Source organism: Candidatus Woesearchaeota archaeon (assembly GCA_016180285.1).
GTDB lineage: Archaea > Nanobdellota > Nanobdellia > Woesearchaeales > JACPBO01 > JACPBO01.
Genome location: JACPBO010000017.1, coordinates 779 through 44,395, shown reverse-complemented (window position 1 = coordinate 44,395; position 43,617 = coordinate 779). Strand labels below are relative to the sequence as shown.

Annotated in this window: 41 protein-coding genes, 2 tRNA genes, 2 rRNA genes and 1 pseudogene; 27 read left to right on the top strand and 19 right to left on the bottom strand. The window is 37.9% G+C overall.

Annotation, left to right across the window (positions count from 1 at the left end):
• Positions 1 to 118 precede the first annotated feature (118 nt).
• The 6 genes and pseudogenes from thpR to HYU07_04025 all read left to right on the top strand — a co-directional run bounded on the left by thpR (position 119) and on the right by HYU07_04025 (position 6,435).
• Positions 119 to 646: pseudogene (gene thpR, locus HYU07_04050) on the top strand (RNA 2',3'-cyclic phosphodiesterase).
• A gap of 199 nt (positions 647 to 845) precedes the next feature.
• A complete protein-coding gene (locus HYU07_04045) occupies positions 846 to 1,226 on the top strand; it encodes a hypothetical protein (protein ID MBI2129385.1) in 381 nt (126 codons plus the stop codon).
• A gap of 49 nt (positions 1,227 to 1,275) precedes the next feature.
• Positions 1,276 to 4,446: a leucine--tRNA ligase gene (locus HYU07_04040; GenBank protein ID MBI2129384.1), complete on the top strand. Its 3,171-nt coding sequence runs from the start codon at positions 1,276 to 1,278 to the stop codon at positions 4,444 to 4,446.
• A gap of 106 nt (positions 4,447 to 4,552) precedes the next feature.
• Entirely contained in the window at positions 4,553 to 4,846 is a 294-nt protein-coding gene (locus HYU07_04035) for a hypothetical protein (GenBank protein ID MBI2129383.1), read from the top strand.
• A gap of 109 nt (positions 4,847 to 4,955) precedes the next feature.
• Positions 4,956 to 5,702, top strand: a complete 747-nt coding sequence (locus HYU07_04030) for a hypothetical protein (protein MBI2129382.1) — start codon at positions 4,956 to 4,958, stop codon at positions 5,700 to 5,702.
• Positions 5,703 to 5,820: 118 nt separating this feature from the next.
• Positions 5,821 to 6,435 (top strand): hypothetical protein, encoded by a 615-nt coding sequence (locus HYU07_04025; protein ID MBI2129381.1) that lies wholly within the window; start codon positions 5,821 to 5,823, stop codon positions 6,433 to 6,435.
• 199 nt (positions 6,436 to 6,634) lie between these two features.
• On the opposite strand, the gene HYU07_04020 is transcribed toward HYU07_04025, so the two are convergent.
• Positions 6,635 to 7,348, bottom strand: coding sequence for a proteasome assembly chaperone family protein (locus HYU07_04020; protein MBI2129380.1), 714 nt, complete (start codon positions 7,346 to 7,348; stop codon positions 6,635 to 6,637).
• A gap of 194 nt (positions 7,349 to 7,542) precedes the next feature.
• Between HYU07_04020 and HYU07_04015 the strand changes: the two genes are divergently transcribed.
• From HYU07_04015 to HYU07_03995, 5 genes are all read left to right on the top strand, one after another.
• Complete coding sequence (locus tag HYU07_04015; GenBank protein MBI2129379.1) at positions 7,543 to 7,878, top strand: hypothetical protein; 336 nt, start codon at positions 7,543 to 7,545, stop codon at positions 7,876 to 7,878.
• A gap of 305 nt (positions 7,879 to 8,183) precedes the next feature.
• Positions 8,184 to 8,357 carry a ribbon-helix-helix domain-containing protein gene (locus HYU07_04010; protein MBI2129378.1) on the top strand — a complete coding sequence of 58 codons (174 nt, stop codon included), beginning with the start codon at positions 8,184 to 8,186 and terminating at the stop codon, positions 8,355 to 8,357.
• On the top strand, positions 8,354 to 11,170 hold the full coding sequence (locus HYU07_04005; GenBank protein MBI2129377.1) for a carboxypeptidase regulatory-like domain-containing protein: 2,817 nt from the start codon (positions 8,354 to 8,356) through the stop codon (positions 11,168 to 11,170). The genes HYU07_04010 and HYU07_04005 overlap by 4 nt, the downstream gene beginning before the upstream one ends.
• Before the next feature lie 112 nt (positions 11,171 to 11,282).
• Positions 11,283 to 12,275: a hypothetical protein gene (locus HYU07_04000; protein ID MBI2129376.1), complete on the top strand. Its 993-nt coding sequence runs from the start codon at positions 11,283 to 11,285 to the stop codon at positions 12,273 to 12,275.
• A 20-nt stretch (positions 12,276 to 12,295) separates the two neighbouring features.
• The gene (locus HYU07_03995; protein ID MBI2129375.1) at positions 12,296 to 12,709 is read left to right on the top strand and encodes a hypothetical protein; all 414 of its coding nucleotides are present in this window, start codon (positions 12,296 to 12,298) and stop codon (positions 12,707 to 12,709) included.
• Positions 12,710 to 12,737: 28 nt separating this feature from the next.
• Here HYU07_03995 and HYU07_03990 read toward each other — a convergent pair whose 3' ends face one another.
• Complete coding sequence (locus HYU07_03990; GenBank protein ID MBI2129374.1) at positions 12,738 to 13,001, bottom strand: 50S ribosomal protein L35ae; 264 nt, start codon at positions 12,999 to 13,001, stop codon at positions 12,738 to 12,740.
• 123 nt (positions 13,002 to 13,124) lie between these two features.
• On the opposite strand from HYU07_03990, the gene HYU07_03985 reads away from it, so the two are divergent.
• The gene (locus HYU07_03985) at positions 13,125 to 14,033 is read left to right on the top strand and encodes a nucleoside-diphosphate kinase (GenBank protein ID MBI2129373.1); all 909 of its coding nucleotides are present in this window, start codon (positions 13,125 to 13,127) and stop codon (positions 14,031 to 14,033) included.
• Between the two features lie 69 nt (positions 14,034 to 14,102).
• On the top strand, positions 14,103 to 14,648 hold the full coding sequence (locus tag HYU07_03980) for a YkgJ family cysteine cluster protein (GenBank protein MBI2129372.1): 546 nt from the start codon (positions 14,103 to 14,105) through the stop codon (positions 14,646 to 14,648).
• Here HYU07_03980 and HYU07_03975 read toward each other — a convergent pair.
• The 3 genes from HYU07_03975 to HYU07_03965 are packed head-to-tail and all read right to left on the bottom strand — an operon-like array spanning position 14,643 to position 16,442.
• Positions 14,643 to 15,848: a tripartite tricarboxylate transporter permease gene (locus tag HYU07_03975; protein MBI2129371.1), complete on the bottom strand. Its 1,206-nt coding sequence runs from the start codon at positions 15,846 to 15,848 to the stop codon at positions 14,643 to 14,645. The genes HYU07_03980 and HYU07_03975 overlap by 6 nt on opposite strands.
• 53 nt (positions 15,849 to 15,901) lie before the next feature.
• Positions 15,902 to 16,174 (bottom strand): addiction module toxin RelE, encoded by a 273-nt coding sequence (locus HYU07_03970; GenBank protein ID MBI2129370.1) that lies wholly within the window; start codon positions 16,172 to 16,174, stop codon positions 15,902 to 15,904.
• Positions 16,175 to 16,178: 4 nt separating this feature from the next.
• Positions 16,179 to 16,442: a DUF2683 family protein gene (locus HYU07_03965; GenBank protein ID MBI2129369.1), complete on the bottom strand. Its 264-nt coding sequence runs from the start codon at positions 16,440 to 16,442 to the stop codon at positions 16,179 to 16,181.
• Between the two features lie 234 nt (positions 16,443 to 16,676).
• Between HYU07_03965 and HYU07_03960 the strand changes: the two genes are divergently transcribed.
• The 4 genes from HYU07_03960 to HYU07_03945 all read left to right on the top strand — a co-directional run bounded on the left by HYU07_03960 (position 16,677) and on the right by HYU07_03945 (position 20,239).
• The gene (locus HYU07_03960) at positions 16,677 to 17,768 is read left to right on the top strand and encodes a winged helix-turn-helix transcriptional regulator (protein ID MBI2129368.1); all 1,092 of its coding nucleotides are present in this window, start codon (positions 16,677 to 16,679) and stop codon (positions 17,766 to 17,768) included.
• Positions 17,769 to 17,827: 59 nt separating this feature from the next.
• A complete protein-coding gene (locus HYU07_03955) occupies positions 17,828 to 18,307 on the top strand; it encodes a metal-dependent hydrolase (protein ID MBI2129367.1) in 480 nt (159 codons plus the stop codon).
• A gap of 313 nt (positions 18,308 to 18,620) precedes the next feature.
• Entirely contained in the window at positions 18,621 to 19,775 is a 1,155-nt protein-coding gene (locus tag HYU07_03950; GenBank protein MBI2129366.1) for a hypothetical protein, read from the top strand.
• The gene (locus HYU07_03945; GenBank protein MBI2129365.1) at positions 19,772 to 20,239 is read left to right on the top strand and encodes a hypothetical protein; all 468 of its coding nucleotides are present in this window, start codon (positions 19,772 to 19,774) and stop codon (positions 20,237 to 20,239) included. Before HYU07_03950 ends, HYU07_03945 begins: the two co-directional genes overlap by 4 nt.
• Before the next feature lie 25 nt (positions 20,240 to 20,264).
• On the opposite strand, the gene HYU07_03940 is transcribed toward HYU07_03945, so the two are convergent.
• Positions 20,265 to 21,191, bottom strand: coding sequence for a hypothetical protein (locus HYU07_03940; protein MBI2129364.1), 927 nt, complete (start codon positions 21,189 to 21,191; stop codon positions 20,265 to 20,267).
• A gap of 141 nt (positions 21,192 to 21,332) precedes the next feature.
• Between HYU07_03940 and HYU07_03935 the strand changes: the two genes are divergently transcribed.
• Both HYU07_03935 and HYU07_03930 read left to right on the top strand, forming a co-directional pair.
• Positions 21,333 to 22,139, top strand: a complete 807-nt coding sequence (locus HYU07_03935; protein ID MBI2129363.1) for a hypothetical protein — start codon at positions 21,333 to 21,335, stop codon at positions 22,137 to 22,139.
• 1 nt (position 22,140) lies between these two features.
• Positions 22,141 to 22,641, top strand: coding sequence for a hypothetical protein (locus HYU07_03930; GenBank protein MBI2129362.1), 501 nt, complete (start codon positions 22,141 to 22,143; stop codon positions 22,639 to 22,641).
• A gap of 17 nt (positions 22,642 to 22,658) precedes the next feature.
• Here the strand turns inward: HYU07_03930 and HYU07_03925 are convergent, their stop codons facing one another.
• Entirely contained in the window at positions 22,659 to 22,991 is a 333-nt protein-coding gene (locus HYU07_03925; GenBank protein ID MBI2129361.1) for a hypothetical protein, read from the bottom strand.
• Between the two features lie 51 nt (positions 22,992 to 23,042).
• Here HYU07_03925 and lonB point away from each other — a divergent pair, with 51 nt between their 5' ends.
• Positions 23,043 to 24,911, top strand: coding sequence for an ATP-dependent protease LonB (gene lonB, locus HYU07_03920; protein MBI2129360.1), 1,869 nt, complete (start codon positions 23,043 to 23,045; stop codon positions 24,909 to 24,911).
• A gap of 125 nt (positions 24,912 to 25,036) precedes the next feature.
• Here the strand turns inward: lonB and HYU07_03915 are convergent, their stop codons facing one another.
• Entirely contained in the window at positions 25,037 to 26,143 is a 1,107-nt protein-coding gene (locus tag HYU07_03915) for a radical SAM protein (protein ID MBI2129359.1), read from the bottom strand.
• A gap of 108 nt (positions 26,144 to 26,251) precedes the next feature.
• Here HYU07_03915 and HYU07_03910 point away from each other — a divergent pair, with 108 nt between their 5' ends.
• Positions 26,252 to 27,211 (top strand): Lrp/AsnC family transcriptional regulator, encoded by a 960-nt coding sequence (locus HYU07_03910; protein MBI2129358.1) that lies wholly within the window; start codon positions 26,252 to 26,254, stop codon positions 27,209 to 27,211.
• Positions 27,212 to 27,286: 75 nt separating this feature from the next.
• Positions 27,287 to 27,637 carry a hypothetical protein gene (locus tag HYU07_03905; GenBank protein ID MBI2129357.1) on the top strand — a complete coding sequence of 117 codons (351 nt, stop codon included), beginning with the start codon at positions 27,287 to 27,289 and terminating at the stop codon, positions 27,635 to 27,637.
• Between the two features lie 16 nt (positions 27,638 to 27,653).
• Here the strand turns inward: HYU07_03905 and HYU07_03900 are convergent, their stop codons facing one another.
• The 6 genes from HYU07_03900 to HYU07_03875 form a co-directional block, all read right to left on the bottom strand.
• Positions 27,654 to 28,016, bottom strand: a complete 363-nt coding sequence (locus HYU07_03900; GenBank protein ID MBI2129356.1) for a hypothetical protein — start codon at positions 28,014 to 28,016, stop codon at positions 27,654 to 27,656.
• Positions 28,000 to 28,980: a bifunctional N(6)-L-threonylcarbamoyladenine synthase/serine/threonine protein kinase gene (locus tag HYU07_03895; protein ID MBI2129355.1), complete on the bottom strand. Its 981-nt coding sequence runs from the start codon at positions 28,978 to 28,980 to the stop codon at positions 28,000 to 28,002. Before HYU07_03895 ends, HYU07_03900 begins: the two co-directional genes overlap by 17 nt.
• 52 nt (positions 28,981 to 29,032) lie before the next feature.
• Positions 29,033 to 29,701, bottom strand: coding sequence for a hypothetical protein (locus HYU07_03890; GenBank protein ID MBI2129354.1), 669 nt, complete (start codon positions 29,699 to 29,701; stop codon positions 29,033 to 29,035).
• A 215-nt stretch (positions 29,702 to 29,916) separates the two neighbouring features.
• Positions 29,917 to 33,382 (bottom strand): 23S ribosomal RNA (locus HYU07_03885).
• 116 nt (positions 33,383 to 33,498) lie between these two features.
• A tRNA-Ala gene (locus tag HYU07_03880) sits at positions 33,499 to 33,625 on the bottom strand.
• A gap of 47 nt (positions 33,626 to 33,672) precedes the next feature.
• A 16S ribosomal RNA gene (locus tag HYU07_03875) occupies positions 33,673 to 35,289 on the bottom strand.
• The 16S and 23S rRNA genes sit together here with 1 tRNA gene alongside, the layout of an rRNA operon.
• 235 nt (positions 35,290 to 35,524) lie before the next feature.
• Between HYU07_03875 and HYU07_03870 the strand changes: the two genes are divergently transcribed.
• The 4 genes from HYU07_03870 (at position 35,525) to HYU07_03855 (ending at position 38,729) form a co-directional block, all read left to right on the top strand.
• A complete protein-coding gene (locus HYU07_03870; protein MBI2129353.1) occupies positions 35,525 to 36,853 on the top strand; it encodes an RNase J family beta-CASP ribonuclease in 1,329 nt (442 codons plus the stop codon).
• A 52-nt stretch (positions 36,854 to 36,905) separates the two neighbouring features.
• Entirely contained in the window at positions 36,906 to 37,652 is a 747-nt protein-coding gene (pcn, locus tag HYU07_03865; GenBank protein ID MBI2129352.1) for a proliferating cell nuclear antigen (pcna), read from the top strand.
• A gap of 61 nt (positions 37,653 to 37,713) precedes the next feature.
• Complete coding sequence (locus HYU07_03860; protein MBI2129351.1) at positions 37,714 to 38,148, top strand: hypothetical protein; 435 nt, start codon at positions 37,714 to 37,716, stop codon at positions 38,146 to 38,148.
• Between the two features lie 20 nt (positions 38,149 to 38,168).
• Positions 38,169 to 38,729: an epoxyqueuosine reductase QueH gene (locus tag HYU07_03855; GenBank protein ID MBI2129350.1), complete on the top strand. Its 561-nt coding sequence runs from the start codon at positions 38,169 to 38,171 to the stop codon at positions 38,727 to 38,729.
• Here the strand turns inward: HYU07_03855 and queA are convergent.
• From queA to HYU07_03830, 5 genes are all read right to left on the bottom strand, one after another.
• On the bottom strand, positions 38,654 to 39,679 hold the full coding sequence (gene queA / locus HYU07_03850; GenBank protein MBI2129349.1) for a tRNA preQ1(34) S-adenosylmethionine ribosyltransferase-isomerase QueA: 1,026 nt from the start codon (positions 39,677 to 39,679) through the stop codon (positions 38,654 to 38,656). The two genes, HYU07_03855 and queA, sit on opposite strands and share 76 nt — an antisense overlap.
• Positions 39,676 to 40,374 (bottom strand): queuosine precursor transporter, encoded by a 699-nt coding sequence (locus tag HYU07_03845; protein MBI2129348.1) that lies wholly within the window; start codon positions 40,372 to 40,374, stop codon positions 39,676 to 39,678. Before HYU07_03845 ends, queA begins: the two co-directional genes overlap by 4 nt.
• Positions 40,371 to 40,991, bottom strand: a complete 621-nt coding sequence (locus tag HYU07_03840) for an HAD family hydrolase (protein ID MBI2129347.1) — start codon at positions 40,989 to 40,991, stop codon at positions 40,371 to 40,373. Before HYU07_03840 ends, HYU07_03845 begins: the two co-directional genes overlap by 4 nt.
• Positions 40,992 to 41,020: 29 nt before the next feature.
• Positions 41,021 to 41,108 (bottom strand) — tRNA-Gly (locus tag HYU07_03835).
• On the bottom strand, positions 41,109 to 41,810 hold the full coding sequence (locus tag HYU07_03830) for a hypothetical protein (GenBank protein MBI2129346.1): 702 nt from the start codon (positions 41,808 to 41,810) through the stop codon (positions 41,109 to 41,111). It lies immediately after the preceding tRNA gene.
• A 118-nt stretch (positions 41,811 to 41,928) separates the two neighbouring features.
• Between HYU07_03830 and HYU07_03825 the strand changes: the two genes are divergently transcribed.
• Positions 41,929 to 42,909, top strand: a complete 981-nt coding sequence (locus HYU07_03825; protein MBI2129345.1) for a hypothetical protein — start codon at positions 41,929 to 41,931, stop codon at positions 42,907 to 42,909.
• Positions 42,910 to 43,617: the final 708 nt, after the last annotated feature.

Genomic DNA, 43,617 nt, shown 5'->3' with positions numbered 1-43,617 from the left:
GAAGAGACACAAGAAGAAACAGAAGACAGCGAGAACTTCGGCGAAGAATAAGCAGAATATTTGTTTTTTTCTTATTTTTTTAGTTAATTATTTATATCTTCATTTTTGTTGATGCTCTATGAGATTGTTCATTGCTCTTGAGTTTGGAGAATTAAAGGATTATTTCAAAGCAATACAGAGCAAACTTGTAAGCGATAATGCAAAGACCGCCTTAACCAAAAAGCATCACCTGACTTTGAAGTTTCTTGGAGAAGTTGATGAAAAGAATGCTGATTTGATCAAGGGTTCTTTAAAAAATATAAAATTTGAGCCATTCTCAGCAAAACTGGATAAAATCGGAGTTTTTCCGAATGAAAACTATATAAGAGTTGTTTGGATCGGGCTTAAGCCAGATAATAAGATCCTGGAATTGCAGCAGAAGATTGACGAAGCTTTAGCTCCTCTTTTCAAAAAAGAAAAAGGCTTTGCAGCGCATATTACGCTTTGCAGGGTTAAGTTTGTAAAAGATAAAAATGAGCTTATGAATTTGGTCGGCAAGATAAAAATTGAGCCAAAAGAAGTCATGATTAAAAATTTTAAATTGATGAAAAGCACTTTGACCGGCGAAGGCCCGGTTTATGAGGATCTGGAAGCGTTTAGCGCTTAAATTAATGGAAAAACTTAAATATCTGTTCTGTTTTCCATGCATTATGAACATTAAAACCACTATGCAAAATGCGATTTTGTTCTTTGTGCTAGTGGTATTGCTATTGTAAAGCTCAATTGATTTTCGGGCTTTGCATCATTGTTTATCATTTTATTTTTCTCTAAAAAATTTAAAAAATAAAAATCAGAAGGAGGTAAAAATGGAAAACGGCGCATTGAAGGAATTGCTGGAAAAGCACGGCAAGGATATTGTTAGCTTGTACAACGGCTCATGCAATAGAGCCAACATAGTTTCAGTGCAGCCGGGTTTTGAGCATATTCTGATAAGAAATGGTTCGGGGATCACAGGAATAATAGGAGCAAATACTGTTGATTCTGGCCTTGCTGAAAGGCTAAGAAAAGAGAACTGCATTTTAAAATATGATCGTTCAATCGCATATGTTCCGACAGGGAATGGTGTGCTGATGTGCATAAAAGGCATAACAAGAAAGAGAAAAGGCTATGCTGATAATGGCGATCCTGGCAAACCAATTGAAGACGAGCTGAAAACAGGGTATAGCTATGAGAAAATAGAGCTTTAGCCAGTAAAAGCATAAAAATTTATAAATCAAGTTGCAAACTGTAATCAAAATGGCAGATTTCAATAAGATAAGCAGGAAATGGCAGAAGAAGTGGGAAGATGCCAAGATATTTGAAGTTAAAGAGGATCCAAAAAAGAAGAAATTCTACTGCCTTGAGATGTATCCATATCCATCTGGGTCAGGGCTCCATATGGGGCATGTCCGCAATTATACAATAGGAGACTGCTTTGCCCGCTTTAAAAGAATGCAGGGATTTAATGTGCTTTATCCAATGGGCTATGACAGCTTTGGATTGCCGGCTGAAAACGCTGCAATAAAAGCCAAGTCGCATCCCAAGATATTCACCGAAGATGCTATTAAAAATTTCATAAGGCAGCAGAAAGAGCTTGGATTGAGCTATGATTGGAGCAGGGTTATTGCATCTCATACTCCTGAGTATTACAAATGGGACCAGTGGATCTTCCTGAAAATGTTTGAAAAAGGATTAGCTTTCAGGAAAAAATCCGTTGTCAACTGGTGCCCTAAATGCGCCACTGTTCTGGCAAATGAGCAGGTGCATGACGGCAAATGCTGGAGGCATGAGGATACAAATGTTGAAGTAAGGGATCTGGAGCAGTGGTTCTTCAAGATAACAGATTACGCTGAAGAATTGCTTAAGGATATTGATGGGCTGCAATGGAGTGAAGATGTAAAGACAATGCAGCGCAACTGGATCGGAAGAAGCGAAGGAACATTGGTTGATTTTGAAATTAAGACAGATAATAATTATGTTTTGATTCACGGATATGCTGGTTCGCCTGATGCACTTTTTTTCCCATGGCTTAGAAAAGAACTTGAAGGCAAAGGATATAAAGTTAATGTTCCTAATTTGCCTGATACTGATAATCCTGATGTTATAAAACAAGCTGAATATGTTTTAAAAAATGAGAGATTTGATGAAAATACTGTTTTATTGGGGCACAGCTTGGGAGCTGCAGTAGCATTAAAGATTCTTGAAAGATTAGAAAAACCTATTAAAAAGCTAATTTTGGCTGCCGGATTTATCGAGCCAAAATTTAAAGATAAGAAAAGGCCTTTCGATGAAACTTTCAACTGGAAGTTTGATTTTGACAAAATCAAAAAAAATGTAAAAGATATTGCAATACTTAGGGCTAAAAATGATTATGCTTTGCCTCCAGAGAGAGCAGATAAAATAAAAAAAGTTATTGGCGGCGTTATTTTTGATTTTAAAGCTGAGGCAAGTCATATATGCGGAGAGAAAGAACCAGACGTTCTTAATCGATGCTTAGAAAAAATCCCAATATTTACAACAAGGGCGGATACATTATACGGAGTTACATTCATGGTTTATGCTCCTGAGCATCCAAAAGTTCTGGAGCTTGTAAAGGGAACAAGGTATGAGGCAGATGTCAAGAAGTTCATAGAAAAGGTTGTGATAGAAGACAGATTTACAAGAACAGCTGAAGACAAAGAAAAAGAAGGAATGTTTATCGGAAGGTATGCAATAAACCCATTGACAAATGCCGAGATCCCGATTTACATTGCAAATTTTGTTCTGCTTGATTACGGAACTGGCGCAATAATGGCTGTTCCGGCTCATGATCAAAGAGATTTTGATTTTGCAAAGAAATTCAAGATTCCAATAAAGGCTGTAATTAACCCAAGAGAGTATGAGCTGAATGCAGATAAGATGTCGAGGGCTTTTATTGGAGAGGGCTATCTTGTCAATTCAGGCAGATTCAATGATATGAACAATAAAGAAGCGATTCCTGAGATAAACAAATTTTTAGAGAAAGAGGGCATTGGAAAGAAAACTGTGCAGTACAAGTTAAGAGACTGGCTGATTTCAAGGCAGAGATTCTGGGGCTGCCCGATCCCAATTGTTTACTGCGAGAAGTGCGGCATTGTGCCTGTTCCGGAAAAAGAGCTGCCAGTCAGGCTTCCTGAAAATGTCGAGTTTGGCGGAAAAGGAAATCCGCTGGAAAATGTCAGCGAATTTGTAAACACAAAATGCCCCGGATGCAAGGGAAAGGCAAGAAGAGAAACGGATACGATGGACACTTTTATTGATTCAAGCTGGTATTTCCTGAGATATTGCGATCCAAAAAATGAAAAAGAGATCTTTGATAAAAAGAAAGCGGCCTATTGGATGCCGATTGATTTGTATATCGGGGGAAAGGAGCATGCATGCATGCATTTGATTTATTTCAGGTTCTTTACAAAGTTTTTGCGCGATTTGGGATTGGTAAATTTTGACGAGCCTGCTCCCCGCTTGTTTAACCAGGGGATGCTGCACAAAGGCGGCTTTGTGATGAGCAAAAGCAGGGGCAATGTTGTAACGCAGGAAGAGATTGCCCAGAAATACGGAATAGACACGGCGCGATTGTTTTTATTGTTTGTCGCTTCTCCGGACAAGGAAGTTGAATGGAGCGACCAGGGAATAGAGGGGATGTATAGGCTTGTGAATAAAATCTATTCTTTTGTCTCAGAAGCAAAGCTTTCAAAGGAAAGCTCAAAAGAATTATTGAATAAGATGCACAAAACAATAAGGGATGTTACAGATCACATGGATGCCCTTGAATTCAATACAGCAATAATACGGCTTTCAGACTATTTCGATCACCTTGCAAAGTACAGCGCATCGAAAGAAGCTGCTGAAGCTTTTATCAAGATGCTGCAGCCTTTTGCGCCGCATCTGGCAGAAGAATTATGGGAGATGATGGGAAATAAAGGGTTTGTTTCTTTGGCAGAATGGCCTTCTTATAACGAGAAATACATTGATGAAAGCTTAGATGCTTCTGAGAACTTTGTCAGGAATACCATTTCAGATGCAAGAAATGTTTTAACGCTTATTAAAAAAGAAAAACCTGGCAGGATAACATTAATCATAAGCCATAAATGGAAGTATGATTTCTTTAAAACGCTGAAAAAAGAACTTAAGAAAACGCATGATGTAAGGGAGTTGATGAGTGTTTTGATGAAAGATTTTAAACAGCATGGAGCCGAAGTTTCAAAAATAATCCCTGCTGTTGTGAAGGATATGGGAAAGATGCCTGTTATTGTATTGGATCAGAAAACAGAGTTTGAAGCTTTGGAGAAAAACAAGGAAGCGATTGAAAAAGAATTTAACTGCGGGATTGAAGTTGTAAATGCAGAGGATTCCAAAGAGCAGAAGGCGAACAATGCAGCGCCTGGAAAAGCTGCGATTTTAGTTGAATAAATATGCACGCTTAGCCAACAGATTTATAAATAAAATAATATTTTGTCAAAGAGAAAGGGGCAGTAAATCACTCCAGCGAATTATGGGAGATTTTGGAGGCAATAAAATGGATGATGAATATCAATTAGTACCTGATAATGAACTTGATATGAAATACCGACCAGATCAAATACCAAATTATCGAGCACTTAAAGAAATTGAAGCTATAATGCAGAAAAGCATTCCTGATGGTTCCTGGAGGGGAAGTTGGGGTCTTTTTGTTAATGGAGAAATGAGGGCATACAACATCCACATTGATGGGTTAAAGAATATGACAAAAGAAGCATTAGAGAAAAAAATTCCTGTTCTTTTAGTTCAATTTGGTGCAGCTCAAAACATAATTATTCCTGAAGATAACTAATTTTACGTTCTTTTTTAAAGCGCAGATACCAATAATTACATACAGAATTCTTCAATAACTTTCTGAGATTCTGCAAAGGTTTATATATTTCTTGTCATGTAAACTTAGAATGGTGTTTTGGAAGGGATTTTTAAGATTCATTGTAAAGCTTGTTTTTGTGATTGCTTTATTTTTAACAATCTTTCTTGTTTCCTTTGCGCAGCTAACAAATAAGGATGCTATAAAGCCGGTGATAAATGACATTCTGACAGCGCAGCTTCAGCAGGGAATCGGGGAGGCAAATCTGGAGGAAGCGCATGCGCAGCTGGTGCAGGAATGCGGAAACAAGGAAGCAATAGAGCGGGAATTCTCAGGAATGATGGTTTCAGTGAATTGCGCAGAGCTAAATGCAACTCCTCCTTCTGGATTGATGAATCTTATTATAATGTCTTTGTTTGACTCTCTTTACAATAAAAAATATGACTGCTCCCTTGTTGAATGCCTTGCAAAGCCGGATAAAAGCAATATGCTTGTTTTGTTTAATGCGTCAACAAATGCAATGTTCTGGAATCTTTTTAATATTTTTCTCATTATCACTATAGTTTTTGCAGCAATATCCATTCTTATCGCGGAAAAATGGTTTAAAGAAGTGAGAAGCATCGGAATTCGCTGCTTAACTATTGGAGCAACATTCTTTATAGTGGGATTTTTAACTAATTTGCTTTTGCCAAAAGAAAACGCAGCGCTTCTGCCGGTAATATCAAAGCTTTCAGGCAACATAGCTGCGGATTTTATTGTGCTGGTTGCGATCGGGATAGCGCTGACTGTTGTTGGGGTAATATTTGCAAGGCTGAATAAGGGGAAGGGTTCATCTTAAAAGGTAATACTTTGAATTATTCCATAATACCAAAAATATGTCTCGCTTATCCATAATTACTAAAGAGTAGTAGTAAAAACGAAAGATTTATAAAGGCATTATTGTTATTTATTATAAAATGCCACAAGATTTTCCAGATATAAAAAGTTTAGAAATGTATGCAACAGAACTAGAAGTCCATCCTGTGCGGGGTGAAAGCGAGAAAGAATATAGGGCCAAATTGGCTTTAGCAGTTTTAAAGAGATATAAAGATGCTGTTCTTGCTTCTGAAATTATGTTTGGGAAAGGATGGGATAAGTTTGAGAAAGGAGAACAAGGAGCAGCTCTTTTTTTACATAGGCTTAGTGGAAAAATTGAAAAAGCAAGATACACCGCGAATGGCGATAGCCATTTCAATATGCCTTGGAAAAGTTATAAGGCTATTCTAGAAGAAAATGGATTTAGGAGAGTTCTTTCTTATGAGTTTGAAGCGAACCCTTTTGGTAAAAAAGTAAAAGAAGAGTATACACTTTGGGTTGAAGATAAAAAAGCACTTTTGCTCGCAGCAGAAAGTTTTAATGGAGAATGCATGAATTCAACAAAGTTGTATTATGAACTAAATATTCGCAAACCGTATGAAGAACTAAATGAATTGGAAATAATATTGTTGGGAAATGTATTGGAGACATGCAGTCATAGTCCACTAATGAGGTTTGAAGCTATTTGTATCGATCGAGATGTAAGAGAAGGCTGAAAGAACACATATACGCAATAGAATCTTCTGGATTCGAGACTAATAATCCCTGGAAATGTTTTGATGAGCATTTTTTATGGTTGTGCGATTATTCAGAAACAAAAGTCAAAGGACAGGATTATGAAGCAATAGCAAGAAGAAAACTTAATTCTTTACCCAAAGATGTGAAGGTTATGATTGGCATCAAATGAATTTTCCATCAGCCAACATAGCTGAGCTGCTTCTTTTCCTGGTCTGTCATCGCCTTCTGGCTCTTTTCAAGCAGGCCTTTTAGTTTTTCCTCGAATTTATGGGCTTGCTCAAGCAATGGCTTGTAGTCAACTTCCAAACTGAGATATTTATCCAGAACCTTTATTATCTGCGCAGACGCCCTGCTGTCCGGAAGATTTGTATGGGCTTCTGCAAAGATGCATGTGAGAGGAAAATCTGATTTTAAAAGCAATGCAGATGTAACGCCTATTATTATGCCTTCTTTCAGCTCTTTTATTCCTGTGCTTTCCAAATCCTTTTTGATTTTTGCATTGTTCGAATTGAAGAAAACCCTGTTTTCCTCGCCTAACCCGGCATTAAGGCCGCCAACTCCTTCCAGGCAGATAACTTCTTTTGCAGCCAGCTGCTTTGCAACATTGAGGATTAAATCAGCGGCTTTCCATTCCATTCCTGCAACAGCGGATATTGAATGGATGATCGCAATATTATATTTTTTATTGTAAAATATTCCAATAGGGTCAACAACCTTGCCGTCATGGATTGCAATTGTTGCCGGAAGGTCATCAAAGTAGTATTTTCCAATCTGCTCGCATTTAAGGTGCTCTATCAGAAATTCAGTTGCAATTGTTCCAACTAAGCCAAAACCTGGAAAACCCTCTATTATTATTGGATTTTTAGGCTTTTTGCTTAATTTAATTTCCATTTCAACCTCTTTTTAATTGAATTTGATGTATGTAATATATAAAAGTTTCCAATAACAAAAACCGCATTTGATATTCAGGCTAAGCTAGGGGCATTTATCATGCGGTTTTTGGGATTGAAAATTGTTGGGCTTAAACCCGCTGCTGAGCAGACAATTTTCAATAACTTTTTATATTTAATGGCTATTCCCAATTTATGATACAATCCTGTTCATTCGGATCAATTGTGATCAACAGCAAAAGCTTTGGAGATATCAAGATAATAGGCAATAAGATCATTCCGTGGCATTATGTAGAGCATCATGCAGTTGTAGAGCAGGACATGTTTGAAATCTTTGACTCAAAGCCTGATGCTGTTGTTATAGGAATAGGATTTTCAGGGTTAGTTGAGGTAAGAGATGAAGTTATTAACATTGCGAAAGAGAAAAATATTGAGCTGATCATACTGAAGACAAAAGAGGCATGCGAAGCTTACAATGCGATTCTGAAGGATAAGAAGAAGGTTGCTGCGATAATGCATTCAACATGCTGATTTGGCTTAAAAGAAATTCCAACTCATATTGCTTAAAAAATCCAGCCAACCATGGCGGGAGACGGTCAAAACCTCGCTTTGCTCGGTTTTGCCCTACTCGGCATCCCGCAGGGACAACCCCTGCCTCGTCTCCGCCATGGCTGGATTTTTCACACTATATGGTTTACTGTACATCGAAAAATTTACTTTACGAAACCGAAATCTTTATAAAGTTTTGTGTGTATTAATATATAATATTAAGTTAAAATACTTTAAATTAAGTAATAAAACTTAAATATAAGTAGAATTAAGTAATAATACACACAATGCCTAAGGAAAAGAAGAATAAAGAAAGGTATAATTTTCTGATAGATAAAGCAACGTATGAGGATTTCTCTCTGCTCTGTGAGGAACTGGGCCTGATAAGATCAAAAGTTGTTGAAAAGGCATTAAAGGAGTTTATAGAAAAAAACAGGGAATTGCTTAAAAAATTAAAATGAGCTTGAATAAAATAAATGCAAAGCTGACAATTTTACTAGGGCTGTCTCTGCTTTTAATGCCATTTGCAAATGCCCTGACTGTTAATGATTTCTTCCAGAACTTCTACGGATTGGTTGAAAACCAGTATGCTTTCTACACAATAATGTTTTTAGTGATATTTATTTTCTTATTTTCCATATTCTTCGCTCTGTCAAAGAATATACCGTTTTTCAAAGCCAGCGGCGGAAGTGTCGGTCCTGCAGGGCAGATATTCGCATTATCGCTTTCAGCAATTGCAACCTTATCCCTGTTTTCTTATATGCAGGGAAGAGGCGGAGCCGGCTATGCATCCGGATTTTTCACAAACAGAATTGGATCATGGGGATGGATTCTGCTTGCATTGCTGATCCTGGCAGTTGTGTTTTTTGCATTGCGGAAAAAGGGCAAGGGCATTTTGGGCGAAGGCGATTTTGACGCAAACCTGAAGAAATTAACTGCATTGCTTTGGGTGATTTCATTCATACTTGTGATGTACGGCTCTATTTCAAAAAACAGGACAATCACAACTATAGGAGCTGTGCTGTTTGTGATCGCCTTGATCCTGACAGCGCTTACAGGAGGGTTTAAGTTTGGGGAAGATAAAGAAAAGGAGCCAACGCCGCCACCAGTGCCGCCTGAACCGTCAGATGGCTATGGAATAATATATGGTGTTGTTACAGATATTAATGACACTAATGAAAAGGTACCTTTTGCTAGGATACAATGCTCTGGAACAGGGGGCATGTTTTCTTCAGATGCTAATGGCACTTATTATATTCAAATCCCTGCTGGTACTTACCAGCTTCAAGCAACGAAAGAAGGTTATGAACAATATAATTCACAACCAATAACAGTTCAAAGCAAAGACAGGTTAATACATAATATAAAGATGACGCCAATTGGCGGAGTAAAAGGACTCGTAGAAGGAAGGATTGTTTATAAAAATGATATGAATAAAGGCGTAGATAGAGCAATAGTTAAGCTTTTAACACAAGGTCCAGATCATTATTACATTTTACCGATAGATCCTCAAACTTCTGATGCAAATGGAAAATTTATATTCAAAGATTTAACTTTACCAAAAACTAAAGTTGTAGTTTACGCTGAAAAAGAAGGAAAGCCAAATACACACACCATGGGAGGCAGACCTGCAGAACCTTTTGATCTTGACCAGACCCATCCAGAACGAAAAGATGTGCTTGTTGTTCTTGATGTTCCTCTTCCTCCAACACAAATGGGATATATTGAAGGCAGGGTTATAGTTTCAGAATTGGCTGAAGAATTTCCACAAAAAGGAATAAATGGTGCGATAGTGTGGGCAGAATCGAGTGGTGGAAAAGTTGGTAATGAGGCAACAAGTATATGGGGGGGTAGCGAGTATGAAAATGAAAATGATGGTTATTTTAAGATAGAAAATGTGCCCTTGAATACTAAAAACATCATAGTTCATGCTAAGTTTAGAGATGTGATAGGAAACCACATGGATGAAAAAGGATACCCTCAAGAAAAAATTGAACTTAAGGAAATAAAAATTAGAGTAAGGGTACCATTGAGAATGCAACCAGTACAAACAGGCAAAATAAAAGGCAAGATTGCTGATGTAACAAATAATGACCGCCCCATCCCTGATTCAGAAGTATCAATCGCAACAGAAGAAGGACAGTACCCAACAAATACGCAACTTAGACGACTAACAAACGGCGAATTTGAATTTGAAGTTCCACACGGCAACTATTTTGTTTATGGAAAAGCAAATGGTTATGTGAATATTAATGGCAACTCAGAAATAGGAAAACATACTGACCAGCCAGGCGGCAATCCACCACACGTTATTACAATTAACGATACAAATCCAAACCAAATGGACGTTGTTGTTCCGCTTAAGCCAAGAGGAACGCCGCCGGGACCAACAGAACTCCCGAATATTAAAGTCGAACTTGATAGCCAAACAATACAGAAATTAACAGCTGGAGATAAATACGATCATTTGATATTTAAAATAAAAAATGATGGTGGTAAAGCGCGTATTCGTCTTTTTGTGAACTTATACAAATATGTTGGCAGCTATATTACAGATCAGGCAGGTAATATAGATTACGGAAGATTAGATGCTTCGCGACAATTCAAAGAGATAAATGCTGGACAATGGCGGCTAAACATCAAAAGGCTGGTTGGAGGGGACTTTATAGATGTTAGAGCAGATAATAGCAAGCGTTTAATGGAATTAACTATGGCAAAGGGGACAATGGTACAAATAGAATTTGAAATACCGAAAAATGCGCAAGGGATTTATCATATTCAGCTGACAGCAGCGGCTTTGAGGCCAGGAAATAAGGAATACTATACAGAAGAATTTGGACACGATACAAAATGGTATATTGTTGACGTTATCAAAAAAGGAATAGAAAAAGAAATCAAAGAAGTAAAGAAGAAAACCGCTGAAGCTAAAAAGGCGGCAGAAAAAAGTATAAGAAGCGGTGAAGCAAAGACCAGTGTCAAGTGGGCTAATGAAAAAATGTTAGATGAACTGAAGTTACTTATAGATAACATAGATAACAAAATTAAAATAATTGGAGAAATGAACGAGGAAGAATATAATCGTATTTTGAAAGAGCCAAAATTTAAAATCAACTATGACTCAATCAAGAAGATTTATAAAGCTCGATCCGCAGGAAATGCCAGTTTATTTAGGGGATATGAACAATATACTTATGAGAAAGTATTTAAGATTGCAGAAATAATATCTGATTTTTTAGATAAAAGAATAGATCCTTGGCATAAACATCCCCGATAACAACAAAAACCTTTAAATACTAACTATTCCAAGATAATGAAATAAGGCAAAAATTAGAAAAATTTATTAAAAATAAAGAATAATCAACTAGAAAACTGACAAGGTGAGAAAAATGGGAAAACATATAGGAATGCTTGGTGCTTGGATACCTGATAATTGGATTCCTATGTTTGAGCGAGGTTCGATAAGGGCAGCCCGTGCTCTTTCAATAAAAAGGCATAAGATCTATGAAAAATTCCTTAAAGCAGAAAAAGAAGACAGCATGAAAAAGATTATCGATCTTGAGAATTCAACGATCAAAACATTAATCAAAGATCTGAGGACGTTATATCTATGCATGCATAGGCAGTTTATCATACAAGAGCGTCTGGGATGGGCAATAAATAGGGCATTAAACGGATTAAAAAACACAAGAAAACAATTAAGTTTAGTAAAATATGAAAAAAATAGCATTTTGCAGCAAATATTGCCTTTAATAGACAAAAACATTGCCGATTTAGCAGAATTGAGAAGGCAGGTTATTGCTTTGCTGGACAAGGAGATAGTGATGATTAATAGGATGATAACTAAAGGGCAGATTTTTACCGGATTGATAAAAATTTCTGAAGGCGGAGCAGCTAGTGAAAATATTAGCTTAAGCAGGAATGAAGCAAGGGATGTAAAAAGAACAACGAATCTTTTTGAACGTTTGCACTTCATAGCAGCATCAACACTAAATGCAGAAAATGCAATACGATTAGTAAGACCAGTAACACCGCCATCCGCAGCAGAAAATCAGCTAATTGAAAAGGCCCTCAAAACATTCAAAAATGGTTCAGATGAACTTACAAAAACTATAAATGAAATTAAAATAGTCTCCAAAGATGAATTAAACATGATGAATGTTTTATTTTATGACCAACTTACATTAATTATGTATGAGGATGAAGACATAAATAAAATAGCTAACTTCTTTAAAAAATTGGGACAAGAGGGCTTCCCACCAATGGTTGTTGCAGACTTTTTAAGAAAAATTGATGAAAATGTATTGAAAGGAGAAAGAAAAAGGCTTCTTGAGCAGCTCAGAACAGAAGCAAGCTATGCAGAATCAAGGACAGTACATTAACAATATTAAGAGGTGATCTTATGAACAAAAAAGGAATGATCTTCACAAGGCCAAGGGACTCGATCAGCTTTGTTGTTGGATTAATACTGGCGGCATACGGAATAATTCCGCTGTTAAACGCAATAGGGCTCTTGAAATTCACTTTGCCTGCGTTTCTCACAGGCCTGCCTGCAGAGATACTGATATGGGTTGTTGCAGTAGGCGGAGCTTATGTTGTTGTAGACGGACTTATAGAGCCTAAGATGAATGCTTTGCATCCGTTTTTGATAGGTGTTGGCATAATACTGCTTGCAATAGGGTTAATTCCTATATTGAACAAATTCCATGTGATTCCGTTTTCATTGCCTTTCCTCGGAGCAAGCCTTACACCGTATCAGGTATTAATAACCATTGAAGGAATCCTGCTGATAATCGGCGGCTTTACAGAGCATTAAAGGCATTAAAATTCAGAAAACGCTGATCTTACTCTATCAAAACCTTTTTGCCAATTGCCTGGCCCGGCATGCCTGTTTCGAAAATAGCCCTTACTGCGCCGCTGTTGCCGTGGCTAGCAGCAACTTTGCCTACAATCTCCTTGCCGGTTTTGCCTTCAGTCTTGTAAACGACCTTTTTGCCTGCTAAAGAAGCTGCTTTCTCTTTATTATCAACACCTTCAACTACAATGATCATGTGGTTGCCTTTCTTTACTCTTCTGCTCCCCCTGTAATTCGAAATTGTTCCTTCCATAAGACATCAAAATAAGGGTTAATTTAAAAAGCTTTCTTTTTAGGTATGTTACTATTGATAAATACTAAAATATAGAAAGATTTAAATAAAGAATACCCTTACCATATACAGAGCGATGTTGGGATGGCAGTTGAGCAAACCTTTGTTTTTATAAAACCGGATGGGCTGAAAAGAAATTTAACAGGCAATATAATAACCAAAATTTCTAATGAAACTAACTTGGATTTTGTTGGAGCTAAAATTGTGAGAGTTAGCAGAGAATTAGCAGCAGTGCATTACGCTCATCTTAAAGACAATAAGGAGATCTATGAAGGAACAATAAAGTTTGTAATGGGTTTATTCCACGATGAAGGGAAAAAAGATAGAGAAGCAGGGTGGGAACATTATAGAAGAAAGGTTCTTGCAATTGTTTATTATGGAGATGATGCTGTTGAAAAATTGAGAGGATTATGCGGTAAAACAAACCCGCTGGAAGCAGATCCCACATCCATTAGAGGGGCATATGGCAGGATAGCAAAAGACGGCATTTACGAAAATGTAATACATGCATCAAAAAATATAACAGAAGCAAAAAGGGAAATAAAAATGTGGTTCAAGCCGCAAGAACTGATAACACTTCCCGAGAACTTGCCAGGATTTGAAGTAGAAAATTCTACTTCCTATTACCTACTATTAGGCGACCAATTAAACTGCATTGGGCTGAACTTCTCACCTGACGGTAAATCAACATACTTTGCCATTGAAGGAAATTTGTATTTAGTAGATAAAGGAGATGTTTTTATATTTCAAAATGTAGCCATTAAAAATCAAAATTTAACGCTATCTGTGCTTGAAGAAACTGTAAATAAAAATATCGACAAACCAACTTCCCAATGCGGAAAAATTATTGCGCCTTCTCATGAATTAATGTGGAAGTCTGACTTGAGGGCGTTGGAAGAGCTTTTGAAAAATCCAGAAGAAGCAAAACTTCCATTGGATGCTGTTATGGCCAAGTATCTTGTGCATTCCGAACTTTATAAAGAAATGGATTGATGTTAAACAAACATTAAAATCTTAAAATGACTCATATAAACGACAGATGCTTAAGGATGTGCAAGATTTATGACTTCAACGTATAGCTGCAATAATTGTGCCAAATGTTGCGCTAATTATGGCGAAATTAATATATATCCTAATGAAGCCCTGAAGGTAGCGCAAGCGATAAAAAAACATCCGCTTGATTTCGCATATTATTCTGACGATAGCCATTTATTTATTAAAAAAAGGCATGATTGTTTTTTTCTTGATAAAGGTAAGTGCGCTCTTCATGAGCTTAATGTAAAACCATATACTTGCTGGTCTTTTCCTAATGAATATGCTCTTGATGACAGAAAAAAAGGACTTGTTATCTCGTTCAGAAAAAGAGTGGATTGTGAAGGTGATTCAAACAACCTTAATCAAGCAGATATTGAAGCAAGAGTCATAGAAAATACTAAACAAAAAGTTGTTCAGCTCCACATAAGAAGTATAGCTCACGGAACGCCATTAAAATTTGAAGAGTATATGAAAAAATTCAATAAATTGTTTGACAAGATAGATCTAGAAACTGCAAAGCTTGCTTTGAACCGAATGAGAAATTTTGAGCCATTGGATCATATTCTTCTATAAAAGAAAATACAAAATCACCGGCAGCATCAGGCAGCCCATTGCATGGGCTCTTCCGACATCAGTCATCGGAGCCATCAGTCCGATAAATGCTGCTGTGATCATGACAAGCATTCCAAGCCACCCTGTAAAGATAAAGACAAGAACTGAAACAAACAGAATGATGACCAAGCAGAGCATTCCGTAATTGACTTTGCTTACAATGCTTGAAAAAAATCTTGCAAACCACATTGCCAGGAAGCAAGAAATAACTCCTGCAGCAAGGCCGCATGCAAACAATATTATCATGTTCTGAAGGCTTAAGCTGACAATAATCTCTTTTAAAGCTATTATTGCCCCATTTCTTGCCTTATCCAATGTATATACTGTTACAAGGCTCAGAATCATATTTACTGTGTTTATCGAGCCAACAAGTATAAGATAAGCGTACTCGCTTAAATTTGGGGTGAGCTGCATTGATATAACTGCGCCCTGCGCAGGCCCCAACCCGGGGAATGTTGTTGTCAAAAATCCTGAAAATGTCCCTGAAAACAATGCTTTTATTGTTTCAAGCTTAGGCACTTTTATCCTGCTCGCTATATTCTGCTTTGGAATCCTTACTTTTTCAAAAATGCTTGTTGTAAGCATGCTTATCCCAAACAAGCCGGACAGCATTGGCAATAAAGGGTCCTTTAAGTTTGGCGTTGAAAAAACCACTATTCCCAGTATGCCGCTCAATAAAAAAATGAATAAAGCCATTAACTTGTTCTTCTCCCTGTAAATCATGAAAATAACAACGAGCAGCAGAAACCACCCAATATAATCGCTTATGAACGGATAGAAAAAGCTTGTCAGCGGGATCAATATTGGAACTAAAACTATGGCCAAAATCAGGCCGCCCATTGATCCGATTATTGTCAATTTTACAGCTTCGTATCCCTGCCCTTTCAGCAATAACCTGTGACCTGGCAGAACGCCCATTACCATGTCAGAGTCTGGAGCGCCGAGATAGATTGACGGCAATGCATCCAAAAAAGTATGGGTTATTGACATTGAAATAATGAATGCAGCAAGAACCAAAGCTGAAGTGAAGCCGAGAAAGAACGGAGCAAAGCTGAGCAGCAATAATGCAACAAGGTTGATGTGAATGCCTGGAGTAATGCCCGTTATGATGCCGAAGCAGATGCCGATCAGAATAGCGATTGCTATTTCAAGTAAAAGCATATAGGGTTGTTTTTAATTTGGCTTTTATAGTTTTGGTTTTTTATAGATGATTCTCAATAAATGTTGTCATGATGGTCAAAGTCAACAAACAAGATGAATTTATTTTGCATATCCACTTTAAATGTCAATACAAAATGGCTGTCAATGTGAACTGCCTTAAATTCCTTCATATCATGCCTTAGATTTTTATAATGGTTTACAGAATCTTCATCGCTGCTGACAATCTCCCTTATTTTCTTGTTTATTATGTCGACTTTCTTTTTATCCCTTTTGACCAGCTTCTTTATTTTAAATTTAAGCTCATCAGAAAGTTCAAAGTCAAACATGAAATTATGCCTCGCAGAATTTATCCAGCTCCTTCAAGCTCATCTTTCTGTTTCCATATTTTTTAAAATGATTGTCTGCAATATCCATGACTTTCTTTGCATATTCATCGCTGGCTTCCCTTTCAATTACATCCTCTCCATAGATTTCAACAAACTTATTTAGAGCTTCAGATTTGTCTTTAAGACCGAATTTCGCTTTTATCACACCCAGCACCTTATTAGCATACTCATTCACTTGCATCCTTGCCGAGATCATCTTGTTTTCCATTTTACACCTCGCATACACCCAACATACACTTTAAATGCACAGCTACTATTTAAAGGTTTGGGTTTTTTAGTGTAGTTTTTATCATGCTTCATCAAAAAAATTGGATTGCTGTACTGTTGGATTTAAAGTTACAGAATTATAGAATGGCATCCTATAAGATCACTGCGATATATTCGTTGGACTTCATAAATGTATTTAAAGAAGCAAAGGATTAAATCATTTATTGGGTGATTTATGAGAGACTATTTTATAAAAATTTTTGACTTATTGAATAAAGATGTAAATCGGGGAAAACGCATTTCAGGAATTTCTGATACACTCAAAATTCCTTATTCTGTAGCAAAGAGCAATATACAAAAAATGGAAAGAAGAGGTATACTTACAACGAGAAGGGTAAATGATCATAACTTATATTTTTTAAGCGCAGGTGAAAATCAAATTATACGAAATTCTCAGACTTCACGAAGCCAGATGCCGGGTAAACTATTCTTCATATTTTCTTTCATAGTTGTTATTTTAGTTTTAGTATTCGTAGCAAAAACATCTTTGGATAAACTTTTTTCAGATTATGGGAATTATGATGGTTCATACATCAAATACATTTTATCTTTCATCGTAGTGGTTTTCGTGGGTCTTTTAGTTATAAGACCTTTTGTACTAAAATGCCTTGAAGGATGCGCATTTCATGAAAAAATAAAAAAACATTCTTCTTGGTATGTTGTATTATTGGTGGTTTTGGCAGCAGGCTGTATTATTCTTGGTAATTATTTCATTCATCAAAACTTTCCACCATTTTCTCTTTCAAAAGAGATAAATGTTCTCAGATATTCAAATGAAAATGGGTTGCTTGATTCATTTTTCAAAAATACAAATATTTCTTCTGCCTATTGCTATTCAAATAAAAATTACGGCTATCTTGTCATTAATGATACGGTGTATTGTAATTTAAACATAGAATTTAATGCACCATATCGTTTAGCCAGCATAACAGGTTACCCTTCAGATTTAGACATTCTTTACACTGGCAAAGATGAATACTTAAACATATCTCCCATTAACATTGGATTCAGTAAATATCACATTGGATTTTTAGTACCGAAGACAGATTATTGGGGATCATTGTACTTCAACATAAATCTAAATAATGGTTCAACTCTTACAAAACCTGTTTTCTGGTTTAAAATAAATGGAAGGCCAATGACTGAACAACAATACAACGAAACCATCATTAAAATAAGATCGTTTGAATGGGGCATTATATCTTTAGCCTTTATAGGTATGTCTGCATTTGTATATAATCTGAGAAAAATTGTCGAAGGAGAATGATTTGATGTGTTATAATTTTTTTCACCATCTTTATAAACTTCAACTTATTGAATAAAAATATGCTCTTCATAACCCACATTTTATTCGCATTTTTGCTCTCTCTATTCGCAAAGGATCTTTTTAATTTAAACCTCTTTAACTATTTGATGTTCTTGGCAATAATCTTGTTTTTCTCCATTTTCCCTGACATTGACACACCAAGATCAAAGCTCGGCAGAAGAATAAGGCCGTTGTCAAACATTATAAAATCCATATTTGGACATCGAAAATTATTCCACAGCTTGTTTTTTATATTTTTATTATTTGTTTTTTTATTTATGCTATTTAACTTCATAAATAAATCAATAATTTACGCAATAATCCTCGGATATACTTCTCACTTATTTCTCGATTCATTGACGAAGGAAGGAATTAACTTTTTATACCCATTTTCGAAGCTTAAAATCGAAGGTTTTATAAATACAAATTCACTTATAGAGCATATATTGGTTGTTGCCTTAACAGCCATGATCATATTTAAGTTAATGGGTGGAATTTAAATGAAAACAAAATTAGTCAAATATGCGAGCGACAAGTGCTATGGCGAAAACTATGAGAAAATAGAGCAGTGCCAGGCATGCTGGGTGAAGAACGCGTGTTTTGTTAAATATAGGAATAGGGATTAAATTTTCTAAATTATCCAATTTGCTAGGATTTCTAGTTCATTTAGGCAAAATAAACTCTTTTTCTTTTAATATTTAACCACATTAGCGTGGATACCGACACCCTCTTGGCAATAAGAGAAAAGATCAGAGAGGGCAGGTTCAGGAACAGGTCGCATGCCTTTGAGTATGCTGTAAAAGAGGCGATTGAATGATCCCTTATGATGCTTATGTATTGAGGATTGAAGAATTGCCTTGTTTTGCTAGGCATTCTATTTATCGCAAAACATATTTTTCTCCTAAAGGCACCCAGGTAAAGCAAAGAGTGCCTTTGTGGTTATCCCGACTATTTAAAACAAAAAGCCCTCTCTTTTCCAAGGAAGTAGAAGCTACTCAACACACATTTGAGACTGTGGATAAACCAACTGGCGATCCTAGTGTATCTGTATTGGAAGAAGTTATTCGCAGATATACAGATGTTCAAACAATCCCTGTTGAAAATCTCGATACGTTTGGCAGGATAGAAACGGAATACATCGGTCCGCGTTTTATGCCCGAAATAGTCCGCCAAAAACAAGGTATTTTAGACCGGTTTTTTGAATATTCTATTATGTTGCTGCATGGCATTTATGCCAAGGATGCTGGCCATGCAATAGCGCAATTCCAAATCGATATGGCAGCTAACCGCGATAAAATAATACAGGAGCTTATGCAAAAAGGCATTACTCTGAAAAAGCCAACTAAAGAGGAAGAGGCAAATGAATTCGACAGGAGATATTCTGCAAGAATTGGCAGCTCTGAATCATTAAAAGAAAAATTTTTGGAATTATTGACGAGCGGAGGAGATGCGATTATTCATGGCGATCTTGGCAGCTGCAATGTTGCCTGGTATAAAGGCAGAATCGCATTGAATGATTTTGAAAGACTTCAGTTCGGCAACCCATTAAAAGATGTTGCTTTATGCAACCTTATTGCCGGACTTGATCCAAGAAGCGAGATTCTTTTTAACGAAGATACAATAATTTCTGCTTACAGAAAAACTATTGATGAAGCAATCAGCCTAAATCCACGACTTTCATATTTAAAACAGGGTGATTTAAAGCGCACATATCAGAAAGAGAAGCTGAGGGAAGCAATCCTTCATGTCGGTTCTTATATTGCCAAATACGACTCTAGCTGCAAGAGAGCAGAGCCGGATCAGCAGATGTTGAAAAATGCCGCTGTTATGGCGGAAGAATCATTCAAGATCGTAAAGCAATTGAGAAAGCAGGATCAAAGATTCAATGAATTAGGCTATTTGCTTGCTGAAAGTTTGGAAAATGCGAAATATTCATTTTTGCAGCGCATCGGGGTAGCTTTTAAATGATAGATAAGTTAATTAAGAAACTAGAAGCAAAAGTAAACTGGATGAGATTAGAATTTAGTGGTTTTCCTTTTATGTGTTGTAAACTCGCACGTTTAGCATTATATGATGACTTTGGATTTTTAATTGTAAAAGGAGAGTATTATGGGCCATTTGATAAAGAATACCGCCAGGCGCGTGCAGCTTGGGGAGATCTGTCAGAAGATTTTGTCAAGGTTCCTCATGATTTTTCATATGACCCTGAGTTAAGATTATTCATTGATATCACTGCAAGACAGTTTCATAAGTCCAATCCTAAAGTAGTAGCTATGAGTGAAGATGATCCGAGAGTTGCTTTAAAATGGGATGACATAAATCAATCTACTACACATCATGTTTTGCAAATGTATGTTTTAAAAAATATGGGGGGCTATAAGCTCCCTTGTATTGCACCCAGAGAACTTAAACCCAAGGGAATGATTGACTGAGTAAAATCCGCTTGAAAAATACTGATTATTTTAGTTCTTTCTCTTTCTTTGTCATTGCATCAATAATAATCCCCACTGTCGGGCTTATTGATAAATAAACTAATCTTATAAATTCAGCAAGATGGTACACTGCAATATCCCCTTTCTTTTTTCTTAAGATGCCATAAATGCCGGCGTATAGTAATTCCTGGCCTGCCCTGTTTGCAATATGCAGTTTTTCTAGGTTTTTTTCAAAATACCCCTGATAGAAATTGTCAAAATAAGGCTGCGCTTTCTCAATAATCTCGATAAATTCCTTTGATATTTTTTTGTCTTCAGCCAATGCATGCGCTATCCTTAATAAACTGTGCTCTATGAGCATTAACTGATAGAATATAACATAGTTGAATACAGATTTTTCAGCAAAATTGTGCTTTATGATGGTCCTTCTTGAAAAATAGGAGTATTTATCCACTTTCATTGCATTTGCTTTCAAGATATTGATGTCGAGGGGCTTATGCTCCGTAATATGTTTGGCAAGCGCATCTAATGTTTCTTTAATAAGCAAAAAAATTCTCCTTAGAATTGTTTCTGATTTTTCTTCAGTAGGCTCGCTGATGCTTTCAAGCACGCAGATTTTATCATCATGGCGCGTAATTTCAAAGCCAATAGTATATTTGTCCAGCGTTTCCTGGATAATGTTAACCTGCTCCTTGTTTTTAATATTCAAATTAATGCTGTCAAACCCCAGCCTGTAGAGATTGGTTATTACATGGGTTACAAAGGGCGAAAAGCTTGAATCAAGCGTGAATGTTATTGACTTCTTTTCATAGCCATTGCTTATTGGTCTGATAAGCAGATTATTCTGGGTTTCTTCGATATCCACTTCTTCAGATATGCCTTTTTCTTTTGCCCATTTTATAGGCAAGGTGATTGTATAAGAATCCCTTTGCTTTATTACTTTCCTTCTCATAAATGCTGTTAATCCTGGCCCGTATTTAAATCTTTCTAAAAATTATGTAACATATGTTTAATATGGAAAACATATATATAGTAGCGCATTTTACATTTTGTAATTACGAACAAGTAATAAATTAATAAGGAGGCAAAGAAAATGAACAGAGCACAGGAAATTGAAATTATGAAAAACAGCTTAACACAAAGCAAGCTTACGCAAGGCATGGTATGGACTGATGACAGAAAAAGAATGCTTGACAGAGAGCTTAGTGTCATAAGACTTATTGGCGGTTACAGCCCTGATCTCGAGGAATTGAAAGAACAGGATTTGCTGCCAGACAAAATTTCTGCAAGAAGTGTTCATTATAAGCCGACAGGCATTGCTCCTGTTGACACATATATTGTTGAAAACCCGAGAAAACCATGCTACCTGCTTCCAGAAGCATTAGGAAATGATGGCTCAATACATGTCTGGTCAACGCACGGCATGAGCATTGGCGTATTAGTTGCAAGGGCAAAAAGCCCGTATTTTGATGAGCCAGGGCACATTACAAGGAGCGTTTTGATTGATGAAGAATCAGAAGTTAATGGAAAGCCGCTTTCATACACTATTCTGGGAGATCAAAATAGACCCCATAGCATAACCATTACTGGCGACAAGCCAGATTCTAGTTTTATAGACATAATACCAGGAAGACTTGGCTTTGATAGGGCTGGCCATGTTAGTGAAATAACGCAGATTGTAAGAGATATGCTGCCTTCTACAGGAAAGCCCGATTTAACACTGATAGTTAAGGGAGAGAAAGTCCTTACTGAAGAACGAAAAGCTATAGTAACAAGAGGCCTAAGCGACGGAAAGACATTCCACACAGACATATATGTAGGAACAATGGACTTTAGCGAATCCAGTGATCCGCTTCACACATATATGCTGAAATATGTTTTTGACCAAGGAGGCAAGTAAAATGGATAAAATTAAACTTATAAAAGCAACATTTCAAGCAGTTGAAACTCTATGCGAGAGAGTCCATAATGCAGGAATAACAAGCTCTATGACAGAGGGAACATATCATCACGAAATTGCTTATGGATTAGATATACCGCTTGCAGCAGCAAAAAGTTATTTTAGAAATGTTGTCAATACAATAGAAAATCCTGAAGTAGGTAAGGAATATGGCATATTTAAACCATTCCAAATGGCAAAGGCAATAAGAGCAACGAAAGCAGCTAAAGTAGCAATTGATAGCTTACCATTAGAACAAATTCAAGAAGTTCATGATGCTGCACAGGCTGCCTTGAGTGGTGACTTAGAAGGAAGCGTTGCGCATTATGCTAATGCTTTAAGCCACAAACGTGGTCAAAAAATTGCTGGTGAAGATGTTGCAAAGATGCAACCGGTTATGAAATCTATGGAAGCAGCGATAACATACTGTAAACTTCAAGAAATGTATAAACCGGCATTCTGATTTTTATTTTTTCTCTTTTAATTTATCGTCCTTATCGAATCCGCAACAACCTCTATCTTGTTTTTATATTCATCAACTTTACCAATCACTTCTATTTTATTGCCTTTCTTCAGATTCACTTTGTCAAACAAGACAACCAATATCTTTCCGTCAACCTCTATAGAGCTGAATTTCTCGCTGCTGCTGATCTTTGTTATTTCTCCTGAAAACCTTATGCTTCTGCCGATATAGATTTCATCTATCCTGTCAATGGAAATCTTATTTATGCCAATATTCTCAGATATAATGAACAACAAAATAATTCCGGCTATTGCTCCGATAAAGCTTATTTTCAGCAATTTATTGGCCATAAACCAGCATAATTCGCAACATTTTTAAATATTCCCCTCTTACAGAAAAATATGCCTCTTAATTTCAAGTCAACATCTGAAATTTCAGTCTCAAAAAGAATAATAGAGCAGGTCATAGGCCAGGACGCAGCTGTAGAAATCATGAAAAAGGCAGCATTGCAGAGGCGCCACGTTCTGCTCATAGGCGAGCCTGGAACCGGAAAATCAATGTTAGGGCTTGGCCTGGCTGAAATGCTGCCAAAGGAAAAGCTTGTAGATACTGTTTCATTTCCAAATCCGAATGATGAGAATACGCCTTTAATAAGAACAATGCCTGCAGGAAAAGGCCGCGACCTTGTCTTCAGGGCAAGGATTCAAACTACATCTTCATTCAAGAATCAAACAATCCTTCTGTTCATTGTTGTTTTAATAGTTTCTTTATTGCCTTATTATTTCTGGAGAAGCGGGCAAATATCAGACATTATATTTGCAGCATCTATGATGACAGGAATAATCTTCATAATCGGATTTATGCTGTTCCTTAATCTGAACAAAAGAATGAGCGCTAATGTCAAGGAATCTGTCCCAAAAGTCATTGTAGATAATTTTAACCAGAAACATGCGCCATTTATGGATGCAACTGGAGCGCATGCAGGAGCTTTGCTCGGCGATGTACTTCATGATCCGTTTCAATCCGGGGGCCTTGGCACTCCTGCGCATGAAAGAGTTGTAGCCGGGATGATCCACAAGGCAAACATGGGAGTTCTTTTTGTTGATGAAATCGCAACATTAGAGCCGGCAACGCAGCAGGAATTATTGACAGCGCTGCAGGAAGGGAAATACCCCATAACAGGGCAGAGCGAAAGATCAGCAGGAGCAATGGTCAGGACAGAAGCTGTGCCTTGCACTTTTATTTTAGTTGCTGCAGGAAATGCAGAAACAGTTGCAAGAATGCACCCGGCATTGCGTTCTCGTATCAGAGGCTATGGATATGAAGTTTTTATGAAAGAGACTATCCAGGATACTCCTGAAAACCGGGACAAAATAGCTGTTTTTGTTGCGCAGGAAGTTGCAAAAGACAAAAAAATCCCTCACTTCAGCAGGGAAGCAGTTGATGCAATAATTGAAGAAGCGCGCTATAAAGCTAATAGAAAAGACCATCTTACATTAAGATTGAGGGAATTAGGCGGACTGATAAGAGCGGCAGGCGATCTTGCAAAAGAGCAGAATTCCAAACTAGTTGAAAAGAAGCACATAGCTGAGGCAAAGAAAATTGCCAGGACACTGGAGCAGCAGATGGCTGACAGGTATATTGAAAGGAAAAAAGAATATGAAGTTATTGTGACAGAAGGCAGGAAGATAGGAAGAGTAAATGGCCTGGCTGTTATCGGATCAGAAGACGCTTACTCAGGCATAATACTGCCCATTGACTCGGAAGTTGCTTTTGGCGGAAAAGAAAAAGAGATAATTGCAACAGGCAAATTAGGGGAGATAGCAAGAGAGGCTGTTAAAAACGTTTCTGCAATAATCAAGAAATACTTCGGAGAGGATGTTAAGGATTATGATATACATGTACAATTTCTGCAGACCTATGAAGGCGTTGAAGGCGACTCAGCAAGCATAGCAGTTGCAGCTTCAATAATCTCTGCATTGAAAAATATTCCAGTCAAGCAGGATGTTGCAATGACCGGCAGCCTGTCTGTCAGAGGCGAAGTGCTGCCTGTTGGCGGAGTTTCCTCAAAAGTTGAAGCTGCATTTGAAGCAGGAATCAAAAAAGTAATTGTTCCGAAATCAAACATGCAGGACATAATCATTGATAAGAAAAAGCTTGAAAAAATAGAGATCATCCCGGTTGAGAACATTTCCCAGGTTCTGGAGCAGGCATTGTATTGGAAAGGCAAGGAAGGGCTTCTGAAAAGGATAAGAAAGATGAAACAGTAAATAAACATCATGTCCAGCCTATTTGTTCACCATGGTGCTGTCTTTTAAAAACTCCTTTGCAATCTTTTTGAGAAGTGTATGAACTTGTTTCTGTTAATGTATCTGTTGTTTAATCAATGCAATTTTCATCTTAAATTATGCCTCTCAAGTGCTTGTTTAATTGCTTCTTCAGGGGTTATTCCATCTTTAACGGAAGATTCGAATTTTCTTACAGCAGGACATGTTGAAGGTGTTGCTTGATAATTTCCTCTTCCATTAACAGTTAAAGAAGGGCACCAAGAATCATGGCAGATTTGATATTTATTACAAGATGAGCAAGGCGCATAGGATGAGAAATCATAATGTTCTGGATGCGGCATTGTTTCAACTATTTTCTTTAAATTGAACCCTTCTTCTCTAAAATTTCCAAGAACATCAAGAGTGCACAAGCACGGAGTTACATCTCCATTAGCCAAAAATGCAAGTCTTTCTTTTCCACATTGAGATTTTAGAACTTCTTCACCAGCCCATTCAGGACTTAAAAATTCAAAACAACCGTAATAAGGGATTACTTTTAATTTTCCTTCGTGCTTTCTTCTTGATTTAAGGAGGGAATCTATGGCGGCATAATGTTGTTCTGGAGACATCAGAAATCTTTTGTCTTTTTCAGGCACTCCATTAGGGATATAACAATCGAATGCTACATGTTCGAGTCCTGGAAATTGTTCGGCAATAAAATCACTTGTTCTTTCTATAAAAGGAAATGTTCTTTGTGTTATTGGAACAAAAAGCCGTGTTTTAATGCCTTTCTGGATAGAATAATTAACTGCATTTATTACATTCTCAAACATTTTAGGAGTGCCTTTTCTTTCAAGCGAGTGTGTTTTAAAATCATAGCCTCCAAGACTAAATCTTAGCCATGCAACTCCTACATCGCTAAGAGAATTTAATATCTCGCCATTAAGCAAAGTGCCATTTGTGAAAATTCCTGCAAGTATTTCATTATTGCCAGCATATTTTACCATGTCTAAAACTATTTTGGGGTGAAGAAATGGCTCACCACCGCTTAATTCGATATCTTCTAACCCTAAGAATTTTGCTTCCCTTAAAATTCCTTGAAATTCATTTAAGCTAATGCTTTGGCTATCCCTGAGCTGAAGTTCGTCTTGTTTTCTTTCTCTATTAAAACAATAGCCACAGCTACCATTGCATTTGCTCCATAATGTAAATGCCGCTCTCTTAAGTTTTGCCATTTTTATATCTCCTTAGAAGTGGTTATCAAAACAAACATAATAATATTATTAATTAAAAAGTTATCAAAATAGTAATATTTATAAAGATATTACTATTATGATAAGATTATGACAAAGAAATTAGACTTATATGACTATAAACTACTTCATGAATTAGATGGGAATTCGAGAAAATCTGCATCAGAGATAGGCAAGAAAATAAGACTTTCTAAAGTTTCTGTTAATCAAAGAATAAAGAAATTGCAAAATAAGGGCATTATAAGTAACTTTATGGTGCAGGTTAATTATAGAAAAATAGGTTATACTACCTGTCATGCTTTTTACAAACTTCAAAACATTTCATTAGATGAAGAAAAAAGATTTTACGCTTTTCTTTTAGATCATAGACTCCTAGGAAATGTTGCCAGAATAGATGGCAATTTTGATGCATATCTTGTTTTTCTCTATAAAAATAATGAGGACGTAGAGAAAATTTTATTGGAGATAAATCAACATTTCGGCAAGTACATTAAAGAAAGGACAATCCTTCCAGTTGTTAATGCAAGGTATTTTGGCAGAAGATATTTAATAAAATCTGAATCAATTCCGCCAATAAAAAGGGAAAAAGAAGAAAAAATAATCGAACTTAATAAAGTAGACCATTCTTTACTGCAGATTCTCTCACAAAATGCCAGAATACCCATTGTAGAATTAGCTGAAAAATTAAAAATAACAAAAGATATAGCTCACTATAGGATTAAGAAACTGGTAAAAGAAGGAATTTTGCAGAAATTTACTATAAATCTAAATCATGAAAAGTTTGGAAACTCTTTCTATAAAATCTTAATTAATCAAAATTATGAAAAAGACGAGAATGAATTTCTGTCTCAGATTTCAACATGCCAAAATCTGATAAGAACTATAAAAGTCATTGGTTCATGGGACTTGGAATTAGATTTTGAAGTAACTAATGTTCAAGAAATGCGAGCAATCTTAAAAGAAATAAAAGAAACTAGCGGAGAATACATGAGAGATTATAATTCTCTGTTTGTGTATCAAACTGACAAATTAAATTATTACCCTTTCTAAAAGAGAGGCATAACCTCAATTTTCCGAAACTTATTTAAACCAGCTGTAAAAGATAGCCTGTAAGGGGTGAGTAATATGGCAGTAAGGCTTGATGAAATTAAATTTTGCCCGGAGTGCGGCACTGATAATATCTTCTATAATGAAAAGGCAGCCGAAATCATCTGCCAGGACTGCGGAGCCATATTCACAGAGTTGACTCCTGAGCAGCAGGCAAAGTATGAGCAGGCATCTGAAATCCTGAAGCCATTGAGCAAAACAGAAGCTAAAACTGACAAGGCAAAAAAATCAAATGTTTCTAAAAAAGCAAAAAAGAATATTAAAAAAGCAAAGGCGAAGAAGCAAAAAGTAAAGAATAAAAAAGCAATAAAAAGATCAAATCCGAAATCAATCAAAAAGAAGAAAAGAGGATTTTTAAGGTTTTGGTGAGTTAGATTTTTAATACTCAATCTATAGGAAAATCCAATTGTTTTTTTGGAATGCCCAACAATAATCCATATTCGATAGCAGGTTTCCAAGTCGCTTTATTATCATAATTGAACTCAAATTTTTTATTTTTAAAAATAACAATAATATTTCTTCCTTTCCAAAAATGCATATACCATTTTGGTTTAATATTTTTAGACAAATTTTCAATGTCATTTTTTGAAACTTTTACAGTATAAAGATGCCGCCTTTCAGATGGAATTTCTTCTTTTGTGATTTTTAATTTGATAATTTCTAAATCGTTGAGGACTTTATTATTTTCTAAACTTTCTTCAATAATTACTCCCTTATATTTTTCATTCATATTATCTCCAATCCACATCCACTTGATCTGTCCTCCAATAAGGCCTGATGTCGATCTTATCTAAATCTTTAGTTGCTTTCTTTCTTTCCAAGATCCCTTGCCAGGCGATCATGAGGCCATTGTCTGTGAGAACATCATTTGGCGGAATAAAACAATTGCTCTTTCTGTCATTGCACATCTTAATGCACATCTCCTGCAATCTTTTATTGCACGCTACTCCGCCGCCAAGAAGCAGCTCATTTTTACCGCAATGCGCCATTGCCCTTTCTGCAACTTCAACAAGCATTGAAAAAACAGTTTCCTGGCATGAATAAGCCAAATCTTCTTTGATGAATTCTCCGGATTTTATCTTTTGCTTTAAATTTGTTAAAATCCCTCCGACTGAAATGTCCATTCCCTTAACACAGTAAGGCAGCTCAATATATTTCTTGCCTTTTAATGCAAGCTCATAAATCTTCGGACCGCCTGGAAAGCCAAGCCCAAGCTCGCGGGCAAAGGCATCGATGAAATTACCGACGCCATTATCAAGTGTTTCTCCAAAAATCCTGTATTTGCCGCCTTCATAGGCAATAACCTGCGTATTTGCGCCTGAAACATAAAGCAGAACCGGGTCTTTGGATTTTGTCAACAGCTTTCCAATCTCGAGATGGCATATGCAGTGATTTACTCCGACAAGAGGAACATTTAATTTTCTCGAAAGCTCTTTTGACTTTTCCATTCCGACAATAAGGCATGGAGCAAGACCAGGGCCTTGTGAAAATGAAATCAAATCAATATCTTTCAGAGAAATATTTGCTTTTAGCAAGGCATCGCCAACAACCTTATCCTTAACCCTTAAATGATGCTCTTTCGCTTCCTTCGGATGTATTCCGCCTTTCTCAGTTGTATAGCTGTCTTTAACATTCGCCAATATTTTTCCTTTTTCACCTATTACGCCTGCGCTAAAAGTATGCGCAGTTGATTCTATTCCGAGACAGATCATTATAATGCAAGAAAATAAATGAATTTAAAAAAGTATTGTTAATTACGCGGAATTATCTTAAAGGCCTGCCAGTTATACCGCCAGAAGCCGATACGCTGGATGAAAACTTGACAGAAGCGCCCAGTATATCAAGACCGGGCTTCCATTTGTCACGCAATGCATAATAGCAGCAGATTATAAATGTTGATGAATGCGAGTGCATTTTAATAAGCTGCATAGGATCATATATGAGCTCTACCATGTCTGCATCTTTACTGTATTTTAGAAATATGCTCTCCTTACCGCAACAATACCGCACATAGAGCTTATTTTTTATCATATTGTACTCGAGCATAAAATCGTTCTTGTCCTTGATACTGTCCATCTCAAGAATATCAGAGCCAATAGACTCTAAGCCCTCAATTATAGGAACTATTGCGCCGTCAGGCTCTACCTTAGCAATAACTTCGTCAAAAATTCTCTTTATACTTTTCTCATTATGAATAAACAATCTTAGAATCGGTTCTGTGTCAGATTCTTTGAACTTAGCAACCAACCCGCTGTATTTATTGTTAAATAGCTCAACATATTTCTTACAAATCGGAATATTGCGTGTAACTCTTTCATCAACAACGCCAAGCTCCCTGTCGAGTTCAATTGTCATCCTGATAAGCTGTATGAAATCGCCTTCAAATTCATCAATATGCTCCAAAGGATAATCAGCTAATGCGACCGATATCATGGCGCTTATGGAGTATTGACACGTATATAAAACTTTGCCCGACAGATTTAGAAATCGTAGTTCACACTATCAAAATAATTTTTAAAAAAATAAAGAATAACCATGCATAGAGTATTCAAAGTCGAACTGTTGGAAATCGCATGCTGAATGCATTGCCGAAGCTTTGCACGTACACACCGATTCCATTGAACAAGTCTTTTGCTTGTGTTCATTGTGTCTATTTTCAAGGAGGGCTTCGAGCTTAGATGCTTTCAGCTCTTATCCCTTAAAAGCGTAGCTGTTCAGCGTGCCTTTGCAGACAACTGATTCACCAGAGGCTTCGAATGCCCGTTCCTCTCGTACTAGAGCATTCTTCCTTTCAGACACAAAGCATTTCCAGTAGATATTAAACAAACTGTCTCACAACGTTCTGAACCCAGCTCACGATCCCTTTTAATCGGTGAACACCCGCACCCTTGGCCGCTTCTGCACGGCCAGGATAGGTAGAGCCGACATCGATGTAGCAAGCCGCGCCGTCGATGTGAACTCTCAGGCGCGACGACTCTGTTATCCCCGGAGTAACTTTTCGGTCATCTCTAGCCCCCAGCAAGGAGGACATAGAGGTTCGCTAGGCCACACTTTCATGTTTGGATTCTTTCTTAGTGGAAATCCAATCAGGCTGACTTTTGCCCTCGCACTCAACTTCGGATTTCTGACCCGAATGAGTCAGCCATTGGGCTCTGCTGATACTTTTTCAGCAGAGTGCCACCCCAGCCAAACTGTCTATCTATCGCTGTTTTAACTTTCGTTAATTAGCGACGTAAGTCTTAATGAGTGGTGTTACATTGGCGTCTACACTTAACCTAACGATTAAGCTTCAAACGACTCCCACTTACGCTATACACCAAAACTCACGTTGCAACAACAGACTACAGTAAAGTTTCACGGGGTCTTCACTTCCCACTGGAAATCTCTGGCTTTTACACCAGAAAAGAGTGTTCAGAGGACTTCAATTGGGGACAGTGAGGATCTCGTTACGTCATTCATGCGCGTCGTCATTCAAACGACAAGGTATTTCGCTCACATCTGTTACTTTAATGGCCTCTTAGAGGCGGCTGCGCATTTCTGCACAGCTCCTAACATCGCTGTTAGGGTCGGACTATATCTTACTCCTGTTTGGAGTTCCGGCATATAGTCTCTGAGGATTCTAGATTTCTTTTGACTTGTCGGTTCATCTGAGAAGCCAAGTTAGCAATTTCATGTAATCCTTCCTTTGTCAGATGCTGTTTGCTGTTCATCAATTCGATGATTTGAGCAAAGATTTCAAAGCTTCTTTTCTTCGAAGTTTCAAGAGGATTTTCCTTGAAAAATTTTATCAATTTATTCAAGTTTTCGATTCCCCTTACTCTGAACTCTTTTCGCTCATCGTGATTTCTTTCAACGCTTCCAAAGCCAAAAAATAATTTCAACTTATGAAGCACTTGTTCATCACGCTGATGCTGAACAACTCTGAATTCGGGAAGAACTTGCCAACCTAGAGTCATTTTTGGTAGCTTGTTTATGGCTACATAAAAACAACCTTCTCCATCGACAAACCCTGTGATCCACTTATCATCTAGTCTTTCCTGCTGATTGTCCGCACTCATCACATTTTCACCAATAACACTTGCGCATTCAGCTTTATAAGCTTTATGCGCACACTTGTCCACTGGTAGTGTGAGATTCTCGGATTTTCCAGCAAATAGCCAGATTTTATTAAGGCGACAAAATCACCTTAAGAGAGTTATAGTTACTCCCGCCATTGACCTGTCCTTAGCCTCCTTGAATAGAGGTTTGAGATACAAGCATTGGGCAGACGTCACCTTCCATACGCACCCTTGCGGGCTAGCGGAAAGCTAAGTTTTTGTTAAACAGTCGGACCCTCCTTGTTATTGCACCTTGCAATCGCACTTATGCAGCACGACCGCAGGGACCCCTTCTACCTAAGCTACGGGGCTAATTTGCCGAGTTCCCTCAATTGAATTAATCCTTCACACTTTAGGCTACTCACCTAGGGGCACCTGTGCTGGTTCTGGGTATAGTTATTCAAGATTTTTTTCAGTTCCTTTTTCATGGACTCCTGGCCTAAACCAAATATTCCATAGGAATACTCATCTCAGATTTAATCTGGTTCTCATCGTTACGATACTCCCCAGATTTATTCTGATTGGCATGATAAATAACCATGTTGGTCCAGCCAAAAATTTCAGAAACTGAACTTGCGTTGCCGCACATACTCGAACAGTAAAGGAATATTAACCTTTTTCCCTTTCCTAATACACTCCAATTGGGAGATTAGTTAGGACTAACTTACCCTTGACTGATTTGCATTGTCAAGGAACCCTTGCCCTTTCAGTGGCAGTGATTCTAACACTGCTATGATCCTACTGACGCCAGGATTTTCATTTCTATGAGGTCCACATCCTCTCGCGAGAATATTTCTGCCCTCATAGAACGCCTGCTTACCACACATCCGAAGATGGTCTATAGTATCGGTAACCAATTTAGCCCCGTCCATTTTGGAGGCCAATAGTCTTGACGAGTAAGCTGTTACGCACTTATTATAGGGTGGCTGCTTCTGAGCCAACCTCCTCGCTGTCTTAGACTATTGACGCTCTTCAGCCTATAACACTTAATTGGTTTTTGGGACCTTAACTATAGTCTGGGTTGTTCCCCTCTCGGAATTCAAGTTTACCCCGAATCCCCGTTTCCCAAGGTCTTAGACGCTAAAATATTCGGAGTTGGACAGAGGACCGACTTCTTTCGAAGCCTAAATCCAAAATCCGTACCTCTACCATCTTAGCTGTCTCACCTGAGACTTGACTGCGGCCAACTTCAGCAGGAACCAGCTATCACCAGACTCGATTGGCTTTTCACCCCTAGCCCAAGGTTAGGATAGCACTTGCTCGTAGCAGAGTTGCAGGCCTCCACGAGGTTTTACCCCCGCTTCGCCTTACCCTGGGTTAGATCGTCTGGCTTCGGGTCGCACTCAAGTGACTAAAGGCACTTTCACACCTTGCCCCTCATTGCTTGCGGGCAATTGCTTTCGCTTCGGGTTCTCTTTTTAAGATTACCCTTGCCACTCAAATGCACTCCCTGGCACGTTATTCGAAACGCATGGTGCAACTCCTAAGAGCCGCACCCCACTATTGTTATTAGGTTTCAGGTTCTTTTAACTTCCTGTTAAGGGTTCTTTTCAACTTTCCATCGTTGTACTTCTACGCTATCGGACTCTATACGTGTTTAGAGTTGGATGTTGATGCCACCCAAATTCCTGTTTAGTATCCGGTAAACAGTACTCAAGATACTGCCACATCCTCTGTTTTACCTTTACGGGACTATCACCCTGTTGCGCCCTCCTTTCCAGAAGAGTTCAAGTCAAACAGTAGGACTAAAAGGCAGTCTTCAACACCACATCTCTTTTATCTTTCAATAAAAGATTCAGTTTGCTCTTTGCTGTTTTCAGTCGCTCTTATTAACAGCATCTCGTTGATTTCTTTTCCTGCAGGTACTAAGACGTTTCAATTCCCTGCGTTCCCGATCCTTTCGGATCTAATGAGAAGTCTCATTCAGAGATCTCTGGTTCAAAGCTTACATGCAGCTAGCCAGAGCTTAATGCAGCTTGTCGCATCCTTCTTCGGCGTTAGAGCCGAGTCCTTCACCTAATAACATTTTTCTGAACACTCTATGCATGGCTTCATAATCATTACACTAGGATTAAGATGTAATTTTTCTACCTTTAATATTCGATATTACAATACCGAATATCTGATTAAAAATGGACCCGTCGGGACTTTCAAAAATGGTCCGCTGGGCCATAATAAACGTGATTTTTTGAACCCGAGGCCCCCGCCTTTCTTTAATATTATGCAAGGGCGATGCTCTACCAGTCTGAGCTACGGGCCCATATTATGAATTTTAGGGCAATGATACATCGACAATATAAAAATAAAAAGGAGGTGATCCAACCGCAGGTTCCCCTACAGTTACCTTGTGACGACTTAACCCTCCTCACTGGGCCTAGATTCGATTTAATCAATAAACCAAACCTCATCTAGACTCTGCTCGGATGGTTTGACGGGCGGTGTGTGCAAGGAGCAGGGACATGTTCACCGGACGCTGTTGACGTCCGATTACTAGGGATTCCAACGTCACGAGGACACTTACATTCCTCGATCTGGACCAAGATAGGGTTTAGAGGTTTAGCTTCTCCTTTCGGAGTCGCAGCCCATTGTCCCTACCATTGTTGCGCGCGTGTAGCCCAGAGCATTCGGAGCATACAGACCTACCGTTGCCTGCACCTTCCTCCTTGTTTCCAAGGCAGTCCCTACAATGTGCTCGATCACATAATTCGTTAGCAATTGTAGGTACAGGTCTCGCTCGTTACCTCACTTAAGAGGACACTTCACAGCACGAGCTGGCGACGGCCATGCGCTACCTCTCGGCTTGTTAAGTAAGGTCTTCAGCCTGACTTTCATCCTGCCGTCGGTTCTGGTGAGATTTTCGGTGTTGAATTCGATTGAACCGCACGCCGCACCCCTTGTAGTGCTCCCCCGCCAATTCCTTTAAGTTTCGGTCTTGCGACTATACTTCCCAGGCGGCGAGCTTAGCACCTTCGTTACGACACTGCATATTCCCGAAGAATATGCAACACCTGGCTCGCAGAGTTTACAGCTGAGACTACTCGGGTAGTTAGCGAGTAAATTTCCACTACTTCCAGATTCAACTCGTAATTGTAGTTTAACAGCGAAATTTACGAGTCTAACTCCAGAAATTTTTATAAGAAAATTTCTCGTATCTAATCCGGATCGCTCCCTCAGCTTTCGTCCCTCACTGTCGGAGTTGTTCTAGTCAGACGCCTTCGCCACAGGTAGTCTTCAATGGATTATAGCATTTTACCGCTCCCCATTGAATACTTCTGACTCTTCCCAATCCCTAGTCTGATAGTGTCTTCTGCACGTTGTTAAGTTGAGCCTAACAATTTCACAAAAGATTTATCAAACCAGCTACGGACGCTTTAAGCCAAATAATTATGATCGCCACTTGTGGTGCTGGGATTACCGCGGCGGCTGGCACCAGTCTTGCCCACCACTTATTCTCCAAGATTTTTGCTCTTGGCAAAAGCCTATGTAAAAACATAAGCACTTAGGGTCCCCTTATCACGCTTTCGCGTAGTGTAAAGTTTTCGCGCCTGCTGCACTCCGTGGAGCTAGGGCCAGTATCTCAGTGCCCTTCTCGGGGCTATCTCTCTCAAGACCCCTACTGATCTCCGGCTTGGTGAGCGTATAAAATTCTGACGGAGTTTTATTGTTTCCTTCAGAAATACATTACCTCACCAACAACCTAATCAGCCGCCGACTCATCTTATGGCTTTGCATTTCAGAGAAGGCGCATTCCAGCCTCAATCCCCTGCCAGGTATTACCCTCAATTTCTCGAGGTTATCCCTGACCATAAGGCAGATTATCGACGTGTTACTGAGCAGTCTGCCGGGACTCTTGCGAATCCCAAGACTTGCATGGCTTAGTCGAACCCTAATAGCAGCGATCTTCCGCAGGATAAACGGAAATTATAGTTAATCGCAGACTAACTTGTCAATATCATTGCCCTAATTCATGCCCGATACCAATATCGAGCATACATGGTAATTGTGCATTTAAAAAGCAGAAACTTTTTTTGGAGGTGATGTTTATTTTTGGATAAAGAGGGGAAAGGTTGTTTATTTATAAAGATTTCTATTTTGATGCGGGCATTATCATTTTAAATTAAATAAAGTTTATAAAGATGCTGTTTCTTTTAATGCATGAATGGTTGAGATTTTTGCAATTGGCGGCTATAATGAAGTTGGAAAGAATATGACTGCCATCAAAGTCGGAGATGAAATTGTTATTCTTGATATGGGCATACACCTGGACAGCTATATAAAATACACGCAAGATGAGGATATTGAAAATTTAAAAGAATCAGACCTTAGAAAGGCAGGGGCTGTTCCTGACGATATGCTGATATATGATTTAAGAAAAAAAGTTATAGCGATTATTCCAAGCCACGCGCATCTGGACCATGTTGGCGCCATCCCATACTGCTCCAATAAGTATGACGCTCCAATCATATGCACGCCATTCACGGCAGCCGTTATAAAGGCAATCATGAGGGATGAAAAAATAAATTTAAGAAATGAAATAAAATCCTTAAACATAAATTCAAAAATAAAATTATCAGAAGACATTACTGTTGAATTTATAAATGTAACACATTCCACCCCCCAGACAATAATTGTTGCATTGCACACTAAAGAAGGCGTTATTTTATATGCTAATGACTTTAAGTTTGATTTATACCCGACATCAGGGCAGAAGCCGAATTTTGAAAGGTTAGAAGAACTTGGCAAGGAAGGAGTTTTTGCTTTAATTGTCGATTCAACATACGCTTCTTTGGCGCAAAAAATGCCTTCAGAATCAGTTGCGCAGCAAATGCTTAAAGACGTTATGCTTGGCACAAACTCAAGAGGAAAAGCTGTTGTTATCACAACTTTTTCAAGCCATATTGCGAGGCTTAAGTCGATAATTGAATTTGGAAGGAAAATGAACAGAAAGATTGTTTTTCTTGGAAGAAGCCTGGCAAAGTACAGCTATGCAGCAGAAGATATTGGACTGGCTTATTTCTCAAAAGATGCTGAAATAGTAAAATTTGGCAGCAAGGTGAAGAGAAAATTAAACGAAATAATGAAAAAAGGCAAGGAAAAATATCTTTTGGTTGTAACTGGCCATCAAGGCGAGCTTAAATCGACATTGTCGAGAATGGCTGACCTGAAAACGCCGTTTATTTTTGATTCGGAAGATCACGTTATTTTTTCTGCGAGAGTCATTCCTACCCCAACAAACATTGAAAACAGGGCAATTCTCGAGAAGAAATTAAGAGAGCTTGGATGCAGGATTTTCACAGACATTCATGTAAGCGGCCATGCTGCAAGGGAAGACTTAAGGGATATGATAAATCTTGTAAAGCCCAAGCATGTAATCCCCGCGCACGGAGAGCCTTCGATGCTTTCTTCTTTGATAGACTTGTCAATTGAAATGGGGTACAAAAAGGAGAATGCTCATTTAATGCAGAATGGCAGTAAGCTTTCTTTGTAAAAGCGAAATCTATTTAAAGAAGTTTGATATAACATCAACCCAGGGGGATAAAATGAAACTTACACTTGCTGAGCCGAAATACCTTAAGGAAAGCATAGCTATAATTTCTGATCTTGTTAACGAAGCCCGCTTCAAGGTTACAAAGGATGCAATTGAACTGATTGCAATGGACCCTGCAAATGTTGCAATGGTTATTTATAAGCTGCTGAGCAGCTCTTTTGTTGAGTATGATGCGAAGGGAACCACGGAGTTTGCAATCAACATGAGCAATCTGAAGCAGATATTGAGGAGAGCAGGCCCTTCTGATATGCTTACAATGGAGCTAGATTCCGACAACCGCCTGAAGATAACATTAAAAAGCGCATCTACAAGGGTGTTCTCGCTGCCTGTCATCGATATAGAAGAGAGAGAGCAAAGAATCCCTGAGCTGGCTTTTCCAATTTCAATAAAAATGCCGTGCAATGTTTTAAATGACGCAATAGATGATGTTGATGTTGTCGGCGAGTCAGTGAGCTTTGCGCTTGAGTCGGGGAAATTTGTTGTTTCTGCTGAAGGCGACTTGTCAAAAGCGAGGATTGAAATAAAGCCGGCTGATGAAATTAAAATAATTTCTGATGCGAAAGATAATGTAAAGGCAAAGTATTCAATAGAGTACCTTAAAAAGATGATCGGCGGCTCTAAAATAGCAGATGAGGTTTTGATACAGTTCAACAAGGATTATCCTTTGAAGCTTGATTACAGGACAATCAATAAGGTTGAGCTTGCGTTCATACTTGCGCCAAGAGTTGAGAACGAGTAAATTATTCATCACTATTTGATTTCTATTAAAGTTTATAAATACCGTTCAAATTTTCCGGGATATGACTCCGAATGATTTCCTTAAAGACTGGATCATCAATTTTGCAAAGCACAAAGATGTTTTGACCAGAAACATCACAGAAATAATTGAAAATCCGCTAACAATTAAATTCAAGGACAAAGAAGTTGCTTATCTGGCAGAGCCGAAGCTGAATGACGGGCTGATGCAGAAGATTGGAGAGAATAAAGGCGTTGTCACATTCAATACAAAAGAGAATTTTGATTTTTTTGCAAAGCACTTCAATGAATTTTCCAAGTTTAAGGGGCTTGTTTTTTATTTTGTGAATCCGTTTTCAAACTTGGATACAAAATGGCTTATACATCCTTATGTGCATTCGCAGATATCTGACAATGTTTCCTTAAAAACCGGGCTGAAAGCAATGTTTGAGACAGTTGATCCGCTCCCTGAAGAAGAAATTAATGAAAAGTTTAAATAACGATTTGAATTTCTGCCATTATGGAAAAATTACTGCTGCATGTCTGCTGCGCGCCATGCTCGACGCATGCAATTGAATTTCTGAAATCAAGGTATGATTTAGTTTTATTTTTTTCCAATTCAAATATTTGCCCTGAAGAAGAATTTGATAAACGGTCTGAGAATGCAAAGAAGATTGCAGAAGTTTCTGATCTAAAAATAGTTTTTGATGACTATAAGCATAAAGAATGGCTTGAGTTTGTCAAAGGCCTTGAGAATGAGCCAGAAAGAGGCAAGAGATGCTGGAAATGCTTTGAATTCAATCTAAGGAAAACTGCTGAAAAAGCCAGGGAATTGGGCTTTGACTGCTTTACAACAACACTAACTATAAGCCCGCACAAGGATTCAAAGAAGATTTTTGAAATTGGGAAAAATCTTGAAACCGGGGAAATACGATTTTTGGATATTGATTTCAAGAAAAAAGACGGGTTTAAGCATTCTGTCGAATTAGCTAAGAAACATGATCTTTACAGGCAGAGATATTGTGGATGCGAGTTTTCTTTGAGAAGCAGCATTGCATCTCCAAAGCTGAAAAACCTGTAATTGTTTTTTATCGCTTCTTTATAGGCCTTCAGAATGTTTTTTCTCCCATAAAATGCGCAGGTTAACAGCAACAAAGAAGATTTCGGAAGATGAAAGTTAGTTATGAAGCCGTCAACCTTGTTTTTAAATTTATAACCCGGGTAAATGAACAGATTTGAATATCCTGATCTGGCAATTATTTTTTTATTTTTGTTCAAAGATTCCAGAGCTTTTAATGAAGTTGTTCCGACAACGAACAACCTTCCTTTTCTTTTGTTTATTATTTCTGCATTCTTTTTGCTGATTGAAAAATATTCCGGCTCCATCCTGTGCTTTGTAAAATCCCCTTCCCTTATGTGCGAAAATGTGCTGAAAGAAATGTGCAATGTCAATCTTGCTATTTTAACTCCCTTGTTTTTTAGTTTTTTTAACAGGTTTTTTGTAAAATGCAGGCCCGCAGTCGGCGCTGCCAATGATCCTTTTGCTTTGGAATAGATAGTCTGGTATTCGCTGTCTTTCCTTATTTTGCTTTTAACATATGGCGGAGTCGGGAGTTCTCCGATTTTCTCTATTATTTTATTCATGTTCTTATTGAATTTTACTTCAAACAGGTTATTTTTTTTATTTGTTATTTTTCCTTTTATTTTATTTTTAAAAATGAATTCTGACCCTATTTTTGGCTTTCTTGTTTTGATAAGGCATTCGCATACATTATTTTTCAGGCTTTTATTTATGATAAATTCAGCTTTGCCTCCGCTGATCTTATTCCCGACAATTTTATTTGGCAGGACTTTTGTTTCATTAATGACGAGAACGTCGCCTCTTTTCAGATAACAAATGATATTGTAAAAATGCTTGTGCTCAATTTTGCTGTTTTTTACAACCATTAATTTAGAGTGGTCCTTCGGCTCAGCAGGATGCTGCGCAATAAAGCTTTTGTCAAGACTGTAATCAAAATCAGACAATTTCATTTTGCTGCAAAAGGGTTGAAGTTTGTTTTATGGTCATAATAATCTTCATTTTCCTTTATTTTCAAAAATCTGACAATTTTGTAAGTTATTGGCGTGAATAAAACTTCAACTCCCACTTTGAATATATAGTTCGAGATAATTATTGCAATCAACAGAGATAAAGGCAAAATTCCGAGAAATGCAATCAAGACGAATAGCAACGTATCAACGCCCTCTCCGACTATTGTTGATCCGATTGTCCTTGCCCAGAGCCATCTTCCTTTTGTCCATATTTTCATCTTAGCGAGAACATAAGAATTTGAGAATTCTCCTGCGAAGTAAGCAATTAATGAGCCTAAAACAATCCTTGGCACAACTCCAAGGATTGCATCATAAGCTTTTTGGTTTCCCCAGCCAATAGCCGGCGGCAGCAGTCCTACGATCCAGAAAATTATGCTCGCCAGAATTATGGAGAAAAATCCAGTCCAGATTACTTTTCTTGATCTTTTGTAGCCGTAAACTTCTGTCAGAACATCGCCGAAGATGTACGCCAATGGGAACAAGATCGTGCCGCCATCAAAGGTGAATGGGCCCAAATTCAGGATTTTTGAGCTTGCAATATTTGAGATCAATAAAACAGCAACAAATAATCCTAAGATTATGTCGAAGTACTTGAAATTTGTTTCTCGGTTTTTTATTTTTAGGGTTTTTTTCATTTTATGCGAATAACATTTTTAAGTTCATCCAAATCATCTATGATGAAATCAGGGTTTTCCTTTGACAGCTTTTCTTTTGGCTGATATCCCCAAGAAACTGCGATTACAGTTACTTTTGCTTCTTTGCCTGCATCTAGGTCATGAGTCATGTCCCCTATATAAGCGGTCTCTTTATTATTGAACCTATTTCTTTTCATTATCCCTGATATCGCTTCTCTTTTATCATGCACGCTTCCTTTTACTTCTATGAAAAATTTTTGAAAACCATAGTTTTTCAGTTCTTTTTCCAGTTTTTTCTGCGGGTGTGAACTTAAAATGGCCAACTTAATCCCCTTTGTTTTAAAAAAGCTTAATATCTTTTCTGCTTTGGGAAATGGTTTTGGCTCATTAACTGAGTTTATTTCTTTGAAGAATAATCTGTCAATTTCTTTCTTACCAATATCCTTCTTATATTTTTTATAAAAATTCATATACGGCAGGATAAATTCTTTTTTATGTTTTTCTGAACTTAAAACTTTTAATCCTAATTTTTTGAAAATCCGCATTGCAGCAGCATGGCCGCTATCCCAATCATCACTAAGTGTTCCAGACCAGTCAAAAATAATGTTTTTAATCATTTTTTGTTTATTCGTACGTTACATATTCATGCGGCTACCGGGAATTGAACCCGGCTCGCAAGCTCTTTCTGCAAAATTGCCTGGGAAGCTCGCATCATACCGATAGACCATAGCCGCTTATTTGGCAATCTTCCACATGATTTCGAAGTAGTTTTTATAGCTTTCTGCGATTTCCTTGTTTTTGATCAATATTGCAAAGGGGTTTTGCGACCAGAGGATAATTGCAGCCTTATCGCCATAGATGTTTGTTGCTGCGTGGCTCTTGAATTCTTTTGGCAGGTATTTTATTTTGCATAAAGGTATTTTTTTGCCTATTTTCTCATTAAAGATCGCCTTTACATTTATTTTGTGCCTTATTCTTTCTTGGTCATAATGAGGAAAGTAGTACTTGACAATCTCATCTGCATTTGAAGAGGCGCCGAAAATCAGGATTTCTTTTCCCTCTTTTATCTGGTCATCAAATATGGCCTTTAAAGCCTGCTTTCCCCTGAAGAAAACTGTTTCCTGCTTTTCTTTTGACAGACCATATTTTAGTTTAAGCTCAGGCATTATTGAATTTATGTTGTTTTCCTTTTCCTTCAGAATGTCTTTTAATCTTTCCGGAGCCACAGCTTCAAAATATTTCCTGTTATTTGTCTTCAAATAGGAAACAAGGCCTTTTTGTATCAGGCGCTCGATTGCGTCATAAACGCTCCTTCTGTGTATGCCTGATTTTTTTGTTATTTCGCCTGCCAATGAAGGGCCGAGCTCCAATAATGCAAGATAAATTTTTGCCTCTGTTTTTGTCAGGCCAGCGTCTTCCAGGAATTTTTCGTCCATGATATCGGTTAAATGGTCCCCATATATAAATTTTATGGTGATTTATATCACCACAATAATTAATATAGCTTTCTTTGCACCCTATTCAACAGGATAATTGATATCGGAGGCGATAAAAATGGTTGAAATCTTGGAAAAGATCCCTGTAAAACAGGCAAGAATGATTAGGGTGCCTAAAGAAAGGCCAGCAATATTTGGAGAACCGGGCTATGAAGATATAATTTATGGCGGCCTTACTGTGCCATCAGCTTTAAACAGAAGATTTCTGCAAAAATGCAGCGTTGATATAAGGGCAAGCGAAGACGGCCTTACACAAAAAGAAGTAAAAGAGAGAATACGGCAAACAAATGCGGATAAAGATCTGTACTTAAGATTTGCAGGAAGCAGGCCATTGTCAGTTGTAACGGACAGCTTTATAGAAATAAGCCCAAGAGAGATCGCCAAAGAAGCATCAAAGCTAATTGGAAAAAATCCTGCAATAAGATACTTCCGCAATAATGAGAGCCTGCAATTCAATTTCCCGCTGAACACAAGGTTCAAGGGAATAAATCTTGTTTTAAACACAGGCGATTATGGGGTTTATGGCGGCTCTGGGTTAGATGCAGTAAGCTATGGAATAAGCTGGTATAATCGTACATGCTCAAACTGGACAATATTTCTTAATAAAGCGATGAAAAGGGGCATTGGCAGGGTTATTCACAGGAGAGATGACGATCTTGCCAAAGGGCTGATAAAAGCAACTGCATTAGTATCTGAACTTGAAGGAAAAATCGATGAAAGCAGAGATAAGCGGTTCACTTTCAATGAGCTTAATGATTATTTTGACAGGTATGAAGGAAAAGGCCTTAACAAAAAGATTGCAGATCAAATACGGCAGGAAAGCCCTCTGGGCATCAGCGCTTATGACCTTTCATACAAGCTTACTCTGCTGTGCCAGGATGAAAAATTATCTGACATAACAAGAGCAAGGATAGAGTTTCTAGCAGGAGAAGTCATACTTTGCTACGACAGCATAAAGAACGGCTTATTTACAACGCGGCGGGTTGGAAGTCGACTGGATTCAGGCAATCTGCCTAAAAGGTATGTCGGCTTGAACTAAGATGAAAACAAAAATAGACAAAGAGCTGGAGAAAAAAGAGCTTAGAAGACAAGGAATGGTGGACTGGCTTACACCAATAGCTAATGAAGGCAAGCTTAACATCTTTTTTGATCCAACTCATCCAGATAGGAGCTGACGCAGCCGTCTACCGACACTCGGAACCAAGATACTTCTCCATCTACTCCACCTGCCCCGCAGGGAGCTTCGACAACAGCGTCACCAAGTCATCTCCCCCATCATCCCGCCCCGACATCGTAAGAAATCGGCAAGAATATTCAGGCGCTTGGTGTATAGTACATTCGTGCTGAGGAAACTTTTGTGGTTAGACAAAGTGTTCTTTACAATTCTGGTCAAGAGTTTATGATGCTCAAGCGCATCCTCAACAATTCTCTGAGGGAAAATTGGAGTCTTGCCGAATTCAACTGAATTTTTTTCTCCGTAGATACAGGAGCTCTAATCTTCTTAGTAACCTCCCATCACACCCTAACAGCCATAAGAACCCGCAGGTGAAAGATTCACCATTACCACAATATTCCTCCATCACTATGATAATCCCGCAAAACTACCAGCAAATCATTGAGGCTCCCATTGAATTAAATTAACACTATCCGATTCTTTTCAAACTCCCCCTAGATTTAGTTTACACCTGAGCTTGCCCTGCAACCTACAACTCTCCAACAGCCGCCAATAACAAATTACCCTTCAGAT

Coding starts and splice junctions, on each gene's coding strand:
- HYU07_04045 (MBI2129385.1), top strand. CDS start 846: ATGGAAAACGGCGCATTGAAGGAATTGCTGGAAAAGCACGGCAAGGAT.
- HYU07_04040 (MBI2129384.1), top strand. CDS start 1,276: ATGGCAGATTTCAATAAGATAAGCAGGAAATGGCAGAAGAAGTGGGAA.
- HYU07_04035 (MBI2129383.1), top strand. CDS start 4,553: ATGGATGATGAATATCAATTAGTACCTGATAATGAACTTGATATGAAA.
- HYU07_04030 (MBI2129382.1), top strand. CDS start 4,956: ATGGTGTTTTGGAAGGGATTTTTAAGATTCATTGTAAAGCTTGTTTTT.
- HYU07_04025 (MBI2129381.1), top strand. CDS start 5,821: ATGCCACAAGATTTTCCAGATATAAAAAGTTTAGAAATGTATGCAACA.
- HYU07_04020 (MBI2129380.1), bottom strand. CDS start 7,348: ATGGAAATTAAATTAAGCAAAAAGCCTAAAAATCCAATAATAATAGAG.
- HYU07_04015 (MBI2129379.1), top strand. CDS start 7,543: ATGATACAATCCTGTTCATTCGGATCAATTGTGATCAACAGCAAAAGC.
- HYU07_04010 (MBI2129378.1), top strand. CDS start 8,184: ATGCCTAAGGAAAAGAAGAATAAAGAAAGGTATAATTTTCTGATAGAT.
- HYU07_04005 (MBI2129377.1), top strand. CDS start 8,354: ATGAGCTTGAATAAAATAAATGCAAAGCTGACAATTTTACTAGGGCTG.
- HYU07_04000 (MBI2129376.1), top strand. CDS start 11,283: ATGGGAAAACATATAGGAATGCTTGGTGCTTGGATACCTGATAATTGG.
- HYU07_03995 (MBI2129375.1), top strand. CDS start 12,296: ATGAACAAAAAAGGAATGATCTTCACAAGGCCAAGGGACTCGATCAGC.
- HYU07_03990 (MBI2129374.1), bottom strand. CDS start 13,001: ATGGAAGGAACAATTTCGAATTACAGGGGGAGCAGAAGAGTAAAGAAA.
- HYU07_03985 (MBI2129373.1), top strand. CDS start 13,125: ATGGCAGTTGAGCAAACCTTTGTTTTTATAAAACCGGATGGGCTGAAA.
- HYU07_03980 (MBI2129372.1), top strand. CDS start 14,103: ATGACTTCAACGTATAGCTGCAATAATTGTGCCAAATGTTGCGCTAAT.
- HYU07_03975 (MBI2129371.1), bottom strand. CDS start 15,848: ATGCTTTTACTTGAAATAGCAATCGCTATTCTGATCGGCATCTGCTTC.
- HYU07_03970 (MBI2129370.1), bottom strand. CDS start 16,174: ATGTTTGACTTTGAACTTTCTGATGAGCTTAAATTTAAAATAAAGAAG.
- HYU07_03965 (MBI2129369.1), bottom strand. CDS start 16,442: ATGGAAAACAAGATGATCTCGGCAAGGATGCAAGTGAATGAGTATGCT.
- HYU07_03960 (MBI2129368.1), top strand. CDS start 16,677: ATGAGAGACTATTTTATAAAAATTTTTGACTTATTGAATAAAGATGTA.
- HYU07_03955 (MBI2129367.1), top strand. CDS start 17,828: ATGCTCTTCATAACCCACATTTTATTCGCATTTTTGCTCTCTCTATTC.
- HYU07_03950 (MBI2129366.1), top strand. CDS start 18,621: ATGATCCCTTATGATGCTTATGTATTGAGGATTGAAGAATTGCCTTGT.
- HYU07_03945 (MBI2129365.1), top strand. CDS start 19,772: ATGATAGATAAGTTAATTAAGAAACTAGAAGCAAAAGTAAACTGGATG.
- HYU07_03940 (MBI2129364.1), bottom strand. CDS start 21,191: ATGAGAAGGAAAGTAATAAAGCAAAGGGATTCTTATACAATCACCTTG.
- HYU07_03935 (MBI2129363.1), top strand. CDS start 21,333: ATGAACAGAGCACAGGAAATTGAAATTATGAAAAACAGCTTAACACAA.
- HYU07_03930 (MBI2129362.1), top strand. CDS start 22,141: ATGGATAAAATTAAACTTATAAAAGCAACATTTCAAGCAGTTGAAACT.
- HYU07_03925 (MBI2129361.1), bottom strand. CDS start 22,991: ATGGCCAATAAATTGCTGAAAATAAGCTTTATCGGAGCAATAGCCGGA.
- lonB (MBI2129360.1), top strand. CDS start 23,043: ATGCCTCTTAATTTCAAGTCAACATCTGAAATTTCAGTCTCAAAAAGA.
- HYU07_03915 (MBI2129359.1), bottom strand. CDS start 26,143: ATGGCAAAACTTAAGAGAGCGGCATTTACATTATGGAGCAAATGCAAT.
- HYU07_03910 (MBI2129358.1), top strand. CDS start 26,252: ATGACAAAGAAATTAGACTTATATGACTATAAACTACTTCATGAATTA.
- HYU07_03905 (MBI2129357.1), top strand. CDS start 27,287: ATGGCAGTAAGGCTTGATGAAATTAAATTTTGCCCGGAGTGCGGCACT.
- HYU07_03900 (MBI2129356.1), bottom strand. CDS start 28,016: ATGTGGATTGGAGATAATATGAATGAAAAATATAAGGGAGTAATTATT.
- HYU07_03895 (MBI2129355.1), bottom strand. CDS start 28,980: ATGATCTGTCTCGGAATAGAATCAACTGCGCATACTTTTAGCGCAGGC.
- HYU07_03890 (MBI2129354.1), bottom strand. CDS start 29,701: ATGATATCGGTCGCATTAGCTGATTATCCTTTGGAGCATATTGATGAA.
- HYU07_03870 (MBI2129353.1), top strand. CDS start 35,525: ATGGTTGAGATTTTTGCAATTGGCGGCTATAATGAAGTTGGAAAGAAT.
- pcn (MBI2129352.1), top strand. CDS start 36,906: ATGAAACTTACACTTGCTGAGCCGAAATACCTTAAGGAAAGCATAGCT.
- HYU07_03860 (MBI2129351.1), top strand. CDS start 37,714: ATGACTCCGAATGATTTCCTTAAAGACTGGATCATCAATTTTGCAAAG.
- HYU07_03855 (MBI2129350.1), top strand. CDS start 38,169: ATGGAAAAATTACTGCTGCATGTCTGCTGCGCGCCATGCTCGACGCAT.
- queA (MBI2129349.1), bottom strand. CDS start 39,679: ATGAAATTGTCTGATTTTGATTACAGTCTTGACAAAAGCTTTATTGCG.
- HYU07_03845 (MBI2129348.1), bottom strand. CDS start 40,374: ATGAAAAAAACCCTAAAAATAAAAAACCGAGAAACAAATTTCAAGTAC.
- HYU07_03840 (MBI2129347.1), bottom strand. CDS start 40,991: ATGATTAAAAACATTATTTTTGACTGGTCTGGAACACTTAGTGATGAT.
- HYU07_03830 (MBI2129346.1), bottom strand. CDS start 41,810: ATGGACGAAAAATTCCTGGAAGACGCTGGCCTGACAAAAACAGAGGCA.
- HYU07_03825 (MBI2129345.1), top strand. CDS start 41,929: ATGGTTGAAATCTTGGAAAAGATCCCTGTAAAACAGGCAAGAATGATT.